This window comes from Bacillus sp. FSL W8-1127 (assembly GCF_038006725.1).
GTDB lineage: Bacteria > Bacillota > Bacilli > Bacillales > DSM-4216 > Bacillus_O > Bacillus_O smithii.
The window spans coordinates 1,787,819-1,845,489 of record NZ_JBBOVU010000001.1 but is presented as its reverse complement, the minus strand read 5'-3'; the positions used below and the strand labels follow the sequence as shown (position 1 = coordinate 1,845,489).

The following is a 57,671-nucleotide window of genomic DNA, read 5'->3' as shown; positions in this document are numbered from 1 at the left end:
TTTCGGCTTAATTGAAAATATGTATCATCATCACCCGGTTCGCATCGATATTGCGGGTACGATTCAATCCATTGATAAAATCACAAAAGATCTATTGTACGAATGCTACTACACTTTTTATCATCCGAGTAACATGCTGCTCTTCGTTGTGGGGCCGGTCAATCCGGAAGAAATCATGAATCAAGTAAGGGAAAATCAATCGAAAAAGAACTATCAAAACCAGTCGGAAATCAGGCGTCACTTTGAAAAAGAACCGGAAGATGTAAAAGAAAAGCTCAGGGTTCTACCTATGGATGTAAAAACGCCGAAGTGCTATGTGGGCATAAAAGGCGCAAAGACCGATATTAAAGGAATTGAAATGCTGCGGTATGAATTATCCATCAATGTATTGTTGGAGATGCTGTTCGGAAAAAGCTCTCAAAATTATTTTGACTTGTACGAAAAAGGTTTGATTGACGATTCATTCTTTTTCGATTTCACGCAGGAAGAGGGATTTGGCTTTGCGATGATTGGCAGTGATACAATGAATCCGGATGAATTTGCTAAACGCATCCAATCCGTTTTACTGGACGCGAAAACAGGCGCTTATTTAACGGAAGATGCACTTGAAAGAACGAAAAAGAAAAAAATTGGTGCGTTTTTAAGATCGCTGAATTCTCCGGAATTTATTGCCAATCAGTTTACGCGGTACGCTTTTCATGAAATGAATCTTTTTGATGTAGTGCCAACACTTGAACAACTGACATTTGATGACATAAAAAAAGTAGCAGCCGAATTGATTGCTCCTAATCGATTAACCACTTTTCAAGTTACACCCAAATAACGTACGATTTTATATCAGGAGTAGACAAAAAGCGCCTAACGTATCTAATTTGTGTTGAATGAATCACAACTTTTCATCCGTACGGAAAATTATTGCGGATGAAAAGTTGATTTTGTTTTTCATCCATGAGTCCATGTGTTTTGGTCTTACTACTAAGAGATGAAATTTTTCAAATTGGCTGAACAGCAAACATAGAAAATGTAAACTTATAAAGGAATTGTAGTTAAAAAATAAGGGAGTAAGTTTATAATATGAAAAAGTTTGCTTTAATTACCGGGGCGAGCGGGGGAATTGGTCAAGCAGCTGCTCGAGTATTGGCCCAAAACGGATGGAATTTGTACCTTCATTATCATCAAAACCGTGAGTCCATCCAAAACTTGATGAATGATCTCAAACCATATGGTTTAGAAATCATTCCTATTCAAGCAGATTTAAGAACGGATGACGGAATCACCACTTTGGTCGAAAGCCTTTTTTCCGTTGATGCCCTCGTTTATGCGAGCGGGAATTCCTATTACGGGCTGCTTCAAGACATGTCGACTGTCGAAGTGGATGAACTTCTTGCTGTGCATGTACGAAGTCCGTTGCTGCTCATTCGATCGATATTGCCCAAAATGTCTGCGAAACGGAAAGGCCAAATTGTACTTGTCAGTTCCATTTGGGGACAGACGGGGGCCGCATATGAAGTCGCCTACTCAGCTGTAAAAGGTGCACAAATCGCTTTTGTAAAGGCGCTAAGCAAAGAAGTGGCTGCGAGTGGAATCCGCGTTAATGCAGTGGCGCCAGGAGCAGTCGCAACTAAAATGGTGACCGAACAGCTGTCGGAAGAGGAATTGTCGATTTTAAAAGAGGAAATCCCAATGAGGAGGCTTTCCGCCCCGGAGGAAGTGGCTGAAGCCATCGCGTTTTTGTTATCTGATCAATCTTCTTACATAACCGGTCAAATATTGGCGGTGAACGGTGGCTGGTACACATAATTCAAAACGAATGTCTTTTACGAACATAGATGAATAAACCCGGTTTAAGAATGTATATTTTTGTGCAGACGTTACAAACTATACTTGTATCTCACTAAAGGGAGGTTCAATGAATGTCTGTACTTGATAGCTGGGAACAATGGAAAGATTTTCTAGGAGACCGTTTGAATCAAGCGAAAGATCAAGGAATGAATCAACAAGCAATCAGTGATATTGCTTATCAAATCGGCAACTACCTTGCAAACCAAGTAGATCCGAAAAATGAGCAGCAACGGGTGTTGGCCGATCTTTGGTCTGTCGCTTCCCCGGAAGAACAACATGCCATTGCTAATGTCATGGTAAAACTTGTGCAAAATAACGGGACTCATTAGAGAGGGAAATCCCTCTCTTTTTTTTCTTTAAAAAATGGCGAAAATCATTTATCATAATAGCTAGATGTTTATTACCACCCGGATTGTCACTTGGAGGGTTTTATGGAAAAACAAGAGTGGTATTTAGAATACGAAATACAAAAGAACCGTCCTGGGCTCTTAGGCGATATTTCTTCATTGCTCGGCATGCTCTCAATTAATATTGTGACAATCAACGGGGTTGATCAAGGAAAACGGGGCATGCTTCTATTGGCTAAAACGGAAGAACAAATTGTCCGCCTTGAATCCATTTTGCGAACAATGGACACGATTAAAATTGTAAAACTTCGAAAGCCTAAAGTAAGAGATCGTTTGGCTGTTCGTCATGGAAGATATATCACCCATGACGCTGATGACAAAAAGACTTTTCGATTTGTGCGAGATGAATTAGGAATACTGGTTGATTTTATGGCGGAATTATTTAAACAAGAAGGCCATAAACTGGTTGGAATTCGCGGGATGCCGCGTGTAGGCAAAACAGAATCCATTGTAGCGGCAAGCGTCTGCGCCAATAAAAGATGGCTTTTTGTTTCTTCAACGCTGATTAAGCAGACTGTCCGCAGTCAATTGTTTCGGGAAGAATACAGCGACCAAAATATTTTTATTATTGACGGAGCCGTTTCGGTAAGGAAAGCAAATGAAAAACATTGGCAGCTCATTAGAGAAATTATGCGGATCCCGGCCGTAAAAGTAATTGAGCATCCTGATATTTTTGTCCAAAACAGCGAATATTCCATTGATGATTTTGACTATATCATCGAATTGCGCAATAATCCAAATGAAGAAATTACATACGACTTGATGTATAAAAATCAACTTTTTCAGAATTCTGAGTTCGAAGGATTTGACTTTTAAAATTGGAAGGTGTTTACGGTGACAGAACTAGGAAACCGCTTGAAAGAAGCAAGGGAAGCGAAGGGGCTTACCCTTGATGACGTTCAGGAAATGACCAAGATTCAAAAAAGATATTTGGCCGGCATTGAAGAAGGAAAATATGATCTGATGCCGGGGAAATTTTATGTTCGAGCCTTTATTAAGCAGTACGCGGAGGCTGTAGGGCTTGATGCTGAAGAAATTTTCAATGAATATAAAAATGAAATTCCGGACTCTCATGAAGATGAAATTCCTCAGCGAGTGACGCGGATAGAACCGTCTTCGCGAAGGACTGTTTCCGGCGGGGCTTCGGGAAAGTTTTTCGATTATTTGCCGAAGATTATTGTAGCTGTGTTTATTATCGGAGCGATTTTTCTTGTATGGGCATTGATTCCAAAAGGCGGCGGAAATGAAAAAAGCGGAAATGATCATACGGTCAAAGTGGAGCAATCCAAAAATGTAGAGCCTGTTAAGGAAAATTCCGTCAGCAAGAAGAAAGAAACGAAAAAAGAAGCGAAGAAAGAAGAAAAAACGTCTAAAACGGACAAAAAAGAAGCGAACAAAAAGGATCAATCCGAGTTGAAAGCTGTTCAGTCTAGTGGTCGACAAACGGTTTACCAATTGACGAATGCGAAAGATTTCAAAATATCGATTGCTTCAACGGGTGAAAGCTGGATTCAAGTGACCGATGAAAGCGGAAAATCGTATTTTTCTAATTTGCTTCGAAAAGGACAAACGCAAACGTTTGATTTGAAAGGCCACAGTCAAGCGAAAATTGTGGTCGGTTTTGCACCTGCGACAGAGATTAAAGTGAATGGTCAAACCGTTCAATATAAAATCCCTGCAAATCAGGTCGTTCGCCAGGACATCATCATTCAAAATCGTACATCGGCGCAATAAATTAATTAAAATTGTTTAGGATACTGTTTTCGATGGAATAGTGGGGGTACTTCTTGTGAATTTACCAAACAAAATTACTGTATCACGTATATGTTTAATTCCAATCTTCGTTATTTTGCTTGTTGTTCCATTTAATTGGGGAAACATCACCATTCTAGGGACAACTATGCCTGTGACTCACTTCGTGGGGGCCCTTGTATTTATCCTTGCCTCGACCACCGATTGGATTGACGGACATTTTGCACGAAAGTACAACTTGGTCACGAACCTGGGAAAATTTCTTGATCCGCTTGCGGACAAATTGTTAGTTTCGGCTGCGTTTATTATACTGGTTGAATTGGGATATGCTCCTTCTTGGATCGTCATTTTGATCATCAGCCGCGAGTTTGCGGTGACAGGGCTTCGCCTTGTACTTGCTGGGGAAGGAGAAGTAGTTGCGGCCAATATGCTTGGAAAAATTAAAACATGGACCCAAATCATTGCGATTTCTGCGTTGCTTCTTCATAATATTTTGTTTGAAAATTTCTCGATTCCGTTTGCGGATTTTGCCCTTTGGGTAGCGCTCTTTTTCACGTTATGGTCAGGCTGGGATTATTTCGCCAAAAATGCACATGCATTTAAAAACTCCAAGTAAAATGAAATGAAACAACTAGAAAGGCTGGCTCATCCAAGAACTCGAAAAAGACGGTTATGCACTTTCGTTCTTGTTGAAGAGCGGCCTTTTTCTGTTTGGATCTCTATATGATTGAGGAGGACTATTTTATGAATGCTGAAATTATTTCGGTTGGTTCCGAACTTCTACTCGGCCAAATCGTCAATACGAATGCACAATTTCTTTCTCGTCATTTGGCTGAAATGGGCGTCAACGTATTTTATCAAACCGTTGTCGGGGATAACAGCGATCGGCTTCTTTCAACGATTCAAAAAGCAGAAGAAAGAGCAGATCTCATCATTTTTACAGGTGGTCTTGGCCCGACACGTGATGATTTAACAAAAGAAACCATTGCCGCGCATCTAGGCAAGAAACTCGTTTTGAACGACGAAGCGTTTAAAGGAATTCGTCAATATTTCCTTAAAATAGGCCGTGAGATGACGGAAAATAACAAAAAACAAGCTCTTGTTCTAGAGGATTGTCTTGTTTTGCCGAATGAAAACGGCATGGCTCCCGGTATGTTTGTGAAATCAAAAAATAAATTTTATATGCTTTTGCCGGGGCCGCCAAAAGAAATGCAGCCGATGTTCGAAAAATATGGAAGGCCGGCTATATTAAATGTTTTGGATCGCCAAGAAAGCATTGTTTCACGCGTATTGCGTTTCTTTGGCATCGGAGAATCGCAGTTGGAGACAGAGATTGAAGATATGATTATGAACCAAACAAACCCGACCATTGCGCCTTTAGCCGGCGACGGAGAAGTGACCATTCGACTTACGGCGAAGCACCGTTCAAAAGAGACAGCTAATGAGATGATTGACAAAGTAGAAAAAGAGATTTTAAACCGTGTTGGCGAATACTTTTATGGTTATGGACAAACTACGATTGCAGCTGAATTAGTACAGAAGCTGAAACAACAAAATAAGACGATTGCCTGCGCTGAAAGTTTGACCGGAGGACTGTTTCAAAGCATGATCACCGCTGTTGCGGGAGCAAGCGCCGTTTTAAAAGGCGGGATTGTTTGTTATACAAACGAAGCGAAAGAGCATCTGGTCGATGTTTCAAAAAAGACGCTTGATACGTTCGGAGCGGTCAGTGAGCAGTGTGCGAAAGAGTTAGCTGAAAATGTACGGAAAAAGCTTAACGCTGATATTGGAATCAGCTTTACGGGAGTAGCAGGACCCGATTCTTTAGAAGAAAATCCTCCTGGAACTGTTTGGATCGGCATTTCTGAAAAAGGGAAAGAATCAAAGGCCGTATTGCTGAAGCTTGCAGGGGATCGGAATCAAATTCGTAACCGTACAGCTAAATACGGTTGTCATTTTTTGCTGCGAACTTGTCAGTAATTTGCTGAAAATGATTGACTTTTCTTTTTTATTGCGCTATTCTTTAAACAAGAGCCACACAATTCCATATAGTATAAGAATTGACTCTTATCAAGAGCGGCGGAGGGAATAGGCCCGAAGAAGCCCGGCAACCTTCAAGAATCAATGCTTGAAAAGGTGCTAATTCCTACAGATCAGGAAATGATCTGGAAGATAAGAAGGGAAATGATGAACTCAAGCCCTCTTCTTATTGGAAGAGGGCTTTTGCCGTTCCTCATCCATCAGGATGGGATCTATTCTCAGATAAGTCGCTGAAATTTCAATCTTCGAATTTTTCGGGAGGTTTTATTATGGCAAACGAGCAATGGGAAAAAGACACAAAATTATTGCATGCAGGGCAAATACCTGATCCTGCGACAGGAGCCCGTGCAGTACCGATCTATGAAACTACTTCTTATGTGTTTCCGGATACGGAACACGCGAGCGCTGTATTTGGACTAAAAAAAGAAGGGAATATTTATACCCGGATTACCAATCCAACTGTTGATGTATTTGAAAAAAGAGTGGCGGCGCTTGAAGGAGGTACTGCCGCAGTAGCATTTTCTTCAGGCATGGCAGCTATCGCGCTCTCCGTTTTAAATGTTGCGAGTGCAGGAGATGAAATTGTCGCAGCGTCTGAATTGTACGGCGGTACTTATAATTTGTTTTCTGCTACTTTTCCTAAATATGGGATTCATGTAAAATTTGTCGATGCTCAAGATCCTGAAAATTTTCGAAAAGCGATCACTCCACGAACAAAAGCTCTTTTCGGAGAAATCATCGGAAATCCAAGTCTAAATGTGTTGGATGTTGAAAAAGTTGCGGCCATTGCCCATGAAAATGGGATTCCGTTGATTGTAGACAATACGTTTGCGTCACCATATGGTTCCAATCCAATCAAATGGGGAGCCGATGTTGTCGTTCACTCGGCAACAAAATGGATTGGCGGTCATGGAACGGTTATTGGCGGAGTTGCTGTAGACGGCGGCCACTTTGATTGGAATAATGAAAAATTCCCTGATTTTATCGAACCGGACCCAACTTATCACGGTTTGCGTTATGCTGATTTAGGAGGAACTGCGTTTGCAACAAAACTCCGCGCACAGCTATTGCGTGATTTTGGGGCATCTTTAAGCCCGCATAGTGCGTTTTTGCTATTGCAAGGATTAGAAACGTTGCATCTTCGTTTGCCCAGACATCACGATAACACGAAAGTCATTGTTGACTATTTGCTGAAGCATCCAGCAGTGGAGTGGGTGTCTCATCCTAGCTTAAGCGATCATCCTTCCCATGAATTGGCCAAAAAATACTTAAATAATTTCTTCGGCTCTATTGTGGTATTTGGCATTAAAGGCGGTCGAGAAAGCGGGAAAAAGCTCATTGATCACATTCAACTTTGGTCGCATCTCGCCAATGTGGGCGATGCCAAATCGTTAATTATCCATCCGGCTTCCACTACACATCAACAGCTATCAGCTGATGAGTTGAAATTAGCAGGTGTCAGTGAAGAAATGATTCGTCTTTCTGTTGGGCTGGAATCTCCGAAAGATTTAATTGCCGATCTCAATCAAGCTATCGAAAAAGCAACCGGCATTTCGGCTGAAAAGCTGGAAATATAAACAATTTGAAAAGGGGGGCGTATTGCTCTCTTTTTCTTCTTTTGTTTGCTTTTCATTCTGCTTTGTTTTAAAATATTCAGTAGAAAATGATTCAGACAATTTCTCTTCGTGTGACCATCCACCATTAATCCCTCTCTTGGACATTTCCCCCCTCTTTTTTTTACTTTCAATCCAATTTATGAACAAGAGCGTGTGAATTTCAGCAATAGCTGGAAAAATTAGGATCAGCTGAACATGGTATTTTGAAAAATAATAATGACGAATAAATGTTCGATTTTTGCTTGTAAATCGTTTCAGAAACATTTATATTATTAGTAGGCTTTAACAAAAAAAACAGCTCCGGAAGATACTGTTGAATAAAATCCAAAATCAATGAGGAAAAACATATGCTTTTAATAGATTGATATTTGAGGAGGAAATAGCGAGTGAATGATCGTCAAGCGGCGTTAGAAATGGCGTTAAAGCAAATAGAAAAGCAATTTGGTAAAGGATCCATTATGAAATTGGGCGAACAAACAGATCGAAAAGTATCTACTGTTCCAAGCGGTTCTCTTGCTTTGGATGCGGCGCTGGGGGTAGGTGGATATCCGCGAGGTCGGATCATCGAAATTTATGGGCCTGAAAGTTCAGGGAAAACGACGGTAGCTTTGCATGCAATTGCTGAAGTGCAAGCACAAGGTGGCCAAGCGGCTTTTATCGACGCTGAGCACGCGCTGGATCCCGTTTATGCGCAGAAACTGGGTGTCGATATTGATGAACTTTTGCTTTCACAGCCGGATACCGGTGAACAAGCGCTGGAAATCGCTGAAGCATTGGTTCGTAGTGGAGCCGTTGATATTATCGTGATCGACTCAGTGGCAGCTCTTGTTCCGAAAGCGGAGATTGAAGGAGAAATGGGTGATTCCCACGTCGGTTTGCAAGCGAGATTGATGTCCCAGGCGCTTCGCAAACTGTCCGGAGCCATTAACAAGTCCAAAACGATTGCCATTTTTATCAACCAAATCCGCGAAAAAGTAGGCGTTATGTTTGGAAATCCTGAAACGACGCCAGGCGGACGGGCGCTGAAATTCTATTCATCGATTCGTTTGGAAGTCCGCCGTGCAGAGACGCTGAAACAAGGAAATGAAATGGTCGGCAATAAAACGAGAATTAAAGTAGTGAAGAATAAAGTGGCACCGCCTTTCCGCACCGCAGATGTGGATATTATGTACGGTGAAGGAATATCGAAAGAAGGGGAAATTATCGACCTCGGCTCCGAGCTCGACATTATCCAAAAAAGCGGTTCGTGGTATTCCTACAATGAAGAAAGACTGGGGCAAGGACGTGAAAATGCCAAACAGTTTTTAAAAGAAAATCCAGAGATCCGCGATGAAATCATGTATAAAATTCGGGAACATTACGGTTTGGATACCCCTCCTGCTGAGCCGGAAAACCACGAGGAGGAACAAGAAAATTTCAGCTTGCTCGATGATGAGGCATAAAAAGCAAAGCGTTCGCTTTGCTTTTTTCAATAGGAGAGAATAATCCTTCTTCCATCTGGTTATGGTGGTACTGACTCTGTATTTGAAAAGAGCAGGGACTATTGCAGAAAGACAAAAAAGTGGAAACTTTCAGGTGGAGCTGTTCTGATGGAGCTGGTTTTGCTCAGTTGTCGCAACTGTCTGGCACCCATCTTTAGTGAATCCGTTCAATGAGGAAAAAACATTGCGGGAGTTTTGAAAGTCTAACCTGTGGGTGGGACCACATTATCATGCTGACAGGCACAGTCGATGTGGCTATTTGGACAAACTTCTAAGACAAGTTTTTGTTCGGAATCGATTCTGTTATAAGGACACCACTCTTGATTTCTTGGCCTTTAATCTAATTGGATTCTCATTTTTAGCAGCGGAGTTGGCGACATGACCTATTTTAGCTGATCCATTTTTAAAACGGGTAGTTTGAAATTTACAAGTTTTGGATGGGTATTTTTTTATGGGTGATTGGAAGGTATTTGGCCGTGACGCTAGGTTGGCTTGGGTTGCCATACCGCAAGACAGCGAGCGATTCACGAAATGGTTTTATTCTTGGGTATTTTATTAGAGGCTTGTTTGGCAAACGAGCTCGCTTAATGTATGTTGCGGATTACATCCGTTTCTTGTCACTTTGGACGGTTTTGCTCGATCGGATGCGATTTAATACAAAGTTTCTTGAATTTTCATCCTAAGGGCCGTTCCTTTCTCGTTTATAACCAACGCTGTATTTGACAAATGCTTGACAATGATTTTTTCCAGCCTTAAAATTAATATGTATATTTTACATTTTTTCACACTAAAATTGGCAAGCCTAGCGCGCTGTATATTGATAGGGAAACAATGTACAAGCCGACATGTTAGAAGCATGATACAAGTTCATAGCAAGAGGAGGTGAAACAATGACATCCATTATAATCATCTCCATTTTGCTTGGCCTAATCGTCGGTGTAGTTGTTGGCTATTTTGTTCGAAAATCCATTGCTGAGCATAAAATCGCAGGGGCAAAGAGTGTTGCGGATCAAATCATTGAAGACGCAAAGCGCGAGGCGGAATCGGTGAAAAAAGAATCCCTGCTGGAAGCAAAGGATGAAATTCATAAGCTTCGTACAGAAGCGGAACGAGAAATTCGTGAACGAAGAAACGAATTGCAGAAACAAGAAAATCGTTTATTGCAAAAAGAAGAGAACCTTGACCGCAAAGATGAACTCTTGGATAATCGGGAGTCGATGCTGGAAAAGAAGGAAGATTCTCTAGCTGAAAGACAACAACATATTGAAGAGATGGAAAGCAAAGTGGACGAGATGGTGCGAACGCAGAAAGCCGAACTGGAGCGTATCTCGGGTCTCACTCGCGAAGAAGCCCGTTCTATTATTTTGGAACGCGTTGAAAATGAATTGTCCCACGAGACGGCTCTTATGATAAAAGAGCATGAAATTCGCGTGAAAGAAGAGGCTGACAAAAAGGCGAAAGAAATTCTGTCGCTGGCCATTCAACGGTGTGCCGCTGAGCATGTGGCTGAAACAACCGTTTCTGTTGTCAACCTTCCAAACGATGAAATGAAAGGACGCATTATTGGACGGGAAGGACGTAATATCCGGACACTCGAAACACTAACGGGGATAGACCTCATCATTGATGATACACCGGAAGCGGTAATCTTGTCTGGTTTTGACCCCATTCGCCGTGAAACTGCGCGAATCGCTCTTGAAAAGCTGGTGCAGGATGGAAGAATCCATCCGGCAAGAATCGAAGAGATGGTGGAAAAATCAAGACGAGAAGTGGACGAATATATTCGCGAAGTTGGCGAACAAACGACTTTTGAAGTGGGGGTTCACGGACTTCACCCTGATTTAATTAAAATTTTGGGACGTTTAAAATTCCGGACGAGCTACGGCCAAAACGTTCTGAATCATTCCAAAGAGGTGGCCTATCTTGCCGGCCTGTTGGCAGCGGAATTGGGTGAAGATGAAACTTTAGCCCGCCGTGCAGGACTTCTTCATGATATCGGAAAAGCGGTGGACCATGAGGTAGAAGGAAGCCATGTTGAGATTGGAGTAGAACTTGCAACCAAGTACAAAGAACATCCAGTAGTGATCAACAGCATTGCTTCCCACCACGGAGATACGGAACCAACATCTGTGATTTCCGTATTGGTGGCGGCGGCTGATGCGTTATCCGCGGCCAGACCAGGAGCTCGAAGCGAGACGCTTGAAAACTATATCCGTCGTCTCGAAAAATTAGAAGAGATTTCCGAATCTCACGAAGGCGTGGAAAAATCATATGCCATTCAAGCGGGGCGCGAAATACGAATCATGGTGAAACCTGAACAAGTCGATGACTTAGAAGCGCATCGGCTGGCAAGAGACATTCGCAAACAGATTGAGGAAGAGTTAGATTATCCTGGTCATATTAAAATCACAGTCATTCGTGAAACAAGGGCTGTAGAATATGCGAAGTAAAAGCGGTGTGAGATTTCACACCGCTTTATTTAGAGTAACAGTCCTTGCCAAAAAGGCTTCATTCAAAGTGTTTCATTGAATAAAGCTAATGCCAACGATTAAATGATGCCATTATCCTAAGAACTGCTATATCTTTCTTCATTGAGCAAAATTACAAAATAGAAAGGAAATACATATGAAGCTACTTTTTATCGGCGACGTCGTCGGATCACCAGGAAGAGATATGGTTTCAGAATATCTGCCGAAATTAAAAGATAAATACCGTCCTGATGTCATCATTATCAACGGAGAAAACGCAGCAGGCGGCAGGGGGATTACCGAAAAAATATACAGAGGTTTTTTAAACCTCGGGGCCCATGCGATCACCCTTGGAAACCATACTTGGGATAACAAAGAGATTTTTCAATTTATCGATGATGCTAAACAATTGGTCCGTCCCGCCAACTTTCCGAACGGAACACCAGGAAAAGGAATGATATTTGTAAAAGCCAATGGTTTTGAAGTGGCTGTGATCAGTCTTCAAGGCCGAACGTTTATGCCTGCTTTGGATGACCCGTTTCAGGCAGCGAATTCCCTTATTAAGAAAGCTAGAGAACGGACTCCGATCGTCTTTGTTGATTTTCATGCAGAAGCGACGAGTGAAAAGCAAGCGATGGGCTGGTATCTCGATGGGAAAGTTTCAGCAGTCATTGGGACTCATACTCATATTCAAACAGCAGACAACCGTATTTTGCCAAATGGAACCGCTTATTTAACGGATGTTGGCATGACAGGCCCTTACGATGCGATATTAGGAATGGATCGAGATGCTGTTGTCAAAAAATTTCTCACCGGCCTTCCTGTTCGTTTTGACGTCCCTAAGAACGGCCGCAAACTTTTAAGCGCCTGTATTATTGATATTCATGATAAAACAGGGATGGCGAAAAAAATTGACCGTATTCTCGTGAATGAGGACTCTCCTTTTTTATCCGAATAATTCTATGAGCAGGTAGACTATATAAATCGCTAGGTTCGTTCCCCCTTTTTTGCGACCAAGCCGGAATATTCAGTGAAATTTCAGAATATAGTAGCAGTGGAATCATTTATACCAAACATGTTCACTCGAATGGACATTCGGTATTGGGAAATGACAAGGGGGAACAAGAAATGGAAATATTAAAAGTTTCAGCAAAATCTAATCCGAATTCTGTAGCTGGAGCACTTGCCGGTGTTCTTCGTGAGAGGGGCGCGGCAGAAATACAAGCAATTGGGGCCGGTGCTCTGAATCAAGCGGTGAAAGCGGTTGCCATTGCGCGCGGGTTTGTCGCCCCAAGCGGTGTTGATCTAATTTGCATCCCTGCGTTTACGGATATTCAAATTGAGGGAGAAGAAAGAACGGCGATAAAGTTAATAGTCGAACCACGGTAATCTTACAAGCTGTTTTTCGAAGAAATCGAAAAACAGCTATTTCTTTTTTTAAAGGCAAACCCAGACCCAAAAGGTTCTAAAAGATTCATTGGAAACGGAATGTTACAAAAATAAAAATCTTTTTGACATATTATCCCGATCATTTTACAATGAAATAAATCATCCTCATCTACATAGTTCCGTTCGTTGAAGGGGTTTTTTATGTTTGTGACATTACGAAAAGGTGGTTTTCAAAATGATTTTTGATGCTCATTGTGATGTATTGTATCAACTTCAGAATGACGGAACAAAAGATTTTCAAAATGGGGACGATCTGCATATAACCTATCAACAGCTTGTAGATACGGGCGCCAAAATTCAATGTTTTGCGATTTTTTTGTCTCCCAGGGTGAAGTCGCATAATCGTTTTGATACAGCACTCGAAATGGTGGATTTATTTTATGAAAAAATTCTGAAGCCTAATCCTCATATAAAGCTGGTACGGTCTAAACATGATATTGACAATTTGAAAGAAAACGAGATGGGAGCTGTTTTAACGCTGGAAGGATGCGAATCAATTGAAGAAAATTTGGTGAAGTTGCGCGCGCTTTATCGATTAGGATTACGGTCTGTTGGTCTAACATGGAATTATGCGAATGCGGCAGCCGATGGCGCTTTGGAAAAGCGTGGGGGAGGTTTAACATATTTTGGTCAGTCGGTGATCAAAGAATTAAATAAACTAAAAATATGGACAGATGTTTCCCATCTTTCTGAAAAAGCATTTTGGGATACGATCGAGTTGGCTGAGTATCCAATCGCGTCCCATTCCAATTGTTACCGAATTTGCAAGCATCCTCGAAATTTAAAAGATGATCAAATCAAAGCTTTAATCCAAAAAAACGGAGTGATTGGCATCACATTTGTCCCGGAATTTGTAAAGGAAAACGGTCAAACTCAAATTTCCGATGTCATTCGCCACATTGATCATATCTGTTCATTAGGTGGGGAACATCATTTAGGGTTTGGCTCGGATTTTGACGGAACAGAAAAAACGATTCCTCGTTTGTCTCGGTACAAAGACTACGAAATTCTTATAGAGTCTCTGTTAAAATACTATTCTGCACGACAAGTGAAAAATTTTTTGTTTGACAATTTTGTCAGCCGTTTTCCCCAGTGACGAGTGTTGATGAAAGAAGAGAGTAGTTCAGAAAAAGGAGCATTCTTTTAATTTTTTTCTATTCGAAACAGGATTAATAGGAAATGAACTGAAAAAATGATAAACTAGTAAGAAGTAAATGCAATTTATTGTGAACGTATAAAGGGGTGTAATTTTATGATAGAGCAGCTTTCATGGAAAGTTGGAGGGCAGCAAGGTGAAGGAATTGAGAGTACTGGGGAAATTTTCTCCATCGCTTTAAATCGGCTAGGTTATTATCTCTATGGATATCGTCACTTTTCTTCACGAATTAAAGGTGGACACACGAATAATAAAATACGGGTTAGTTCGACAAAAGTCAATTCTGTCGCCGATGATTTGGATGTTTTAGTGGCTTTTGACCAAGAAACAATCGATGTCAACTATAAAGAACTGAACGATCATGGCGTGATCATCGCCGATTCTAAGTTTGAACCGAAGAAACCGGAAGATACAAAAGCGGTTCTTTATTCTGTTCCGTTTACGGAATTGGCAACAAATCTTGGAACTTCTCTTATGAAAAACATGGTGGCGGTTGGAGCGACTTGCGCTATTTTAAATATTGACGTTGAAGTATTTCGCGAAGTAGTGAAAGAAATTTTCGGCAAAAAGGGAGAAGCCGTCGTACAGAAAAACATGGAAGCCATACGGCAAGGGTATCAATTTATGCTGTCTGAGACAGAAGGGCAGATCAGCCATCTTGAACTTGCCCCGGCTGATGGAAAAAAACGGATGTTTATGATTGGAAACGATGCAATTGCGCTCGGAGCGCTTGCAGGGGGAGCACGATTTATGGCGGCTTACCCAATCACTCCTGCTTCTGAAATTATGGAGTATTTAATTAAAAAATTGCCGCTTGTTGGCGGAACCGTGATCCAAACGGAGGACGAAATTGCTGCGGCAACAATGGCCATAGGGGCCGGCTACGGCGGAATCCGAGCATTGACTGCTTCGGCGGGGCCCGGTCTTTCATTAATGATGGAATCGATCGGGTTAGCGGGCATGACAGAAACGCCGATCGTGATCATTGATACTCAGCGTGGAGGTCCTTCCACAGGCTTGCCGACGAAACAAGAACAATCGGATCTATTGGCGATGCTGTATGGAAACCACGGTGAAATACCTAAAATCGTCATCGCTCCTAGCACGGTGGAAGAAGCGTTCTATGACACGGCTGAAGCTTTCAACCTTGCGGAAGAATATCAATGTCCTGTTATTGTGCTTTCTGATCTGCAATTGTCGTTAGGAAAACAAACAGTAGAACCGCTCGATTATTCAAAAGTGGAAATTCGCCGCGGAAAATTGATTCCTCTGCAAGAAGAGTTGCCGGAACTTCCTCAAAAAGGGTATTTTAAACGCTATGAAGTAACGGAAGATGGCATTTCACCAAGAGTGATACCAGGAATGAAAAACGGCATCCACCATGTAACGGGAGTGGAACATGACGAAACAGGAAAGCCTTCAGAAAAGCCATTGAATCGCAAACAGCAAATGGATAAACGCATGCGGAAAATCCAGCATGTCCATTTTAATACGCCTGTTTACAAAAATTGCCCTCATGAAGAATCGGATTTATTGCTAATTGGCTTCAACTCGACACGCGGAGCCATTGAAGAAGCAATAGGACGCTTAGAAAAAGAAGGATTGAAAGTGAATCATGCTCATATAAGACTTATTCATCCGTTCCCAAGCGAAGAACTATTGCCGTTGATCAAGTCAGCGAAAAAAGTAGCGGTCGTAGAGCACAACGCTACAGGCCAGTTGGCAAAAATCATTAAAATGAATGTGGGCTACGGGGAAAAGATTGTCAATGTCTTAAAGTACGATGGAAATCCGTTCTTACCAAGCGAAGTTTATACAGAGTGCAAACAATTATTTCAACCACAGGAAATTTAAACAGTACAAGGGAGTTGTGTGAAATGGCCACATTTAAAGATTTTCGAAATGATGTGAAACCTAACTGGTGCCCGGGATGCGGAGACTTCTCAGTTCAAGCCGCTATTCAGCGTGCAGCTGCGAATGTTGGATTGGAGCCTGATCAGCTGGCAGTGATTTCAGGTATTGGTTGTTCTGGACGGATATCCGGTTATATTCATTCTTACGGACTACACGGTACTCACGGTAGGGCGTTGCCAATTGCACAAGGCGTGAAAATGGCGAATAAAGACCTAACGGTTATTGCTGCGGGTGGTGACGGCGACGGGTTTGCGATTGGATTGGCTCATACGATCCACGCGATTCGCCGCAACATTGACATAACGTATATCGTGATGGACAACCAAATTTACGGTTTGACGAAAGGACAGACATCTCCGCGTTCATCAGCCGGCTTTGTCACAAAATCAACACCGGATGGATCGATTGAACCAGCTTTATCTCCGATGGAACTCGCGTTAACATCAGGCGCGACATTTGTGGCTCAAGGATTTTCTTCCGATATTAAGGAATTGACTGCTTTAATCGAAGCGGGCATAAAGCATAAAGGTTTCGCCTTTATCAACGTCTTTAGCCCATGCGTGACGTACAATAAAATCAATACGTATGATTGGTTTAAGGAAAATTTATTCAAATTAAGCGATGTGGAAAATTATGATCCATCCAATCGCACCTTGGCTATGAATACGTTAATGGAGCATAACGGGTTAGTGACGGGATTGATTTATCAAAATACTGAACAGCCTTCTTATCAAGAACAAATTCATGGATACGCAGAACAACCTTTAATTCAACAAGATCTGCGTTTATCAGATGAACTTTTCAATGAGTTGGTAGAAGAATTTATGTAAGAGAATGAGACAAAACAGCACTTCTTCCTAAAAGGGAGGAGTGCTGTTTTTGTGTCTTCTGTCTCTGTAGGCATTTACTATTGTTTAATTGGCTAAAACCCCTTATACTAAGAGAATGTGTAGATTTAGTTGAACTGCATGACAAAGAGCCTATATAATGAAAAAATAGGGAACTTAAAAACTGAATGGAGGATTTTCATGAACGAAGAACAACGTTTGCAAAGTCAACAAGTGAAAACGGTTGATCCTTCGGACAAAAAATCCGAAAAGGATTACAGCAAATATTTTCAGCGGGTCTTTATGCCGCCTTCCATGAAAGATGCCAAACGCCGAGGAAAAGAAGCAGTCAAATACCACGAAGATTTCAGCATACCGGAAGAATTTTTAGGAATGGGAAAAGGCCGGAAATTCTATATTCGTACTTACGGCTGCCAAATGAACGAGCATGATACGGAAGTAATGGCAGGTATTTTAATGCAATTGGGCTATGAACCGACAGATCAGCCGGAAGATGCCAATGTGATTCTTTTAAATACTTGCGCCATCCGCGAAAATGCGGAAAACAAAGTATTTGGAGAAATTGGCCATTTAAAACCGTTGAAAATGGAAAAGCCTGACCTGCTATTGGGAGTATGCGGCTGCATGTCCCAGGAAGAATCGGTAGTCAATAAATTGCTTAAGCAATACCAGTATGTGGATATGGTATTTGGAACTCATAATATTCACCGTCTCCCTCATATTTTGAATGAAGCCTATATGGCAAAAGAAATGGTTGTTGAAGTGTGGTCGAAAGAAGGAGATGTCGTTGAAAATCTTCCGAAAGTTCGTCAAGGAAAAATTAAAGCATGGGTAAACATTATGTACGGATGCGATAAATTCTGTACTTATTGTATTGTTCCTTATACGCGCGGAAAAGAACGCAGCCGTCGTCCGGAAGATATCATTCAAGAAGTACGCCAACTGGCGGCACAAGGATACAAAGAAATCACGTTGCTCGGTCAAAATGTAAATGCCTACGGAAAAGATTTTACCGATATGGAATATGGACTTGGCGATTTAATGGATGATTTGCGCAAAATTGATATTCCACGAATTCGCTTTACCACTAGCCATCCGCGCGACTTTGACGACCATTTAATTGAAGTGCTCGCGAAAAAAGGAAACTTAATGGAACATATCCATTTGCCAGTTCAATCCGGATCCAGCGAAATCTTAAAGATAATGGCTAGAAAATATACCCGTGAACAATATTTGGAACTTGTCCGCAAAATCAAAAAAGCGATCCCGGATGTGGCGTTGACAACAGATATTATTGTCGGTTTTCCGAACGAAACAGAAGAGCAGTTTGAAGAAACGTTGTCCCTTGTCCGAGAAGTAGGATTTGAGTCTGCTTACACTTTTATTTACTCACCTCGGGAAGGAACCCCGGCAGCTAAGATGAAAGACAATGTCCCGATGGAAGTAAAGAAAGAACGCTTGCAGCGATTAAATGAACTTGTGAATGAACTTTCCGCCAAAGCGATGAAAAAATATGAAGGAAAAATTGTAGAAGTGTTGGTGGAAGGGGAAAGCAAAAACAACCCTGACGTTTTGGCCGGTTATACTCGGAGAAATAAATTGGTCAATTTCAAAGGACCAAAATCCGCCATTGGCCAAATTGTCAAAGTAAAAATCACGGAAGCCAAAACATGGACATTAAATGGAGAAATGGTGGTAGAACGAGAAGCTGTCGAGGTGAAATAGGGTGGCCAAATACTCAAAAGACGACATTGTCGAACGCGCCAAAGAGTTGGCGAAAATGATTGCGGAATCGGAAGAAGTCGATTTTTTCAAAAAAGCGGAAGCAAAAATTCATGAAAATGAAAAAGTTCGACAATTAATAGCAAACATTAAAAGTTTGCAAAAACAGGCTGTCAATTTTCAACATTATGGAAAAACAGAAGCGCTGAAAAAAACGGAAGAAAAAATCGAACAGCTTGAGAGAGAATTGGACGATATTCCCGTTGTTCAACAGTTTAAAGAATCCCAAGTGGATGTAAACGATTTGTTGCAGATCGTAGCCAACACGATATCCAATACCGTGACAGATGAAGTGATTACTTCTACAGGCGGAAACCTACTGACAGGAGAAACCGGAGCTCAAGTTAGAAACAAGCTATCGGGGAACCATCATTAATCTCCGAAAGAGATTGACCAAGGAGCCCCTTTTAAGCAAGAAAACCCGACGATCAAATCATTTTTCTCGTCGGGTTTCTCTATTTCTGGAGTGAGTGAATTTTCGCGATCATCATCAATACCCGTTATAAATCTTTATATGAAAAAAAGAGTGCCTTGGGTCATTATTACTGACTATAGTGAAAACTTTTTTTGTATTTACATTCAAGATCATTTGAACGGAATGGAGAAGGAAAAAATGAAAAATAGATTCTTTCTTACTCTATTAGAAGGAGAATAACATTCTATTTCACATGGAATCCGCACTGTTGGAAAAAAACACGAGGCTTTAGCACACCCGTTTATCCCTCCGCATAGGATAAAGTGAAATTACATGAGGAGGGTTCGCTCAAATGCCAGAATTTAGAGAAATTATAACAAAGGCAGTTGTAGCTAAGGGGCGCAAATTTACCCAGTCCCATCATACGATCACTCCGCCGCATCATCCTTCAAGTATTCTAGGCTGCTGGATTATTAATCACGAATATAAAGCAAAGAAGAGCGGCAAGACGGTCGAAATTAGAGGGACTTATGATATAAACCTATGGTACTCTCATCATGACAACACAAAAACTTCCGTTATTACAGAAAAAGTGGAGTATGTGGATGTTGTGAAATTAAAGTATCGCGACCCCGATTGTGATGATAAAGAAGTAGTGGCACGTGTGCTACAACAGCCGAATTGTAATGAAGCTGTCATTTCTTCGAATGGCAATAAGATGGTCGTTCATATCGAACGAGAGTTTTTAGCAGAAGTCATTGGCGAGACAAAAGTCTCCGTCATGATCGATCCAGATGGCGTAGAAGATGATGATTGGGATTCCGAGCTATCCGATGAAGACTTTGAAGAACTCGATCCCGATTTCATCGTCGACGATGAAGAAGAATAAGAAATCTGAATGCCAATTTTCGAAGAATCAGCAGCCTATTCCATGGAAGGAATCAGGCTGTTTTTTATTATATGATTCTTTTATGATATAATTATACTTTGTTAGAAATAGGCTTCGGGAAAGGATTGGAGAAACAAATGCCGCAATATACTCCAATGATTCAACAATATTTAAAAATTAAGGCTGAATATCAAGATGCCTTTTTATTTTTTCGGTTAGGCGATTTTTATGAAATGTTTTTTGATGACGCGATTAAGGCTTCGAAAGAATTGGAAATTACTTTGACCAGCAGGGACGGCGGTGGCGATGAAAGGATTCCGATGTGCGGCGTCCCTTATCACTCTGCCGATAGCTATATACAGCAGCTGATTGAAAAAGGCTATAAAGTTGCGATATGTGAACAAACAGAAGATCCCAAACAAGCAAAAGGGGTAGTTAAACGCGAAGTGATCCAGCTGATTACTCCCGGAACGATGATGGAAGGGAAAGGACTGCTGGAAAAAGAAAATAATTATATTGCATCAGTTTCAGGATTGGAAGATGAGACGTTCGGACTAGCCTATACGGATTTATCCACCGGAGAAAATCGTGTAACACTGCTGACAGCTTTTGAAGATGTGGTAAATGAACTGTCCACGCTTGGAACAAAAGAAATTGTTATCGACCCTTCTTTTGATAACAGCTTGCAAAAAACAATAAAAGAGCGGTTGTCGTTGACGATTTCTTATGAAGAAGATCAGGAAGTCAAATCGGAATATCAACATCTTTTGGAAAGGCTTGAGGATTCACGGCTACGTTCGACTTCTGCCAGACTTTTTAATTATTTGTATCGCACGCAAAAAAGAAGCTTGGACCATTTGCAAACAGTCGAAACCTATCACGTCCATAATTATATGAAAATAGATTACTTTTCCAAAAGAAACCTGGAGTTGACGGAAACGATTCGATCGAAAGGGAAAAAAGGCTCTCTTCTATGGCTCTTGGATGAAACCATGACGGCCATGGGAGCGAGACTATTAAAACAGTGGATTGACCGTCCGCTCATTCAAAAGAGCAAGATTGAAAAGCGGCTTGCTCTTGTCGAGTTGCTGCTGAATCGTTATTTTGAACGCCAAGAGCTAAGAGAGCGATTAAAAGAAGTTTACGATCTTGAAAGGCTCGCCGGCAGAGTGGCGTTTGGAAATGTCAATGCCCGGGATTTAATCCAGCTGAAAAAATCACTACAGCAAATACCTTCTTTGAAAGATCTATTAGGTCAAATGGACAATGACGATATTCAAACAATAGCGTCCAAATTAGACCCGTGTGAAGAATTAACCGATCTGCTCGAACGGGCGATTGTCGAGAATCCGCCATTGTCCGTGAAAGAAGGCGGAATTATCAAGGACGGTTACCACGCGGAATTAGATCGCTACCGAGACGCTAGTCAAAACGGGAAAAAATGGATCGCTCAATTGGAAAAAGAAGAAAGAGAGCGAACCGGAATTAAATCGTTGAAAGTCGGCTATAACCGCGTGTTTGGATATTATATTGAAGTGACAAAAGCCAATCTACATTTGCTGGAAGAGGGGCGCTATGAACGTAAACAAACGTTGGCAAATGCAGAACGTTTTATCACACCGGAATTGAAAGAAAAGGAAGCTTTAATTTTACAAGCGGAAGAAAAAAGCGTAGATTTGGAATACGAAATCTTTTTATCTATTCGGGAATATGTTAAAACTTTTATTCCGAGACTGCAGGCTTTGGCCAAAACCGTCAGCGAGCTGGATTGTTTGCAATGTTTTGCCACTGTCAGCGAAAAACAACACTACGTAAAACCGCGTTTTAACGATGGGCGAACATTACGGATTAAAGGGGGCCGCCACCCGGTTGTAGAAAAAGTCATGGATTCACAAATGTATGTGGCCAATGATTGTTTGATGGATAAAGGTCGGGAAATGCTGCTCATCACCGGACCGAACATGTCAGGAAAAAGCACGTATATGAGACAAATTGCCTTAACGGCTATTTTAGCCCAAATTGGTTGTTTTGTACCGGCCGAAGAAGCGGTTCTGCCTATTTTCGATCAAGTGTTCACGAGAATTGGCGCAAGTGATGATTTGATTTCAGGACAAAGCACGTTTATGGTGGAAATGCTGGAAGCAAGAAATGCCATCGTTCATGCGACGCAAAATTCTTTAATTCTTTTCGATGAAATCGGCAGAGGAACCTCTACATATGATGGAATGGCTTTGGCACAGGCTATCATTGAATATATCCATGATCATATTGGGGCTAAGACTTTATTCTCGACCCACTATCATGAATTAACGGTTTTGGAGAAAGAACTGGATCAATTGAAAAATGTTCATGTAAGTGCCGTCGAGCAGAACGGAAAATTAGTTTTCCTTCATAAGGTAAAAGAAGGAGCTGCAGATAAAAGTTACGGTATTCACGTAGCGGAATTAGCGAATCTCCCTCAAACGTTGATTAAAAGAGCAAAGGAAATTTTGACGGATCTCGAATCTACAGGTGCTTCTCCTTCTAATAAGGAAAAAACCGATGAAAGTGAAAAGAAAGATTCCAAGACGTCAGTGAAACAGGAAGTGGAGCAGCTGTCTTTCTTCGATGAGGAGCAAAAGACAGAACCGAAAGCAGCCGTCACCCCGCGGGAAAAAGAAGCAGCCCGAGCGTTAAAAGCTCTCAACTTATTAGAAACGACTCCGTTAGAAGCATTAAACAAGTTATATGAATTGCAAAAAATACTAAATCAATAATATGATGAAATGAATCTCCGTTAAGCCGTCCGTTTAGAGGATCGAGGAAAGGAGAGGGCTTTTATGGGAAAAATTATTCAACTCGACGACATGTTGTCCAATAAAATTGCGGCGGGAGAAGTCGTGGAACGCCCTGCATCGGTTGTCAAAGAATTGGTGGAAAATGCCATAGATGCCCATAGCACGGTGATTGAAATCGATGTCGAGGAAGCTGGTCTCCAATCCATTCGAGTAGTGGATAATGGGGACGGAATCGAAGAAGAAGATGTGTTGACAGCGTTTGAACGACATGCCACAAGCAAGATCAAGGATGAAAACGACTTATTTCGCATTCGTACGCTAGGGTTTAGAGGCGAGGCGCTCCCAAGCATTGCTTCGGTATCTTATTTAGAAATCACGACAGGAACAGGGGAGGGGGCCGCTACCAGAGCTGTCTTAGAAGGAGGCAAGGTTGTTCGGAAGGAAAAATCATCCGCTCGTAAAGGGACGGAAGTGATCGTTTCCAATCTTTTTTATAATACACCCGCAAGGCTGAAATATATGAAAACGATTCATACAGAACTCGGAAACATTACCGATACGGTCAATCGTCTGGCGCTTGCTCATCCAGACGTTTCCATTCAGCTGCGACATAATGGCCGAGTTTTGCTTGAAACAAACGGAAATGGGGATGCTCGGCAAGTTCTCGCCGCTATCTATGGACTAAACACGGCTAAAAAAATGATCCCGATTTCTGCCAGGAGCATCGATTTTGAAATCGAGGGATGGATCTCCCTTCCGGAGTTAACGCGTGCCTCCCGCAACTATATTTCGACTATTATCAATGGCCGATATGTCAAAAATTATCCTTTAGTGAAAGCCATTCAGGAAGGCTATCACACGTTGCTTCCGATTGGAAGATATCCCATTGCGTTAGTGATGATCCAAATGGACCCTCTACTGGTAGATGTCAATGTGCATCCATCCAAATTGGAGGTTCGTTTAAGCAAGGAACAAGAATTGAATGAGCTGATGATGAAAACCATTCAAGAAGCGTTTCGGTCAAAGCGATTGATTCCGTTGGAAAATGCTGCTCCTAAATGGAAAAAGGAAAAAACTGTCCAGCAAAGTTTTGAACTTGACCACCTGCCGAAACAAACGGAGCCCATTATCGATACAGCCGTTCCGATTCATCGTCCGCCTGAGCTTACCAACACTTATGAGAAACATCAAGAAGAGGAACGTCATTTGCCTGAAGACATGTTGGAACAAGAGCAGTCGGAGCCAAAGAGTTCTCCGGATTTTGTGCGAGAATATGATGTACAAGAATCCGAAACGGTTGTGGAGGCCGCTGACGACTCTTCATTGGAAACGACCGAGAGCAGTCAACGTCAGAGCCGCATTCCGCCATTATATCCCATCGGTCAAATGCATGGAACTTATATACTGGCCCAAAACGAACTAGGACTTTACATTATTGACCAACATGCTGCTCAAGAACGGATCAAATATGAATTTTTCCGTGAAAAAGTGGGGCAAGTGGAAAACGAACTGCAAGAAATGTTAGTGCCGTTGACATTGGAATTTTCGGCTGACGAATATGTGAAAATTTTAGAGTATAAAGATGAATTGGAAAAAGTGGGAGTTTTTCTGGAGCCGTTCGGTATTCACTCTTTTATCGTACGCGCTCATCCTCAATGGTTTCCAAAAGGAGAAGAACAAGAGATCATTGAAGACATCCTTCAACAACTGATTACGATGAAAACGGTTGATATTAAAAAACTGAGGGAAGAAGCAGCGATTATGATGAGCTGCAAACGATCCATTAAAGCGAATCACCATTTGCGCCAAGATGAAATTCAGGCGCTTTTGGACGATTTACGGAAAGCTTCCGACCCGTTCACTTGCCCTCATGGCCGACCCGTTATTATTCATTTTTCGGCATATGAACTGGAAAAAATGTTTAAACGGGTAATGTAGCGGGATTATGATTAACACGATTTGGTGGTGTTTATCCGCCATTTTCCCTCATTTTCTAGGCTATCGAATACCTCTTTTATTCAACTTTGATCAATATGAGAAGGCGTTTGTGAAGACTCCTGTCTAATGGCGATCTGAACCAACCAATGATGGTAGGAGCACTTCACAAATGCTTTTTTTATGCCTTTAACCCAAGATGTTGTACCGAACGAAAATGTGGTTTAGAGCAAAATTTTTTTGCCTTTTTCAGTTTGCTATGTATGCTGCAATATCATAGATGATCACGTCTTACTCTTTGTTATCGATTTGAATGGAACAGCAATCAACCACTGGCTTCTTATTTACAAGAATGTTTGGCGAAGAGGGAGAAATGAACAGAGTCATTTATGAATCACAACCTTCGTTCCAACTGGCACTTTAGAAGATAATTCTAGAACATCATGATTAAACATTCGAATACATCCATGTGAGACATTCTTGCCGATGGAAGATGGGTTATTGGTTCCGTGTATGCCGTAATGAGGCTTTGACAACCCCATCCAAAACACTCCGAATGGTCCACCGGGATGGCGTTGTTTATTGATAATTGTAAACGTCCCATAAGGGGTTTGTGTCAATATTTTTCCAACTGCTATGGGGTAAGTTTTTATAAGTCTGTTTCCGTCAAATAGTTTTAATCTATGCTGAGATAAGGATACGTCGATCCATTTCACCATAAAGATCCACTCCGTTTTTGAATATAGTATGAAGTGACTTAGGCATTTGTTCATGGCTCTTTAAAAAATTGCTTGGATTTCTCCCGCTTTGCCCAGCATGGCAAAGGGGATTGTAAATATTTGGGAAGCGAACAATTGCAACGTATATCGTTAAGGATATACAACCAAAATGATTTCGGCACCTACAAGCGGATAGGGGAGACAGACAATGGATCGGCTGATGGAAATATTTCCGTTTTAATTTGAGAGAAAAACAAATAAAGAGGTTTAAATATCTCTGGGATTCCTATAAAATGGAATTATAGTCTAATAATGGTGGTTGATGAGGGAAATGAAATTAATGGGAATTTCTTTTGCTGCCAGTTTTTTAGCCGGAGCTTTAATAACACTTATTTCTTTATTCTTTCATGATTTACTAACGTACTTCCTTTTTTGTTTTTCGCCAAGCTGGTATTTTGTTATGAAGCATCACAACATGGAGGCAAAAATCTTAATAGACATTTTGTTATGTGTCGTCATTTTTGCTTTCCTTCTAATAATAAGGATGATAAAAACGAAACGTTCGATGGAAAAATAACAGGGATTGACGAAACGAAGCAACTCTATCGTAAAAACCGAGGACACTGAATCACTCAAAAGCGTTGTTTAGTGTCCTATTTATTTGATTTAATATATATTGTTTGACTTAGGTAATCCAGCCATTAAAAAAATCATTTTTTCTCGAATTTTAAAGAGTGATCATTTGAAAATAGCCATTTTTAAATCTCTCTTTTGTGAAACAACATAATTAGAACAAGTTCTTGTTAAAGAATGAAGAAAGTTTTTTTATAGCATTTTTCATTAGCATTGCATAAATATAGTTAGAATTTTCTGTTAATTATTTTTTGTGAATTTGTGCCAAAAAGACAAAACCTAAAGAAAGGTGGCACTGCCCATTTGGTAAATATATACAGTTAAACCAGAGCGACAACGACAAAAGGGAGATTATGGACTGGCTCGCCCATCAAATTTTCGCAACCAAACATAAGCTGGTTTCCACAGAGCTCTCTTTAACCAACGAGTAATTCGAAGTAGGGATTTCTTACTTTTCATCTCCAATTGAATGAGAACATGTAAGCAATACGTGATCAGGGCTAAGAAAATTTGATTTTGAATAGCTGTTTCACTCATTCCATAAAAGTGCTTAATTTCTACGTGTTGCTTGAGCCATTTGAAAAAGAGTTCAATAGCCCAGCGAGATCGGTAAATATCACTTATCTCTTCTGGTTTTAAATCAAATCGGTTGGTGATGAAACGAAGTAAGTTCCCTTTTGTGTCCATAACTTCTAGTAGACGAAAGACATTTTCAGTACGATTTTGTGTGGTACCAATGTAGACCATTTTATCGGATAGAACGTGACAATCATCAGGAAGTGAAAATGTATAGACTTCACGAATGACTGCGTTTTTCTTCAGTCTTGAAACGAAGAAATAGCCATCATCTGTCATCCGATCAAAACGTTCATAGTCCACATAACCGCGGTCAAACACATACATGGCTTCTTGATCATCCACTAGGACTTCGAGTTGATTTCGGTCATGTTCTTTTGCTGTCGTAATCACTGCTTTTTCAGGATAGACGGTGTCTTTATCCATGAAAACGAGCCGTAAGTGTAGCTTTACACCAGCTTTTGTTTTCCGGAATTTTGCCCATTTATAATGGGTCAAGTTCAACGGGAGTGTACTTGAATCAATGATTTTCAGTGGCATATTCTTTCCGTTTTTATAATGGTACCGTTGAATTTTCCAAACAAGATCCAAGAACAAATTTGCAAGAATTAGTGGGTGGATCTGATTGTTTTTTCGGGATAGCTGAGAGGCACTTATCGATTCAAATCCGAGTGCTTTTTGAAGATCTTCGTCTACAAGTGCATCACTCATTTCCTCTAAGCTCTTAAATTCGAGCAGCTGGGCTACCAATAAAAGTTTAATATAGGCTTCTGTTGTCAGCTTTTTTGTGTAATAGTCCTGTTTCAATTCTTTGACTTGTTCGCTAAGTTTTTGAATATTTATGGGTGAAACCCATTTACCAAATGATGAAATTAGTGTATTCTTGTCCATAATGGTTATCCTTTACGATTGGATTTGGGCAGGAACCACCTGTACTTCCATTGTAAAGGATTTTTTTGTTTCGAAATCAATAAAAAATTGAACATTCTTAGTATTTTGAATCATCAGATTTAATTACTGCAATGCTAGTGAGCATTTTTACTTTCAGGTAAGGTAGGATCTGCGCAAAAAACATGCCAAAGACCATTAAAAATGTCTAAACTCACTTCTACTTTTTGATTCATAGCATTTTGTGCAATGCGAGTTGAATCACTTAATAATATTTCATGACTACCAGCAATGATCATCATTGGTGGAAAATCTTTATAATCTCCATAAACAGAAGAAATGAAGGGGTTTTTTACATCTTCTTTTTGGACATACATGTTTGCGAATACGGATAACTGTTCTTGACTTAAGATGGGATCTACTCCGGCCAAAGTATTAAAAGTTTCTCCAGAAAAACTCAAGTCAGCCCATGGAGATAACAAGCCCAAAGCTGCTGGCAATTTGGCATTCATTTCCTTGAGCTTTAGTAACATTGATAATGCAAGCCCCCCACCTGCAGAATCACCTAAAATACCAATATTATTTGCTGAGTATCCATGGTTGCAAAGATAATGAAAAACTTTGATCACATCATTTAATCCATTAGGAAATGGATTTTCTGGGGCTAAACTATAATCAATAGATAAAATATTAATCTGACTACTATGAGCTAGTTGAATAGGTATGGTAGTGTATATTTCGGTATTTCCAGATACGTAACATCCACCATGTAAATAAAGAATCACTTTTTTATCTTCTTGGATCTGTGGAGTTGAGATCCAGACAGCCTGTATGCCATCGATGCTCACTCTTTCTAATTGATAGTCCACTGTTATTTTATTTAGTAATTCTTTTAAGTTTTTATCCATCATTCGTCTAAAAATTTCTAATGAATGGGGGTGGGAAAAGTTTATATTTTCAGATTCTTTGGAGGAGGTTAATAATAAAACATCCGGATTGGTGAGATTTTGACATTGTTCAAATCCAAAATCTTGATTGAAAAATTTAATCAGGAGAGACATTAGATATCCGTGAGTAGCCATAAGAATATTTTCATGTTCGTTTTTTAATGCTTCTTCCACAACGTTTACAATGCGTTTTGTCGCTTCGTTGCTCGACTCTCCGCCTTCATATGATAACTCCTTGTAAGTAGATGAGTTTGTCCGATACAACTCTTTCTAAAGAACATATCTTAAAAGTAGGGATTGCTGATCCCCGAATACTCAAAAGGAGATGTTATTTATGACATTTGTTTTAATCGTTGTCCTGTTCATTTTACTGATCATTGTCGGAAGTGCTTTTACGGGTCAAGGTGGTTATTAATTCCACGCAAGGTGACATGAAAAAATGCTCATTTGATCGTAACATGATTGGTTTTGCTTTTTGCAAAAGGACAAAAGCTTTTTGATCTTATGTTGACCTTTTTAAAATTGGTACAAGTAGTTATGGATAGGAAGCCAATCGTCTAGATTACCGATTTAAGTGAATTCACTGCATCCTTAACTCATTACGAGCACCTTGTTTACAAAAAAATGGATGTGACAGGATTTGTTCTAATCATCTCCTTTAAGTTAAAAAGGAGTGATAAATAATGCGTCATTTAGTTCGAAGATACCAGGGTGAGCCTGTTGAAGTGATGGACCGCTATGGAAGGGTTCATAGAGGAGTGATAGACGGAGATCCACCTCCAGGAGGAATGGTTATTCGTACCGGCTTCGGTAGAAGATTTATTCCATTTTTCTTAATCGCTGCTATTTTTCTTACAAGATTCAGAAGAATTCGTATTTTCTAAAAAACTAATTATATTTTGTCGATAAACTATAACCCTGTCATTTGGCAGGGATTTTTTTGCCTGTATCGAAAAAATAATAAAGTACTTGGAGAGTGAAAGTTCTGTTTAAATCGCTTTCTCACAATCGAAAAAATGACCAATAAAAACAAAGGGACCATCTAGCAATATCTGTGCGGCCTTGCACGCATATTCATGTAGAATTTCTACCATTTGAAATAAAAAGGAAAGATCTATTTGATGTATTATTTTATCGTCAATAAAATATCAGGAAATGGAAAAGGGCGAAAGGTTTGGAAAAAGATTGAAAAGCTGCTTCAAGAAAAACAGATACATTATCTAGTGCGTTTTACAGAAAGACCGAAACATGCTGTGGAAATCGTAAAGGAAATTTCTTCAGAAACAGGTTTGACAGTGGTTGCGGTAGGCGGAGATGGCACCATTCATGACGTAGCAAACGGGTTAATCGATTCGAATATACCATTAGGGATTATTCCGGCAGGTTCAGGAAATGATCTTGCAAGGGCTCTTCAAATACCGATGAACTATCAAAAAGCATTGGAGCGAATTTTAATTGGAGAGCAAAGAAAGATGGATGTTGGAAGAATTGGAAACGAGTACTGCATCACCGTTACCGGGATTGGTTTTGACGGAAAAGTAGCTGAGGAAAATAGCTCCTCAAAATATAAAAAGTGGTTGAATACTTTTCGATTAGGGAATCTTTCGTATGGGCTTAGTTTCTTGCATGTTTTATTCCAATATCGTCCCGTCAACGTTCAATTAAAAGTGGATGAGAAAAACTTCTCTTTTTTAAATGTTTGGTTTATTGCCATTGCCAATACCCCAAGTTATGGTGGAGGTATAAAAATATGTCCTGAAGCTTGTTATGATGATGGACTTTTTGATATTTGCATCGTACATGACTTGCCAAAATGGGAACTGTTGCGCACTTTCCCGAAAGCATTTGTTGGCAAACATGTTTTGCATCCCGGCGTTACGATGATAAGAGGCAAACAAGTAGACGTTGCCTCTGATTGGCCGATTATCGTACAAGGCGATGGCGAGCTTCTCGCAAAAACTCCTGTACAAGTCACGATCGAGAGAGATGCATTACGGATCATTTAACGATTTGCGAGATTCATATTGAAAAAACACTTAGAATCTATTTCACGATGCAATGTATGGTGCATTCTTTGTCCATCAAATGAATGGAGAAAAAAGACGCAAAAAGAAAGATAGAGGAATGTTTGGCGTTTCAATTGGTTAGAATGATCAAAGTGTGTAAATCCTTTCGTTTTATGGTACGATAAGGGAAAAGTAAAGGAAAAGTAAGGGGAAGGCTGGGAAGAACGTGAGAGAGAAAGAAAAGCTGATTGTGCTCGTTGGCCCGACTGCAGTGGGGAAAACTGCACTAAGCATTCGCCTTGCGCATCGTTTTCAAGGAGAAATCATCAGCGGAGATTCAATGCAGATATACAAAGGGATGGACATCGGAACGGCAAAGGTGACTAAAGAAGAAATGGCCGGCATTCCCCATCATTTAATTGATATTAAAGAACCGGATGAATCTTTTTCAGTGGCAGAATTCCAAAAGCTTGTGAGAAAGAAGATAACTGAAATAACGGAAAGAGGACGAATCCCTATTTTAGTGGGTGGCACCGGACTTTATATTCAGTCTGTCATTTATAATTATCAATTTACCGATGTTCCGGGGGATTCGTCTTTGCGAGCTGAATTGGAACAAACAGCAATAGAAAAAGGCGAACTTTATTTGCATCAACAGTTGAAGGAAGTGGATCCTAAAAGCGCAGAATCCATTCATCCTCATAATGTGAGACGCGTTATTCGCGCTCTCGAAATTTACTATACGACTGGGAAACCGATGTCTGAGCATCAATCCGAACAACTTTCGCAGGAACTTTACCATACTGCCATTGTTGGGTTGACGATGGAACGCAGTAAGTTGTATGAGCGTATTAATCAAAGGGTGGATCTGATGATCAGCCAAGGGTTAATCGAAGAAGTCAAGGAGCTGAGAAAGCGAGGCATTCGCAACTGTCAATCCGTTCAGGCCATTGGATATAAAGAGATTTATGATTATTTGGATGGAAAAGTAACGCTTGACGAAGCCATCGAACAATTAAAAAAGAATTCACGACGTTATGCAAAACGGCAGTTTACGTGGTTTCGAAATAAAATGAATGTGCAATGGTTTGATGTCACCAACGAGCATGAACGTGAGAAAAAATTTCAGGAAATTTCACAATTTATAGCAGGAAAGCTACATTTAAAATAGAATATTTAATTTTAGAGATAGAAGAGGAGGACTTTACATGAAACAAGCGATCAATATTCAGGATCAATTTTTAAACCAATTGCGTAAGGACGGAACTTTAGTCACTGTTTTTTTGTTAAATGGTTTTCAACTTCGCGGCTATGTGAAAGGTTTTGATAATTTCACTGTTTTGTTTGAATCCGATGGCAAACAGCAGCTTGTTTATAAGCATGCTATTTCCACTTTTGCCCCCCAAAGAAACGTGCATATTCAATTAGAAGAACAAGAATCGTAAAATGAACGCTGTTGTTTTATAAATTTTTTATAATGGCTCATGTCACATGAAAAACCATTTCTCCTGACGTGAGCCATTATTTATGATTTGAATTTTTTCTTATTTTTTTTAAGAACAATGAATCCATCGTTCCTAAACTGTTTATTGCATTTCAATTAGAAATACGCTCTTCATATGCTGTTCCTGGAATTTTTTTGTCTGCTATGAAACCCGACTGATTCTTTAAAAGAGGGCGATATGATAAAAAAAGGACGGATAACCTCCGTCCTTGTGCATTTCTCCCTATTCAATCGTTATTGAAACTTCCGGCTGGAAAATCAACGGTTGGATGTTTCAGCGGGAAATATGAGATCATTGCTTCGAATCGTCATGAGTTCTTTTTTATCATAATGATGTTCGGTCAAAAGCCTCATAGCCTGTGACCGTATCGATTTTTCGATAATATTCCGGACATAGCGGCCGTTTGAAAATTTGGCTGGGTGGATCACACTTTTCAAATGAATTAAATGTTCTCTTAATGTCCGTTCCGCTTCCTGGCTTAACTGATATTCTTTTTCGCGAAGAATCTTTGTGCTGATTTCCATCAGCTGATCGACTGTATAATCAGGAAAATGAAAAACGAGCGGAAATCGGGATTCAAGTCCGGGGTTGAGTGTCAAAAAATAATCCATTTCTCTAGAGTAGCCGGCTAATATTAAAATAAAATCATGCTGTTTGTCTTCCATATGTTTAACCAGTGTATCAATCGCTTCCTTGCCAAAATCTTTTTCCCCGCCTCTGCCTAAAGAATAAGCTTCATCGATAAATAATATTCCACCCATTGCTTTTTTGATGAGATCGCGTGTTTTTTGAGCTGTGTGGCCGATATATTCACCGACCAGATCGGCTCGTTCCGCTTCGATCAGATGGCCTTTTGAAAGGACATTCATTTTATGAAAAAGTTTTCCGATCAACCTGGCAGCCGTCGTTTTTCCTGTTCCGGGATTTCCTTTAAACATCATGTGAAGAACCTGTTTACCTGTTTTTAAGCCATACATTTCTCTTTTTTTATTAATATAGATCCAAGCATAGATTTCTTTGATCATTTTTTTCATTTCCTCAAGACCGACTAGCGAATTCATTTCTTCTTCTATTTCCTTTAAGATCGTATGCTCTTGAGCAAAGGATTCCGGCAATAAATCTTTATGAAGATGCTCCGATTCTTTTTGCTTCAATTTGGAATTAAAAACGATGTTTATTTGACCATTATTTTTTAAACGAATAGGTTGATCCAAAGCTTTCACCTCACTATATCAAACATGGATCATTCGGCAAAACTCCTTTAGCAGGCTCTTATCTCCAGCCTTCGTTCTTTTTGTTTACTTTTGTTGGTGACAAGAAAAAGAGTTTTTAACCAGCATCATTTCGATTGGATGGTCAAAAACACAGTTTTCAAGTTTAAGACATGTTGTTTCCCATTTCGACAGCTTGCGCTCCATTTTCTAGGATTGTCAGGCTTCTTGTCAAAATTTGCGCTTTCCCGAGAAATAATACTCCTCTTACTATCATCTTATTCATGATGATTGCTGTTCATTAATAAAATTAATATGGATCAACCTTTGATCATGATGGAGAACTTTTTTGAAACCATTTTTATTCTTGATTGGAAGTTTACATGGTATTTGTTATCATTGTAGTTAATAAAAGACCACCAATAATAAGTCGTTGTGCATGGACATGTACACTGAATTTTCTGGGAAATACGGAGGGTGTTCCTTCCATAGAAGAGTCTTTTTAATTAGAGAGGAAACTTGTTGTAATCAGAGAAAGAGGGTTTTGTATTGACGAATCAGAAAGAAAAAGCGATTTTGGTCGGCTGCCTTTTAGATGGCGATGAAGAGTCCTTTTATTATTCGCTCGAAGAACTTGCATCTTTAACCCATACCGCTGAAGGGGAAGTAGTTTGTACCATCACGCAAAAACGAGATCGGATTGATCCGAGTACATATATTGGCAAAGGTAAGCTGGAAGAGCTCAAACATTTAGTGGAAGAATTGGAGCCTGATGTCGTTATTTTTAATGATGAATTAACACCAAGCCAAATTCGGCATTTAACTGACACTCTCCGAATTCGAATTATTGACCGTACCCAATTAATTTTGGATATTTTTGCAAGGCGAGCCCGTTCAAAAGAAGGAAAGCTTCAAGTTGAACTGGCTCAGCTGGAATATTTATTACCTCGGCTTAGCGGACGAGGAACTGAACTTTCAAGACTTGGCGGCGGAATCGGTACAAGAGGGCCGGGGGAAACAAAATTGGAAAGCGACCGTCGGCATATTCGGCGTCGTATTCATGATATTAAAGAACAATTGCAGTCAGTGGTTCACCATCGCGAACGGTATCGGTCGCGGCGTAAAAAGAATCACACCTTTCGAATAGCACTAGTCGGCTATACGAACGCTGGTAAATCCACTTTATTTAATAGGTTAACGACTGGTGGTTCGCTTGAGGAAAATCAATTGTTTGCGACATTGGACCCCTTAACAAAAAAGATGACACTTCCAAGCGGATTTACCGCATTGCTATCAGATACGGTAGGTTTTATACAAGATCTTCCCACCACACTGGTGGCAGCGTTTCGTTCAACGTTGGAAGAAGTCCGGGAAGCAGATCTTCTGCTGCATGTTGTGGACAGCTCCAATCCCGATTACCTCCAACACGAAGAAACAGTCAATCAACTATTGGCGCAACTAGACATGGATGAATTGCCAAGGCTTTTAGTCTATAATAAAATCGATCAAAAATGTTCGGGTTTTGTGCCAGTTTCGAAAGATGACCACATCATGATCAGTGCTTTAAAAGAGGAAGATCGCACACGTTTAAAAATCAAAATTGAACAAGTGATGAAAAACCTCATGATCCCGTTTCGGGCTGAAATTCCCGCTGATGAAGGAAAATTACTGGCAAGAATCAAGACCGAAACGATGCTGCATCATTTGTCGTTTCATGACGAAACTTTTTCCTACTTAGTCAAAGGATACATGATGGAGGATCATCCGTTATCCGGGATTTTAAAAAAATATCAGCAACAGTAGAGGGAGAACAGCATGTTTGAATTATTAAAACACGGTAAAAGAATCCAACCAATAGTAGAAGAAATTGAAGAACAAATTAAGCCAATTCATAAAAAGATCGATCAAATCGTGGATACAAATCAATTTAAAGTATTGAAAAGTTTTCAAAAGCATCAAGTCGGGGACTTTCATTTACAGTCCTCCACAGGTTATGGCTATGATGATTCAGGCCGAGATACACTGGAGAAAATTTACGCGGATGTTTTCGGTGGAGAAGCAGCACTTGTTCGTCCGCAGATTATATCAGGAACGCATGCCATTACGATCGCTCTGTTCGGCATATTGCGCCCTGGTGATGAACTATTATATATTACCGGGAAACCGTACGACACATTAGAAGAAATTGTCGGAATCAGAGGGAAAGGGAACGGTTCGCTGCGTGAATTTGGCATTGGCTATAATTGCGTCCCTTTGACAAAAGAGGGGAAAGTCGATTTCGAAAAAGTGGAAGCGGCCATCAACGAGCGCACAAAAATGATTGCGATCCAACGGTCGAGAGGATATGATGTAAGACCGTCCTTTACTATAGAAGAGATCCGGGAAATGATCGAATTTGTCAAAAAAATCAAGCCGGATGCGGTTGTTTTTGTTGATAATTGTTATGGCGAATTTGTAGAAGAGCTTGAACCATGCCATGTCGGAGCGGATTTAATGGCCGGTTCGCTTATCAAAAACCCGGGGGGCGGACTGGCGAAAACCGGAGGCTATCTTTGCGGAAAAAAACATTATGTGGAAGCGTGCTCTTATCGAATGACTTCGCCTGGAATCGGAGCTGAAGCGGGAGCTACTTTAAACGCGCTTCATGAAATGTATCAAGGGTTCTTTTTGGCGCCGCATATTGTCGGACAAGCTTTAAAAGGAGCGGTATTTACAGCAGCTTTGCTGGAACGATTTGGAATGAACACAACCCCTAAATGGGACTCTCATAGAACCGATTTGATCCAAACAGTGCAATTTGAAGACCGAGAAAAAATGATCACTTTTTGCCAAGCCATTCAGTTCGCTTCGCCCGTTAATTCTTTCGCTACTCCGTATCCGAGCTATATGCCGGGATACGAGGACGATGTGATTATGGCAGCGGGAACATTTGTCCAAGGTTCCAGCATTGAATTAACGGCAGACGGGCCTTTAAGACCTCCGTATGTTGCATACGTTCAAGGCGGCTTAACGTATTCTCATGTAAAAGTTGCCATTTGCAGCGCCATCGATCATTTACTGGAAAAAGGTTTGTTGCCATCCTAAAAGGATATAGTCGGAGTATATCAGCCGGTCGTTCATGGATTAAGACGAAAACGGTCGGCTGATCAATCATTCGTTTTGATTAAAAAGAAAATTCTTGATAAAAAATTATGTGAGAATAAATAACATCTATTGAAAAATAAAATTACATAAATTATAATAAAATCAAGGAAACGAAAAGAAAGGGGGAATATCGATGGGGGGTAGTGAAATTCGCCGTTCGATGCCGTTGTTTCCAATTGGAATCGTGATGAAGCTGACCGATTTAACAGCTCGTCAAATTCGATATTATGAAGAACACCAATTGATTTCTCCCGCAAGAACTGAAGGAAATCATCGCCTTTTTTCTTTGAATGACATCGACAAGCTGCTGGAGATCAAAGATTTACTTGATCAAGGCGTAAATATGGCAGGCATCAAAAAGATATTTGCCGTCAAACAAGAACAAACAGATCAATCATTCGCAAAAACGGACGTTCACGGGAAGAAAGAACTTTCCGATTCAGAATTGCGAGAACTTTTGCGCAATGAAATTTTGCATGCCGGCCGCTTTAATCGTTCGTCGATCCGCCAAGGAGATATTTCCCGGTTTTTTCATTAAAGAAAGGCGATCACTGAATTCGTTATTAAAGCTAATGCTTTAAATAAATTGAATTTTTAGAGAGAGGAAGTTGGACGAATGGGGAAATACACAAAAGAAGACATTCTGAGAATGGCAAAAGAAGAAAATGTAAAATTTATCCGGCTGCAATTCACGGATATTTTGGGAACCATTAAAAATGTGGAAATTCCGATCAGCCAGCTGCCAAAAGCGTTGGACAATAAAATGATGTTTGATGGTTCCTCTATAGAAGGATTTGTCCGGATCGAGGAATCTGATATGTACCTCTATCCGGATCTTGATACATGGGTTATTTTTCCTTGGACAGCAGAAAAAGGGAAAGTTGCCCGCTTAATCTGTGACATTTATAACCCGGATGGAACTCCTTTTGCAGGTGATCCACGCGCGAACTTAAAACGGGTATTGCAAGAAATGCGCGAACTCGGCTTTACAAGCTTCAACCTTGGACCTGAACCGGAATTCTTCCTGTTTAAACTGGACGAAAAACGTGAACCAACTTTAGAATTAAACGATAACGGCGGTTACTTCGATTTAGCTCCGACAGATCTTGGGGAAAACTGTCGTCGTGATATCGTGTTGGAACTGGAAGAAATGGGATTCGAAATTGAAGCATCTCACCATGAAGTGGCACCAGGACAACACGAAATTGATTTCAAATATGCGGATGCCGTTACGGCTTGCGACAACATTCAAACCTTTAAACTTGTGGTTAAAACCATCGCAAGAAAACATGGCCTTCATGCGACATTCATGCCGAAACCATTATTCGGTGTCAATGGATCCGGAATGCACTCCAACTTGTCTTTGTTCAAAGGCGACGAAAATGCTTTCTATGATCCAAACGGCCGTTTAGAATTGAGCGAAACAGCTTATCAATTTATTGCCGGAGTTATCAAACATGCTACGAATTTCACGGCAATTACGAACCCAACTGTCAACTCTTATAAACGTCTTGTACCGGGTTACGAAGCACCATGCTATGTCGCTTGGTCTGCTAAAAACCGCAGTCCGTTGATCCGGATTCCTGCTTCTCGTGGATTAAGTACACGCATTGAAGTTCGCAGCGTGGATCCGTCTGCCAACCCATATTTGGCAATGGCCGCATTATTAAGTGCCGGATTGGACGGAATCAAAAATAAATTGACTCCGCCTGCTCCTGTAGACCGCAACATCTATATCATGAACAAACAAGAACGCTTGGAAGCTGGCATTATTGATCTCCCAGCTACACTGTTGGAAGCACTTCAAAACTTGAAAAACGATGAAGTGATCAAAGAAGCATTGGGTGACCATATCCTTGAACACTTCTTAGAAGCAAAAGAAATCGAATGGGATATGTTCCGCACTCAAGTTCATCCGTGGGAACGCGAACAATATATGCAAATGTATTAATGCCTTTAACCCTTGGCGCTTAGGCGTCAGGGGTTTTTTCAATATCGGGCATTTGATATTTTTTAACCAACTTTTTATAATTGCCCGATAATTGCCCGGTTTTATTTTTAAAAAATTATTCGAGTACATCTTTCATATACTCCTCATATTTGTTCATTCTATCCTGTTCAATTTTTTTACTGATATGTGAATAAACATTTGCAGTGATCTGAATGCTTCCATGCCCTAAACGTTCTTGTACATATTTCATGTCAGCTCCAGCTTCTAAAAGAAGTACAGCATGGGTTTGACGTAAAGAATCTGTAGGTAATGATGGAAGACCAGTTGCCTTCAAAATTCTGCGAAAGGCATTATGCAGACTAGACTTTGGCATGTAATTTCCATCATTCCTGCACAAAACCAAATTCAGATCATACTTGTATTCCTCTTTTAACGCTAATTTGTTTTGATTTTGGTACTTTTTGTGAAAATGTAGATCGTTCTCTAACCACAAGTTCGTTATTTTTCTTTTATTTTATATGTTTTGTCTACTCAGACTTTTTATTAGAAGCATAACTTATAATAAGCCGTCAAAACTCCATATACAGCACCTCCGTAAAAGCGTATGTTTATAACATACGCTTTTACTTGTGTGCGCCCGGCATGGGTGTAATCTATAGGGTGAAAGTCCCGAGCTGCGAAGGCAGAAGTAGCAGTTAGCTTAACGCAAGGGTGTCCGTGGTGACGCGGAATCTGAAGGAAGCGGGCGGCAAACTTCCGATCTGAGGAACACGAACTTCATATGAGGCTAGGTATCACTGGGTGAGTTTGCACAACAAAACAAAGCCCTTTCTGCCGAAGGTGATACAGAGTAAATGAAGCAGATGGATGGAAGGAAAGATTACACTCTTACCCGGGGAGGTCTGATGGATACGTGAAGTACCCTTCATAACCTACTTAGTGATAAGTAGCTGAGCCATCAGAAGTCAGCAGAGGTCATAGTACGAATTGGTCTAGAACAATTCGGAAGGACTGAACAATTAAGAGAGAATAGCCCTTTGCATTCAGTGTGTCATGTTGAACACAGAAAACGTAGTACCTCACTTGAGGAAGGAAACGGTGAATCCCGTGGGGGACCTCTTGGAGGGTGGAGTGACCACTGGCATAAGAAGATAAGCTATTCACGGAAGGAAGAATAACAATGCTTTTGAATCAAATCCTGTCACGGGAGAATATGCTTTTAGCTTTACAAAGAGTAGAAAAGAACAAAGGTAGCCATGGAGTAGATATGATGCCCGTACAAAACCTACGTCAGCACATAGTCGAAAACTGGATATCCATTAAAGAGGCAATTCTCAAGGGTACCTATGAACCAATGCCTGTTCGAAGAGTCGAAATCCCGAAACCTGATGGCGGTGTTCGGTTACTAGGTATTCCAACCGTAACAGACCGTTTGATTCAACAAGCAATTGCCCAAGTATTATCGAGGATATATGACCCTATGTTCTCCGAACATAGTTATGGGTTTCGTTCAAATCGAAGTGCTCATGACGCAGTTAGGAAAGCAAAAGGCTATATCAGAGATGGTTATAGATGGGTAGTAGACATGGATTTAGAAAAGTTCTTCGATCGAGTGAATCATGACAGGCTGATGAGTACATTAGCCAAGACTATTAAAGAAAAGCCACTATTGAAGCTAATCCGCAAATATCTACAAGCTGGTGTCATGATTAATGGTGTGGTATCTAGGACAGAAGAAGGGACGCCGCAAGGTGGCCCCCTAAGCCCTTTACTTTCGAATATTGTACTAGATGAACTAGACAAAGAATTAGAGAAAAGAGGGCATAAATTTGTTCGTTATGCCGATGACTGTAATATTTACGTGAAGTCAAAACGGGCTGGTGAAAGAACCATGGCTAGTGTCAAACGATTTATTGAGGGAAAACTTCGTCTAAAAGTCAACGAGAAGAAATCTGCGGTTGACCGACCATGGAAACGAAAGTTTCTAGGATTTAGTTTTACACCTTCAAAAGAGCCAAAAGTTCGGATTGCCAAGCAAAGTCTAAAACGAATGAAGAAAAAGGTGCGAGAAATCACGTCAAGAAAAATACCATACCCAATGGAATATCGGATTAAGAAACTTAACCAATATCTACTTGGATGGTGTGGATATTTTGCATTAGCAGACACAAAGAGTATCTTTGAAGATTTGGATGGCTGGATTCGACGAAGACTCCGGATGTGTTTATGGAAAAACTGGAAGACCTCAAAGACCAGGATACGCAACCTCATAAAACTAGGAGTTCCTGAATGGAAAGCTTATGAATGGGGGAACAGTCGTAAAGGTTATTGGCGAATCTCAAAAAGTCCCATATTACACAGAACCCTTGGAAACTCCTATTGGAGTAACCAAGGGCTTAAAAGTCTACAGAAACGTTATGAATTCTTGCGTCATTTATCTTGATTGAACCGCCGTATACGGAACCGTACGTACGGTGGTGTGAGAGGACGGGGGTTAATCACCCCCTCCTACTCGATTCTAAAGACAAAGGAGTGTGTTTTTATGAAAAAAGATGAGCCCAGTTTAACTGCAATCATATCAGCTTTTGGCAGAGCTTATCATAGTCAATACGATACACCTAAAATCTTTAATGACTATATAGCCAAAGAATTGATTTCACAAAAAGAATTTAATGATATCAAAGAGAAACTGGTTCAAGGCATACCGTTCTTTAACGAAGAAATAGCGCAAAAATTTAAGGGAAATACAGAAGAAATATTAAAATGGATCACACAGGTCCAACTTTCTCCAACGCCCTTGGCACGTGCTGCATATTGCGAAAAAGTTTTACTGAATGAGGTTATGCTAGGATTACAACAATATGTTCTACTTGGAGCTGGATTAGATACTTTTTGTTTTCGTCATCCAGAATTGAAAAACCGCCTAGAAATATTTGAAATTGATCACCCAGTTACACAAGAATTTAAAAAGAAAAGGTTAGAAAAAGCTAATTTAAAAATCCCGAGAAATCTTCATTTTGTTCCTATGGACTTTACCAAAAAGTTTTCCTATCAAAGCTTGGTAGATGAAGGATTTGACTTTAACAAAAAAACGTTCTTTAGTCTTTTAGGTGTATCTTATTATTTAACTAAAGAGGAATGTTCAAACTTGATTGATCATTTATTTGCCCAAGTTCCATCTGGAAGTTCTATCGTTTTGGACTATGCAGACGAAAAATTATTTGAAGAAAAAGGAATCTCTAATAGAGTTGAAAACATGGTAAAAATGGCTGCAGCAAGTGGGGAACCAATGAAATCATGTTTTTCTTATTATGAAATGGAGAATATGTTAGAAAAATCAGGTTTACTTATTTATGAACATTTATCACCGGATAAAATAAATGAACTTTATTTTCACAATCGAAAAGATTATCTATCTGCCTTTGAAACTATTCATTACCTTCATGCAGTAAAAAAATAAAACACATCAAAGATACAAATTGAAAAGGTAGACCTGCAAAGCGACCGAACAATTTCCTTTAGAATTGATCGGTTATTTTTTTGAAAAAAAATCGCTTCCTGTTTCACAGTTATGTTTGCTTCATTATAGGTCCGAATTAAGGATGATGAAGGAAAACATGTGAAAAAAATTAAGTTGAAATATCATAAAAATAAAATTATGTAAAAAAGGGCCTCATAAAGGTGACATCTATTGTTTCTGTAGAAATGTATACGACTAAGGAATATTGACCCACTTCTAGGTGGTGTCCGATCTTGTGACTCGGACACTAACCCTAGAAGTAGAGGTTCCACAACATAGATGAAGTTATTCAAGTCTATAATATTGGTTGTGCCTTGACAATCGTTAGGCTTTGGTCCTTATTCCATTTCAAACATAATTTAATTTTGTTACTGCTTATTTAAAATATTCCACTGTTCACCCCAATCTCTCATTGCGTCAAAAACAGGTTTCAATGTTTCTCCTTTTTTTGTTAGTGCATATTCAACATGGGGAGGAATAGTTGATAATACCCTTCTATAAATCAGACCATTACTTTCGAGTTCTTTTAATCGGAGTGATAATGTACGCGGGCTAATACCATGACAAGATTTTTGCAATTCACTGTATCTCATAGGACCATAAAACAAGTCTCTTAATATGAGAAACGTCCACTTTCCACCAATTAATTCCATAATAGATTCAATAGGACATTCATCTTTATTGTATTCAATACGATCTTTCATTTTAATTCTCCTAACTATCAAAAAATATAGTTGCTATATTTAATAACCGTACTTCTTTTATATTAGCAGATCATTTATTATAGTGAAAAGGATCCTAATTAAATTATGATCAGACTTCATGAAGTCTCCGAAGGGGAGATTATAGAATAATGGCTGATTACACACCAAGCTTAACAAGCAATCATAAGAGAAAAGATATATTGATTTTAATAACGTTAGCACTTGGCTTCGTTATGGCAACATTAGATGTTACGATTGTGAACGTAGCAGTTAGTACCATACAAAAGACATTGTATCTTGGTGGGACTTACACAACATGGATAATCGACAGTTATATGGTAACCTTTGCAAGTTTACTTCTTTTGGGTGGAACCCTTGCTCAACGTTATGGCGGGAAGACAATATATATGCTTGGTTTAAGTATATTTATTATATCTTCATTATTTTGTGCAATGGCGTTAAATGGATCAATGCTTATTATCGGACGACTATTTCAAGGTATTGGTGCTGCTTTATTTATGCCAAGTTCACTTAGCCTTTTATCATTATCGTTTGCAGATGATAAGAAAAGAGCGAAAATGTTTGGTTTATGGTCGGCAATTGTTTCTATTGCATCTGGTTGTGGTCCATTTGTTGGTGGTTTACTTGTGAATGAATTTGGTTGGAGAAGTGTTTTTATTATCAATATCCCAATCGGTATCATTGGTTTCATTATGGCATATATAATGATTTCCGAATCAGAGAAAATTATGATAGAACTATATCTTCGAAGTCATATATTAGCTGTTTTTTCCATTGCACTTTTATCTTATGTACTCATCGAAGGTCCTACATATGGTTGGTTATCTACTCGTATGATAGGAATCATTTGTATAACTTTATGTTTGATAAGTGCTTTTATATACAAAGAAATGAAGTCACATCATTCGATTATACCAATTTCATTATTTAAAAACCGTTTCTTTACAGGGGCAAATGTGATTGGAGTTTGCATCAACTTATCTCTATTTGGCGGGATATTTATGTTTGGTATGTTTTTACAACATGCTAAAGGACTAACACCATTGATGGCAGGTGTTCAGTTACTACCTATGATGGCTGTTTTTGTATTAGGTAACATTTTATTTTCAACATTTATCAATAGATGGTCCGTTGAATGGATTATGTTTGTAGCGCTTGTTGTAGCATCCATTTGTACGATTATCCTTGTTTTTACTGTTGAAACAAATATAAGTTATTGGGCAATTTCCTTATTATACACATGTGCAAATTTAGCCATTGGTTTGGTAGTGCCTGCAATGACTAGTATTGTTATGGAAACAGGAAAGGCAGCAGGACATATGGCGAGTGCAACGCTCAATGTTAATCGCCAGATAGGATCCTTAATTGGTGTTGCATTAATAGGAGCTATTATTGATTATTCAAACGATTGGTACGAAAAAGCAAGCCATTCATTCCTATTAATGGCGATTATTTATCTCATTTCAGCGGGATTAGCTGGAATGCTATTAAAAAAGAAGACATTTTAATTTTTTTCACAGCCTCATCTTAATGATGGGGTATTTTTTATGCAGGGCACTGTTTAACAATAATGTAGATTTTCTTCATCGACTAAGGGAGCAGATTAGTTGAATAACACACCTCAAAAAAGGGGATTATGGTGAAAATTTGTATTTATACAGGTAACTTTAATTACTTATAAGAAAATAAGATGATATTTCGCTGATTATAGAAGTATTATTTGAAAGTATATCATATTCATTTTAAATATACGTATTGAGAAAGTAGGTTAATTAGGTTGGTATTATTTAAAGAATTAATTTAGCTTGATAACAAATGCTAAGCAAAATTCAAATGAGTAAAGCCGAGAGTTCCTACGATAAGGGATCATCGGCTCGTCTTCAATTATCGGAAGTTGTTCTTTTTCACATACTTGAATGAGCTCTTGGCGTCGTTTTTCTGACATTAAAATCCCCGTTGGATTATGAAGTATGGATAGGATCTTACGACTATCATCGTGATCAATGAAATCCCAACGGTATTAGAATTTGCTTGAGGATGTTCCTGAATGAACGTAATATTTTTCTCCAACTTCTTGATCCACGTTGACTTCTTCTCTCTGCAAATGACTTTCCGGAAGATGGGGTCTCTATTCCGACCTTGCAGTTTCGGTCGGCCGGCTTCAACGCTATATTGATAAATAAATTTTCCTGCATGGCGGATACAAAATGTCCAGTTTGTCCGGAAAGATGTGATCATCAATTCGATTTATTTATTATGGGAAGCGGGACGAGGAGAAAACAACGAAACAGAAGCAGGAAACGATCTTTAGATGGAAGAGACGACGTAAAAAAAATTAAAATAATATAAGTTCGAATACAAATCGATGAAGCTGCGTAATATGAAAATGGGGGTTCGAATCACACGAATAAGAAACGACGTTCACGGCGAATAGCGATTAAAATGGCGATGGCTTTAATAAGAACAACTTTTGATTATCAAAAAAGAATGAAACGAATATGATAAAGGGAAAAAGTTGAAAAAGAAAAAAAGCAGGGAGTAACCCTGCTAAAACGAAACCGTTTATTTTTTATTGCCCATAATGGCAATGATAAGAAAGCCAATTTGGATTAAAAGGCTAAGAAACTGATAGGTTGTCATATAAACATACAACCCCCTCCTTTTTTAAACCCTCACTTTATATTTACGCTGGGGATTAAAGTTATATGCCCTTTTGTTATTCTTATTTGAAGTGTTTTTTGTTGTGCAAAATATATAGAATTAAAGTTCAGGAAAATAGCTTTTGTCAAAGAGCGAGTGCGAAGAGTGTCTTTAAGTAAAAAAGATGTTTTTAAAGTATCATGATTCATTTTCTCTAAGAAAATCCTGAAACGGATAGCTTGAAACGTGTTTTGTTTAGGAAAAGTGGCGAAATAGGACCAAAAATAGAGAGAAATAAATATTGTGTCACTACATGGGAAGCCGAATTTTCAGATGTAGATGCCCTATTAATGAACGAGGTTATTTACGACCGATTGTTTGAATGAGTTATAACTCCTGATGTTAGTAGTTTAAAATCTAGATCCACAGTTGTTCAGGTGTCGAATATGGAGAAATTAAAAATATAAAAGAATCACTATACTCTGTTGATCTACTTGATTACAAGGGAAAAAGAATTTGACGAAAAGAGAAATGGAGAAACAATAGATTTAGGAAATGATAACAGCGAAAGCTCATACTTACTTTCCTCTCGTATGTAAAAAAGGAAGGCACGAAAATAAGGGAAACTTGACAAATTATTGAAATGAAATTAAAGACTGAAACAAATACAAAGAATGGCATACATAATGTAATAAGCCAGAAGTAGCTTCTCTCCTTATATAACCGAAACAATCGTTTCATGTCGACTTCTAGAAATGACGAAAATAAAGCAATAAAACGACGCACATAGGACGATTGCGATACGAAAACTACTGAGAAGTAGGCATATTTTTACTTTTGCTTTGAAGGAATTTGTGGATTACTTTTCATACTTTGACTTGAGCTCGACCATACAATAACTTTGCACAATAAGCAGTAAAAAACAAAAAAAACGAAAAAGTTTCACGGCTGTCTTGTCTATTACATAGGGTAAAATGACAACATATTCATTGAGGAGGATGTCTTTTATCCATGTATGAAAATATTTACAACGCTAACCAATATCCTCTGTATAGACGACGAATTTCTTTGCAACAAGCAAAACAAATCGCTCTGAAAAGAATACCAGGAGAAATTCTTCAGGCAAAAATGGATATGGAAAACGGAATGTTAGTTTATGAAATCTTTATAAGGACACCACGAAACAGAATATTTGAGGTAGAGGTGATCGCGAGAACGGGAAGAATTAAAAAAATTGAAGAAGAAAAAGATTAAATATTATCCATTCTTGAACGATGGTACGCTATTTTAATATGAAATAAATGAGGTCAAAAATACTTTGTTGCCTTTTATGCCAAGATGGGAAGATAACACACAGCAAACACAACACCATAATTGGATGCAATATTCCATACTACATGGACGATCAACGGATTTTTTATAGCTGCTTTAATTCAGCAGAAAGGAAAAGGAACGAAAGAAAGATAAGAACAGCAAAACCATTGAAGATCAGAATAAAGTGTTGATAGGATTCAGCGAGAAGCATAGGACCAGTTGCTGCCAAGGTGACGGTCTTTTTTGTTTCTTTTAAAGAGTGATTTTTGTGAAAATGAAAAAGAGACTGTAAAGAAAACCATTGTATAAACAATTGTTTTGTTGAATCAATTTTTGGTTAGTTTTTGGGTTATACAAGATTCCTGGAACGAAGGAAAAACAAACGGCTTTCCTTTCTAACGTTTTTACTTTTATTTCAGCTGCTGTTGAATGGTTCAAAAAAAGACAGAGCACAAAAAGAAGCAATGAAGAGACAAGGGGTAGTGAAATAGGGTAGCGGTTTAAATGGTTGTCGCTCGTTTTTAAAAGGAGCATTCCTGTAATGAGGAAATTTGAGGTTTGATAAAAAAAAGTCCCCTTGGTATAGTACAGGGTGTCAATGCGCGTTGACCCCGAATTTCAATAAACCAAGGAGGACTCAAAATGAATTATACACAAAATCAAAAAATCTCTCAAATTACACCATCAACTCTCATTGTAGGTATTGATGTAGCTAAAGAAAAGCACGTTGCCCGTTTTCAAGATGACCGAGGCTTAGAATTTGGCAAGAGATTGATCTTTGAAAATCGTATACACGGCTTTCAAACCTTATTAGATTGGGTTAATCATATTCAAAAAGAAAATCATAAGGACCACGTGATTTTTGGAATGGAGCCAACAGGTCATTATTGGCTAAATCTTGCCTACTTTCTTAAGGCAAAAGGATATGATGTAGTGCTAGTGAATCCCATGCACGTCAAAAAAAGTAAAGAGCTTGATGACAATTCGCCTACAAAAAACGATACAAAAGATGCTCGTGTCATTGCACAGTTAATGAAAGATGGGCGATACTCCGTACCGAACCTATTAGAGGGCGTATACGCTGAACTAAGGGAAGGCGTCAAATTACGAGATCAGCTCATCAAACAGCTTATGATCATTGAAGGGCGGATTGAAAACGTCATTCAGCGCTTTTTCCCAGAGTTTTTCGATGTGTTTGGAGATTGGAAAGGGAAAGCCGCCTTTCATACCTTGCGCATGTTTCCATTTCCTTCTGATATTCAAAAGTTGACACCAGAAGAAGTACTTCAAAAATGGAAACCGCATGTACAGCGTGGGGTTGGGCTAAAACGTGCAACCAAACTCGTAGAGGTAGCGAACAAGAGCGTTGGGATTGAAGTCGGAATCCAGTACGCCAAAAGAGAATTGGATTGTCTATTGGATCAATATGAGCTTTACAAGAAACAGTTAGCACAACTAGATGAAGAACTAGAAGGTGTTGTTGAAAGCATACCAGGTGCGAAACAAATGACCAATATCCCGGGACTTAGTTACACTACCATTGCTTTGTTCTTTGCGGAAGTAGGAGATTTAACCAAGTACAATCATCCGCAACAATTAGTCAATCTGGCAGGGCTTTCTTTAAGAGAACACAGTTCAGGAAAGTATAAAGGGCAAACACGCATAACCAAAAGGGGTCGAAGACGTTTACGAAAAGCATTATACCTGGCCATTCGACCATTGGTTGCCCATAATCCTGTATTTAAAGCCTTGCATCATTACTATACCAATCGGCCAGACAGGCCGTTAAAAAAACAACAGTCTCTGATTGCCTTGTGTTGTAAATTATTACGTGTGTTATTTGCCATTGGTAAGAAACAGTGTGAGTTTGATGGATTAAAGCTATTAAAGGGATTACCTCAAATAAAAGCATTACAGGCTGCATAAAAGCTTTCAAACGACTTGTTATTCTGACAAACACCAATAGTGCAGAGTTGGAGTATATTTTCACCATTCGGGCATTAGACCCTGTAAAGGAGCATATCCAACCTCCACCTCATGGATACGCAGGACGAAGGAATGTGTGGATCTTATAATCCAGTGATACATGGGAGGGTGAGCGACCATGAGAAGTGTGGAGATTTCTTGCACGGTCATACATGATATTACAGATATTGTAAATCTGTATTATAGGATGCACCTTACCATGTAAATATATTGAATAAATACAAGTAATATCCACTCATTTGAGGTAAAGAAGCTATTATGTGTTAGCGAAATTTAAAGAAAACGCGAGAATTTTGAAGAAAATTAAAGTTTATAGAGGGAGGGATAATATCGCTGAATAAACCTTCAAAAAGTATCAACTGGTCAGCATTTTCTTAACATTTGATTTTACGTGTTCAATATGACCCTACTGTTTCGACTTAGAATACGTCAATCATGTTATTTAGGAGGTACATTCATTCCTGCGATAAAAATTTGAACATATAGACAATTCGATAAATTTGTGTTACGTTTAAATGGAACACTTTTACAATAAAATAAAAATTCACTAGGGGTGCTTTTGTGTTAAAAGCTGAGAAAAGACTGAAAGTCTTTAACTCTTTGAACCTGATCTGGCTTGTACCAGCGTAGGGAAGTGGAAAGCGTAAAGCATTCATTAACCAATAAAATTTATTAAATGCTTTTGTTCATAAACCACTTCTGAATGAAGTGGTTTTAATTTTTTTTATTAGGAGTGATAAGAAATGAGTAAAAGGAAAAAAGTGTTTCTAGCAGGTCCATTTAACTTCCCTCCGAAAGAAGTCTTCTACTTCAAAACGTGAAGGTGCGGAAGCACCAGTGAAAGTGGGAGATGAATTTCGGTTAGGCGTAGCCTAAAGTTGTCTCTTTTTTGTACTACGATATAATCAGTATTTATATAAATGAAAGACTGTTATATCAACGGAATTAGATAATAATAATCATTCGGGGTATTCCTTTTGTATTATCATCTTGTTCTAGTCGTAAAATATCGCAGACCAGTGATTGATGACCCCATATCTGACTATGCAAAAGATATGTTTATTCGACTTGGTGAACATTACATTATTTCCTTGGTCGAATGGAATCACGATCTTGACCATGTGCATATTTTGTTCAAGGCACATCCGAATAGTGAACTATCAAAGTTCATCAATGCCTATAAAAGTGCAAGTTCTAAGACTTATCAAAAAGCATTATCCACAAGTGAAAAGAAAACTTTGGAAAGAGTATTTTTGGTCAAGAAGCTTTTGCTTACTTACAACAGGTGGTGCGCCCATTGAAGTGATAAAGCAGTATATAGAAAATCAAGGGAGGAAGTGAGGTGATTTGATATGGCAAACAAAGCATATAAATTTCGTCTGTACCCAACACAAGAACAAGAGCGACTTCTTACAAAAACCTTCGGTTGCGTTCGTTTCGTCTACAACAAAATGTTGGCTGAACGAATGGAAACATATGAACCATTCAAGGACGACAAAGAAGCCTTGAAAAAGCAAAAAAAATTCCCGACTCCTGCAAAGTACAAAAAGGAATTTCCATGGCTCAAAGAAGTAGACAGCCTTGCGTTGGCAAACGCTCAACTGAATTTGCAGAAGGCATACCAAAACTTCTTCTCTGGTCGTGCTGAATTTCCGAAGTTCAAAAGCCGAAAGGCGAGACAGTCCTACACAACCAACGTGGTCAACGGAAACATTATGCTTTTGGATGGTTATATCAAATTACCGAAACTGAAACTTGTAAAAATCAAACAACATCAAGAAATTCCGTCACATCATATCATCAAGTCTTGTACGGTTTCTCGAACAAAAACAGGAAAATACTATGTTTCTATTCTCACTGAATACGAACATCAACCTGTACAAAAAGAAGTACAAGCTGTGGTTGGCTTAGATTTTTCCATGAACGGTTTATTTGTCGATAGTGAAGAAGGTAAGACAGCCAATTACCCTCGTTTCTATCGCCAAGCCTTGGGAAAATTAGCGAAAGAACAGCGTGTTCTATCACGCAGAAAGAAAGGTTCTAATCGTTGGCACAAGCAACGACTAAAAGTGGCGAAGCTACATGAAAGAATTGCGAATCAACGAAAAGACTTTCTACATAAGGAATCGCACAAATTAGCGAAACTATATGATTGCGTGGTTATCGAAGACCTCAACATGAAGGGAATGTCCCAAGCACTCAATTTCGGCAAAAGCGTTGCTGATCATGCATGGGGCATGTTCACGAAATTTCTCCAATACAAGTTAGAAGAGCAAGGGAAAAAGCTTATCAAAATAGATAAGTGGTTTCCATCATCCAAAACTTGTTCATGTTGCGGTCAAGTAAAGGAGTCTCTATCTCTTTCTGAGCGCATATTCCATTGTGATTGTGGTTTTGTAGCAGATAGAGATTGGAATGCTTCTATCAATATCAAGCGTGAAGGATTGCGACTGTTGGCATTAGCATCATCATAAATAGAGCATGGAACAGGCTCGATAGCTAAGTAAATTTCGTACCGTTAGGTGCGATTACCTTAGAAGCCCCCACCTCTAAGCGAAGAGTAGGTGGCGGGTAGTTCACCCAATGGAAAAATGAGTGGGATTATCCTCCTTTTGTTATTTATCGCTCTATAAAGTGATAAATTCTTTTTTGTATGGTCATTTCGCTTTAATGGACTTGATATTGGGTGGTTTGATCAACTCGAGGAGTGAATATTATGATAGCTGATAAATTTGACGTATTTTTATTTGATTTAGATGGAGTAATCTATATAGGATCTGAACCACTACCCGAAGCAGCAGAATCCCTTAAGCGTCTTCGGAAAGAAAAGAAAGGGATTCGATTTTTAACCAATGATCCATGTACAACACGTGAAAAAACAGCACGACGGTTAATGAGTTTGGGCGTGGAAGCAAGAAGCGAAGAAGTCATTACGTCATCTTGGTTGACTGCACAATATTTAAAGAATGAAAAAATAAAAACGGCACTTGTTTTAGGTGATGAACATTTAAAATGGGAATGTCAACAAGTTGGTATTCATATACAAGATCAAAACGACGTAGAAGCCGTTGTTGTCGGATGGGATATTGATGTGTCTTTTCGCGATATCCAGAAAGCGGCGAAATTAATTCAAAGAGGAACAAAATTTGTTGCGACCAATGCAGATAGAACGTTTCCAACCCCGGAAGGCCCTTTACCTGCCGTTGGTGCAATAGTAGAAGCCATTCGGGTTTCAACAAATAAAAAGCCTTTCATTGTAGGAAAACCAAACCCTTACATGTTTAAAAAAGCGCTTGAAGATTTTGCTTCGTCCTCCAGAGCAGTAATGGTAGGGGATAATCCATATACTGATGTTTTGGGCGCACATCAGGCAGGGATACAAGCCATTTTGGTATCAAATCAAAAAATGAAAAAATTTCCGTCAGCAAGAGATTTTCGTAATCCGGATGCAACGATACCCAATTTAAAGAGTTTATTTGACCATAATATAGACATAAAAAAATGGATTTCTCCTTCCTTTTCTTGGCCTGAGAAAATTGAAGCGGGCGTAGCGGGCATTATATTTGATCATAAACGGCGAGTACTACTAATGAAACGTGCAGATAACGGCTTATGGGGGATTCCATCGGGACATGTTGAACCGGGAGAAACCGTGGAGGAAGCTATCATAAGAGAAATTTATGAAGAAACCGGTTTAAAAGTGAAAGTAAATCGATTAATCGGTGTTTATTCTGATCCTGTTTCTCAAGTTTTTGAATATCCAAACGGGAAAGTGAGTCATTTTATTACAACTTGTTTTGAGTGTGAAGTTGTAGGAGGAACTTTAAATAGAGAAAGCGAAGAAACATTGGATGTAAATTACTTTGAACTAAATCATTTGCCGGAAGATCTCTTACACATGCATCCAAGATGGCTTAAAGATGCATTAGAAAAAGAAAGTTTTTCATATATCCGCTAATATCTTCTAAAAAATAGTGGGTTAGATAGTGTTGTATGGTGCAGAAGAGGATAAACCGGAATGTTATTAAGAAGTTTTTAATGTAGTAAAAATGATGAACAGCATCTTTTGAGGAGCTTTTTTCAAAGTATCAGTGAGGAGAGTATATTCATGTTTGGTTTACTCGAAAAGAGATGCTTTGTATGTAAGCGAAAAACGAAACCATTGTATAAGTATTATGACAAAAAAGGAAAAAGTATTAAAGTTTGTTCTGATTGCGCAATATATGCAGAAAGAAGAGCGTTTAGAAAAAAAGTGTAGGCACCTGTATCGGCTCCCTTTATAGTAGTCAGAAATGCAAGCTCATTCATCTGTCTACTATATAAGGGGATTTTTTATAAGGAAAAACGAAAAACATAGGATGTAAAGTTTTAAAAAGCTGTAGAATGGGGTTCAGATATGACCTATTTGATTTTTTATAGGCAAAAGCTTATTAAAGATCTTTATAATCATGAAATTGTGACTTATCCTATTCGTTCCAGAATACATCCTGTCCATAAAACCTAAAAAATATAATGAATATGGCCAGTATGCCAGAATAGGAAACGGTTTGGATAATGCCAGTTTGGAAAAATTTTTCAGCCATTTCAAGGCAGAGCGTTTCAAAATGTACTCGTTTTGTAAAACAAAAGAAGTTAAGGACATCAACCCTCTAGGTATGATACTGGGTCAAAACCTTGCCGAATGGACTCGTGAATTTAGTCAAGGAGGACTCACCAGGATTTAAAACAAAACCCATCCGTTTATTCAATTTTTATTGATTTGATATGCGGCAACTCGTTCAAGCGGGTATACAGGAGCAATTCATCTCCTTGCTTTTTTAATTTTCCTGTTATTTTATAATGATAAGTGGTTGGTTCACTATCTTCATGTTCGGTAAATAAATAGGTTGTGATTTCCATATTCGATCTAACTGCATTTAGTACCTCTGCTAACGAGCTTTTTAATTCTGCCTCGATCTCCATTCGCAATGTTTTCTGCGGACTGATTTTAAATACTCTGCTTAATATTTCTAGACCGATTAGAACTAACACCGATGCAAAGAGACCCACAGTATACATTCCCGCTCCAATCGTTAAACCAATGCCGGAAGTTGCCCATATTCCAGCTGCCGTAGTCAATCCACGGACATACTGCTTTTGAATAATAATCGTTCCTGCACCTAAGAAACCAATTCCGCTTACTACTTGGGCGGCAATCCGACTTGGATCAAGTGCTATATCTTTATCTAAGAGTACATCCTGAAAACCATACTTTGAAATAATCATAATAAGCGCGCTTCCGACGGCCACTAAAAAATGTGTTCGTAATCCAGCCTCTTTTGAACGCAATTCCCGCTCTAATCCAATAATTGCTCCCAAAACACCAGCCAGAGCTAACCTGATAATAAAGTCAAAAATCATAACGTCTCCTTTCTCCCCAACCATCAAATTTAACAAAAAATACAGAATTTAGTAATTGTTTATATTTTACCATAATTCTTGATGCGAAAATTTTTTAGACTATACGATGAATGAAGGAAGTGCAGGAAATGTTCACTACCTTGATCCATTTCTAATGAATTCAGAATAAGGGAGGGGGAGGGAAATATTATTCAGTGAATTTTCTTAACTATAAAATTAAGGAGAAACAAGCAAAATGATAAGAGATAAACGGCGGCATAATATAAATGCTTTTAAATATTTCAGAATATCGCTCGGTCCAATTTGGCAGGACATTTTTTGCAAAACAGTTGAGAGCTTGAAAATCTACATAAAATTGGTTCAAAGGTATGTATCTTATGGCAAATACTCATGTTAAAAGGTTTGAACCATTATTTTATAAAATATATTGATTGCCTGTTGACTCTTACCTTAGGTAAGCCCTTAGAATCACATACGAGGTGGTTGAAAATGTTATACACGGTAAAAGAAATTTCAGAATTCGCGAAAGTAAGTGTAAAAACCCTACATCACTATCACAAAATAGGGCTGCTATTACCGTGTAAGGTAAGTGAAGCTGGCTATCGCCTTTATGGAAAAAAAGAGCTAGAACGTTTACAACAAATCTTATTTTATCGTGAATTAGATTTCCCCCTCAAAGAAATTAAAAAAATATTAGATGGTGAACCAGATCGATTATCGATCTTGTCGGATCAAAAAAAGCTCCTTCTTTCTCGTATACAAAGAATGGAGCAATTGGTTGAGACAATTGATGAATCGATTCGTTGCACTATGAAAGGAGAAAGTATGGATAAAAAAGAGATGTTCAAAGGATTTAATAGTGAAGAAGAGTGGGCTGAAGCATTGACCGAGCAAAATCAATACTTAAAAGAGAAATATAACTATGATTTACTTGAAAACAATCCAATTGATGTTCAATCGATGCATGAATCCGCTTTGGAAGCAAAGCGTTTTATTGATGGTATGGCTGATGCACTGAAGAATGGATTAAAGTTTGATGACAAAAAAGTACAGCTTCTAATAAGCCAACATATTCATTTCTTAAATCATCATGGATATGTAACGAAAGCATCGGATTTTGCGGCACAAGCACGATTCTTTTTAAACGATGATTTCCACAGAAACATGCTTGAATCCCAACAGACTGGTCTTTCTTATTATCTTTGCATTGCAGCGGAAGAGTACGCATTTAAAAGTCGTTTAGTAAATAAACTTTAATTAACGCAGATTGGAGGAGAATAAATGAAATTGCGAAAAGCCGATGAAATGGAAAAATATCGAATTTTAGACCAAGGCGCCTCGTAGGGCAAATAAAGCTGGTTTTCATGCTCTAGATGTCTGTATAATATAAGGCTATATACGAAATGCTCTAAGTCCTAGTTTTTCAATTAAACTTACAGGCCGAGTAGTGGAAAATGAAATTCTGTTTGTATGATTTTAAAAACCGATAATTGGATTAAAGTTTTAATGTTGTTTTTAGTATAATTGTCTTTGGTTTACAAAATTAGAGGAGAAAACTTATGACTTGGTTTGAAATAGTTATTGTAAGTATTTTCATTGGATTGATTGACTGGTTTAAGAATAGAAAACTTACTACTTTTTTTAAGGACTTTATTTTCGCACTTATAACATTCACCCTTTTAAAACTAATTTTGTCTTATATCAAATTACCAGATATACCTGAAAAGCTACAGCTAGTCATCTTTGCAGGAACTATAGTATTATCAACTATAGTTTTGTTACTTGAGGCATTTAAACAGAATAAACAATAACTTGAGCTTGTTTACAGTAAAAAGCTTTCTTTAACTAAAGGGTGAGAAAACTCAACAACAATTATGCTTGTTCAGGAAACGGGCAGGAAAGTTTAAAAAATCATGGATATGGCGGTATTTCTCAACTTTTTATGATTACGAAAAGCCCTTCTCATTCGAGAGGGGTTTCTTTATGGAATCCTTTGTATGATTGCGGAAAAAATAAATTTTATGATTCCAACAAGAAAATCAGAATATTTTACTCTTTTCAGCAAATTTTAGTCATTTATTAAAGCTCTTTATTTTAAGGACTTTTTTGGGCGAAAAGAGATAAGAGTAAAAGATCGAATTTAACAATGAAACTATAGGATGATTGTTCATTGTAATCTACAGATAAAGGACAATGGGATCATACATGATTATGTTGTCAGATAAATTATAAAAATGGTTTGACAATTCATTCTCTTTTCGTATAATGAATGTAAAACATTTTTTACATTTTAAGAAGTTTAGGTGGGTGAATTGAAAAATAACATTAGAAATGTACGAAAAAGTATGAACCTTTCACAAGAAGAACTTGCAAATAAATGTGGTGTAACAAGACAAACCATAAATGCCATCGAAAATAATAAATATGACCCTTCATTATCATTAGCGTTTAAGTTATCCATACATCTAAATACACAACTTGAAAAATTATTTTTTTACGAGGAGGAGAATAAATGAAAATGCGAAAAGCCGATGAAATGGAAAAATATCAGAGCGATCAGTCTGCGAAATATGGGTTTATTTTTTATACCGTTGCACTGTTGATTTGGTCATTATACAGTTTTTTTACCAATGGCGACTCTGGATGGCAAATGACTATTTTATTGATAGGTTGTGCTGTTTATTTTTGGTCCCGAGTGATTTTGAATAGAAAAATGAATAAATAATAGAAATAGTCTTCTAAATGGAAAAGATCAATTTTTTTAAGATAATTGAAACATTGCCTAAATAGAAAAAACCCCTGCCAGCATTGAAGTGACTTCTGTCAAGAAGACAAAAAAGTACACTTAAGTAGCCTGAGTCCTATATTCATCAGGGCACAGGTTATAAATGCGAGATCAATGTTTCCAATTTACTTTGATATATTTTAAATGCTTCAGATATGTTCAGAACACAAGTTCATCCTTCTAATCCCTTGAAATGTAAGGATTTGAAAGGGGAACTATCGGACATTTGATATTTTAAACCGTTTTTCATAACAGCCAGATAAGTGTCCGATTGATTTTAAATAAGCCATTTGAGTACATTTTTCTGTTCACATATTTAAAAGGTTATGAAAACAAATATCAGCGGTAATCTTAATGCTTGTCTGCCCTGGTTACTAAAAGAAGTATCTTATGGATGTGACATTTACATGGTTAAAGTATTTAGGATGACTTCAACCTTCGGTGAAACGTATTTACGGGTCTTCGAACTTTCATAAAAATTACATATTCCCTTCATATAAAACCAAACGTAGAATCATGCTGATAAAATTCTCTTAAAGTGGCTGAAAATAGGGTTGCCCAAAGCAAAATAAACTACACCCTTTAGTAAAAAGTTATCCTTTATTTCTGATCTTCATTGATTTATAAATATATTTAACCTTTTGCATTGTATTTAACCCTAATATTGTAATGATTACAGTGTAGACCGTTGTTAAAATAATTGCAGTATATCCTAAATAGGTAAGACTTCCAGATTTATTTGCTAGTCGCAAAACCAATCACATCCTTCACTCATTTTGGAATCTTTACATTTAGTCTGTTTTTATTTTTAAAATTTATTCCAATTACTTTTATTCGCATTCATTCTAAACTAGGTTGTTTAGAAAAGATCCGGAACCGCGTGAATAAACAATGGCCGATGAAAATAATGAAAATCTTTTAACATGAAATAACCAGTCTCGAGCATCCTT

At 38.9% G+C, this 57,671-nt stretch carries 47 protein-coding genes, 3 pseudogenes and 2 riboswitches (1 of these 52 cut by a window edge); of the genes and pseudogenes, 41 read left to right on the top strand and 9 right to left on the bottom strand.

Features of this window, described 5'->3' with window-relative positions; translation table 11 throughout:
* From yfmH to mutL, 21 genes are all read left to right on the top strand, one after another.
* Positions 1 to 823, top strand: partial view of an EF-P 5-aminopentanol modification-associated protein YfmH gene (gene yfmH, locus NST12_RS08780; RefSeq protein WP_445662328.1) — the 3' portion only. Its footprint begins 464 nt before the window's first position; the window shows 823 of its 1,287 coding nt (coding positions 465-1,287); its start codon lies beyond the left edge, outside the window; it ends in the stop codon at positions 821 to 823.
* A 251-nt stretch (positions 824 to 1,074) separates the two neighbouring features.
* Entirely contained in the window at positions 1,075 to 1,800 is a 726-nt protein-coding gene (gene ymfI / locus NST12_RS08775; RefSeq protein WP_003352419.1) for an elongation factor P 5-aminopentanone reductase, read from the top strand.
* Positions 1,801 to 1,913: 113 nt separating this feature from the next.
* Positions 1,914 to 2,171 (top strand): DUF3243 domain-containing protein, encoded by a 258-nt coding sequence (locus tag NST12_RS08770; protein ID WP_003352418.1) that lies wholly within the window; start codon positions 1,914 to 1,916, stop codon positions 2,169 to 2,171.
* 102 nt (positions 2,172 to 2,273) lie between these two features.
* Complete coding sequence (locus NST12_RS08765) at positions 2,274 to 3,065, top strand: DUF3388 domain-containing protein (RefSeq protein WP_048623417.1); 792 nt, start codon at positions 2,274 to 2,276, stop codon at positions 3,063 to 3,065.
* An 18-nt stretch (positions 3,066 to 3,083) separates the two neighbouring features.
* A complete protein-coding gene (locus NST12_RS08760; protein ID WP_340397358.1) occupies positions 3,084 to 3,983 on the top strand; it encodes a helix-turn-helix domain-containing protein in 900 nt (299 codons plus the stop codon).
* A 55-nt stretch (positions 3,984 to 4,038) separates the two neighbouring features.
* Positions 4,039 to 4,617 carry a CDP-diacylglycerol--glycerol-3-phosphate 3-phosphatidyltransferase gene (gene pgsA / locus NST12_RS08755; protein ID WP_003352414.1) on the top strand — a complete coding sequence of 193 codons (579 nt, stop codon included), beginning with the start codon at positions 4,039 to 4,041 and terminating at the stop codon, positions 4,615 to 4,617.
* 128 nt (positions 4,618 to 4,745) lie between these two features.
* Positions 4,746 to 5,981 carry a competence/damage-inducible protein A gene (locus NST12_RS08750; RefSeq protein WP_048623415.1) on the top strand — a complete coding sequence of 412 codons (1,236 nt, stop codon included), beginning with the start codon at positions 4,746 to 4,748 and terminating at the stop codon, positions 5,979 to 5,981.
* A gap of 84 nt (positions 5,982 to 6,065) precedes the next feature.
* Positions 6,066 to 6,180: riboswitch (SAM riboswitch) on the top strand.
* Between the two features lie 130 nt (positions 6,181 to 6,310).
* Complete coding sequence (locus tag NST12_RS08745) at positions 6,311 to 7,618, top strand: O-acetylhomoserine aminocarboxypropyltransferase/cysteine synthase family protein (RefSeq protein WP_048623414.1); 1,308 nt, start codon at positions 6,311 to 6,313, stop codon at positions 7,616 to 7,618.
* A 425-nt stretch (positions 7,619 to 8,043) separates the two neighbouring features.
* On the top strand, positions 8,044 to 9,099 hold the full coding sequence (gene recA / locus NST12_RS08740) for a recombinase RecA (RefSeq protein WP_003352410.1): 1,056 nt from the start codon (positions 8,044 to 8,046) through the stop codon (positions 9,097 to 9,099).
* Between the two features lie 515 nt (positions 9,100 to 9,614).
* On the top strand, positions 9,615 to 9,821 hold the full coding sequence (locus tag NST12_RS08735; RefSeq protein WP_341029646.1) for a hypothetical protein: 207 nt from the start codon (positions 9,615 to 9,617) through the stop codon (positions 9,819 to 9,821).
* Between the two features lie 207 nt (positions 9,822 to 10,028).
* Positions 10,029 to 11,588: a ribonuclease Y gene (gene rny / locus NST12_RS08730; RefSeq protein WP_341029644.1), complete on the top strand. Its 1,560-nt coding sequence runs from the start codon at positions 10,029 to 10,031 to the stop codon at positions 11,586 to 11,588.
* A 175-nt stretch (positions 11,589 to 11,763) separates the two neighbouring features.
* Positions 11,764 to 12,564 carry a TIGR00282 family metallophosphoesterase gene (locus NST12_RS08725; protein ID WP_003352408.1) on the top strand — a complete coding sequence of 267 codons (801 nt, stop codon included), beginning with the start codon at positions 11,764 to 11,766 and terminating at the stop codon, positions 12,562 to 12,564.
* Between the two features lie 170 nt (positions 12,565 to 12,734).
* On the top strand, positions 12,735 to 12,995 hold the full coding sequence (gene spoVS, locus NST12_RS08720; RefSeq protein WP_003352407.1) for a stage V sporulation protein SpoVS: 261 nt from the start codon (positions 12,735 to 12,737) through the stop codon (positions 12,993 to 12,995).
* A 235-nt stretch (positions 12,996 to 13,230) separates the two neighbouring features.
* A complete protein-coding gene (locus tag NST12_RS08715) occupies positions 13,231 to 14,151 on the top strand; it encodes a dipeptidase (protein WP_341100955.1) in 921 nt (306 codons plus the stop codon).
* A 156-nt stretch (positions 14,152 to 14,307) separates the two neighbouring features.
* Positions 14,308 to 16,065: a 2-oxoacid:acceptor oxidoreductase subunit alpha gene (locus NST12_RS08710; protein ID WP_003352405.1), complete on the top strand. Its 1,758-nt coding sequence runs from the start codon at positions 14,308 to 14,310 to the stop codon at positions 16,063 to 16,065.
* Between the two features lie 23 nt (positions 16,066 to 16,088).
* Positions 16,089 to 16,955 (top strand): 2-oxoacid:ferredoxin oxidoreductase subunit beta, encoded by an 867-nt coding sequence (locus NST12_RS08705; protein WP_003352403.1) that lies wholly within the window; start codon positions 16,089 to 16,091, stop codon positions 16,953 to 16,955.
* A 198-nt stretch (positions 16,956 to 17,153) separates the two neighbouring features.
* Positions 17,154 to 18,698, top strand: a complete 1,545-nt coding sequence (gene miaB, locus NST12_RS08700) for a tRNA (N6-isopentenyl adenosine(37)-C2)-methylthiotransferase MiaB (RefSeq protein WP_003352402.1) — start codon at positions 17,154 to 17,156, stop codon at positions 18,696 to 18,698.
* 1 nt (position 18,699) lies between these two features.
* Complete coding sequence (locus NST12_RS08695) at positions 18,700 to 19,131, top strand: RicAFT regulatory complex protein RicA family protein (protein WP_048623407.1); 432 nt, start codon at positions 18,700 to 18,702, stop codon at positions 19,129 to 19,131.
* 391 nt (positions 19,132 to 19,522) lie between these two features.
* Positions 19,523 to 20,059, top strand: coding sequence for an outer spore coat protein CotE (locus NST12_RS08690; protein ID WP_327825084.1), 537 nt, complete (start codon positions 19,523 to 19,525; stop codon positions 20,057 to 20,059).
* Between the two features lie 137 nt (positions 20,060 to 20,196).
* Complete coding sequence (gene mutS / locus NST12_RS08685; protein WP_341100951.1) at positions 20,197 to 22,815, top strand: DNA mismatch repair protein MutS; 2,619 nt, start codon at positions 20,197 to 20,199, stop codon at positions 22,813 to 22,815.
* A gap of 63 nt (positions 22,816 to 22,878) precedes the next feature.
* On the top strand, positions 22,879 to 24,774 hold the full coding sequence (mutL, locus tag NST12_RS08680) for a DNA mismatch repair endonuclease MutL (RefSeq protein WP_341100948.1): 1,896 nt from the start codon (positions 22,879 to 22,881) through the stop codon (positions 24,772 to 24,774).
* Positions 24,775 to 25,154: 380 nt separating this feature from the next.
* Here mutL and NST12_RS08675 read toward each other — a convergent pair whose 3' ends face one another.
* From NST12_RS08675 to NST12_RS08665, 3 genes are all read right to left on the bottom strand, one after another.
* Positions 25,155 to 25,490 (bottom strand): L,D-transpeptidase, encoded by a 336-nt coding sequence (locus NST12_RS08675; protein ID WP_048624455.1) that lies wholly within the window; start codon positions 25,488 to 25,490, stop codon positions 25,155 to 25,157.
* A gap of 984 nt (positions 25,491 to 26,474) precedes the next feature.
* Complete coding sequence (locus NST12_RS08670) at positions 26,475 to 27,590, bottom strand: IS4 family transposase (protein ID WP_003352762.1); 1,116 nt, start codon at positions 27,588 to 27,590, stop codon at positions 26,475 to 26,477.
* A gap of 134 nt (positions 27,591 to 27,724) precedes the next feature.
* On the bottom strand, positions 27,725 to 28,798 hold the full coding sequence (locus NST12_RS08665; protein WP_341029627.1) for an alpha/beta hydrolase fold domain-containing protein: 1,074 nt from the start codon (positions 28,796 to 28,798) through the stop codon (positions 27,725 to 27,727).
* A gap of 61 nt (positions 28,799 to 28,859) precedes the next feature.
* Here NST12_RS08665 and NST12_RS08660 point away from each other — a divergent pair, with 61 nt between their 5' ends.
* The 4 genes from NST12_RS08660 (at position 28,860) to hfq (ending at position 31,985) form a co-directional block, all read left to right on the top strand.
* Positions 28,860 to 28,949, top strand: coding sequence for a YjcZ family sporulation protein (locus tag NST12_RS08660; RefSeq protein ID WP_327797728.1), 90 nt, complete (start codon positions 28,860 to 28,862; stop codon positions 28,947 to 28,949).
* 706 nt (positions 28,950 to 29,655) lie between these two features.
* Entirely contained in the window at positions 29,656 to 30,540 is an 885-nt protein-coding gene (locus NST12_RS08655; protein ID WP_341100945.1) for a diacylglycerol/lipid kinase family protein, read from the top strand.
* 226 nt (positions 30,541 to 30,766) lie between these two features.
* A complete protein-coding gene (miaA, locus tag NST12_RS08650) occupies positions 30,767 to 31,711 on the top strand; it encodes a tRNA (adenosine(37)-N6)-dimethylallyltransferase MiaA (RefSeq protein WP_341100942.1) in 945 nt (314 codons plus the stop codon).
* 37 nt (positions 31,712 to 31,748) lie between these two features.
* Positions 31,749 to 31,985, top strand: coding sequence for an RNA chaperone Hfq (gene hfq, locus NST12_RS08645; protein ID WP_003352393.1), 237 nt, complete (start codon positions 31,749 to 31,751; stop codon positions 31,983 to 31,985).
* A gap of 317 nt (positions 31,986 to 32,302) precedes the next feature.
* Here hfq and spoVK read toward each other — a convergent pair whose 3' ends face one another.
* On the bottom strand, positions 32,303 to 33,199 hold the full coding sequence (gene spoVK / locus NST12_RS08640; RefSeq protein ID WP_445662344.1) for a stage V sporulation protein K: 897 nt from the start codon (positions 33,197 to 33,199) through the stop codon (positions 32,303 to 32,305).
* Between the two features lie 606 nt (positions 33,200 to 33,805).
* Here spoVK and hflX point away from each other — a divergent pair.
* The 4 genes from hflX to glnA all read left to right on the top strand — a co-directional run bounded on the left by hflX (position 33,806) and on the right by glnA (position 38,351).
* Positions 33,806 to 35,059, top strand: coding sequence for a GTPase HflX (gene hflX, locus NST12_RS08635; protein WP_341029623.1), 1,254 nt, complete (start codon positions 33,806 to 33,808; stop codon positions 35,057 to 35,059).
* Positions 35,060 to 35,071: 12 nt separating this feature from the next.
* Entirely contained in the window at positions 35,072 to 36,340 is a 1,269-nt protein-coding gene (locus tag NST12_RS08630) for a methionine gamma-lyase family protein (RefSeq protein WP_341100937.1), read from the top strand.
* Positions 36,341 to 36,533: 193 nt separating this feature from the next.
* Positions 36,534 to 36,938 (top strand): MerR family transcriptional regulator, encoded by a 405-nt coding sequence (locus NST12_RS08625; RefSeq protein WP_341100936.1) that lies wholly within the window; start codon positions 36,534 to 36,536, stop codon positions 36,936 to 36,938.
* 78 nt (positions 36,939 to 37,016) lie between these two features.
* On the top strand, positions 37,017 to 38,351 hold the full coding sequence (gene glnA, locus NST12_RS08620; protein WP_003352388.1) for a type I glutamate--ammonia ligase: 1,335 nt from the start codon (positions 37,017 to 37,019) through the stop codon (positions 38,349 to 38,351).
* A gap of 115 nt (positions 38,352 to 38,466) precedes the next feature.
* On the opposite strand, the pseudogene NST12_RS08615 reads toward glnA, so the two are convergent.
* Positions 38,467 to 38,838, bottom strand: a pseudogene (locus NST12_RS08615) (tyrosine-type recombinase/integrase); the annotation flags it as partial.
* A gap of 693 nt (positions 38,839 to 39,531) precedes the next feature.
* Between NST12_RS08615 and ltrA the strand changes: the two are divergent.
* Positions 39,532 to 40,794 carry a group II intron reverse transcriptase/maturase gene (gene ltrA / locus NST12_RS08610; protein ID WP_003354109.1) on the top strand — a complete coding sequence of 421 codons (1,263 nt, stop codon included), beginning with the start codon at positions 39,532 to 39,534 and terminating at the stop codon, positions 40,792 to 40,794.
* A gap of 99 nt (positions 40,795 to 40,893) precedes the next feature.
* Positions 40,894 to 41,811, top strand: coding sequence for a class I SAM-dependent methyltransferase (locus NST12_RS08605; protein ID WP_327798360.1), 918 nt, complete (start codon positions 40,894 to 40,896; stop codon positions 41,809 to 41,811).
* 428 nt (positions 41,812 to 42,239) lie between these two features.
* On the opposite strand, the gene NST12_RS08600 is transcribed toward NST12_RS08605, so the two are convergent.
* The gene (locus NST12_RS08600) at positions 42,240 to 42,575 is read right to left on the bottom strand and encodes a winged helix-turn-helix transcriptional regulator (RefSeq protein ID WP_327798261.1); all 336 of its coding nucleotides are present in this window, start codon (positions 42,573 to 42,575) and stop codon (positions 42,240 to 42,242) included.
* A gap of 149 nt (positions 42,576 to 42,724) precedes the next feature.
* On the opposite strand from NST12_RS08600, the gene NST12_RS08595 reads away from it, so the two are divergent.
* Positions 42,725 to 44,104, top strand: coding sequence for an MFS transporter (locus NST12_RS08595; RefSeq protein ID WP_341100932.1), 1,380 nt, complete (start codon positions 42,725 to 42,727; stop codon positions 44,102 to 44,104).
* 365 nt (positions 44,105 to 44,469) lie between these two features.
* On the opposite strand, the pseudogene NST12_RS17110 reads toward NST12_RS08595, so the two are convergent.
* Together NST12_RS17110 and NST12_RS17105 are read right to left on the bottom strand one after the other, a co-directional pair.
* A pseudogene (locus NST12_RS17110) lies at positions 44,470 to 44,562 on the bottom strand (hypothetical protein); the annotation flags it as partial.
* Between the two features lie 596 nt (positions 44,563 to 45,158).
* Entirely contained in the window at positions 45,159 to 45,236 is a 78-nt protein-coding gene (locus NST12_RS17105; RefSeq protein WP_412677456.1) for a putative holin-like toxin, read from the bottom strand.
* Positions 45,237 to 46,247: 1,011 nt separating this feature from the next.
* Between NST12_RS17105 and NST12_RS08590 the strand changes: the two genes are divergently transcribed.
* The 5 genes and pseudogenes from NST12_RS08590 (at position 46,248) to NST12_RS08570 (ending at position 52,494) form a co-directional block, all read left to right on the top strand.
* Complete coding sequence (locus tag NST12_RS08590; RefSeq protein WP_327798263.1) at positions 46,248 to 46,490, top strand: PepSY domain-containing protein; 243 nt, start codon at positions 46,248 to 46,250, stop codon at positions 46,488 to 46,490.
* Positions 46,491 to 47,192: 702 nt separating this feature from the next.
* On the top strand, positions 47,193 to 48,476 hold the full coding sequence (locus NST12_RS08585; RefSeq protein ID WP_341100929.1) for an IS110 family transposase: 1,284 nt from the start codon (positions 47,193 to 47,195) through the stop codon (positions 48,474 to 48,476).
* A gap of 599 nt (positions 48,477 to 49,075) precedes the next feature.
* Positions 49,076 to 49,186, top strand: a riboswitch (TPP riboswitch).
* Between the two features lie 283 nt (positions 49,187 to 49,469).
* A pseudogene (gene tnpA / locus NST12_RS08580) lies at positions 49,470 to 49,877 on the top strand (IS200/IS605 family transposase).
* 11 nt (positions 49,878 to 49,888) lie between these two features.
* Positions 49,889 to 51,010, top strand: coding sequence for a transposase (locus NST12_RS08575; protein WP_341100927.1), 1,122 nt, complete (start codon positions 49,889 to 49,891; stop codon positions 51,008 to 51,010).
* Positions 51,011 to 51,252: 242 nt separating this feature from the next.
* Positions 51,253 to 52,494, top strand: a complete 1,242-nt coding sequence (locus tag NST12_RS08570) for an HAD-IIA family hydrolase (protein ID WP_341100925.1) — start codon at positions 51,253 to 51,255, stop codon at positions 52,492 to 52,494.
* 782 nt (positions 52,495 to 53,276) lie between these two features.
* Here the strand turns inward: NST12_RS08570 and NST12_RS08565 are convergent.
* A complete protein-coding gene (locus tag NST12_RS08565; RefSeq protein WP_341100922.1) occupies positions 53,277 to 53,936 on the bottom strand; it encodes an MgtC/SapB family protein in 660 nt (219 codons plus the stop codon).
* A gap of 489 nt (positions 53,937 to 54,425) precedes the next feature.
* Between NST12_RS08565 and NST12_RS08560 the strand changes: the two genes are divergently transcribed.
* From NST12_RS08560 to NST12_RS08545, 4 genes are all read left to right on the top strand, one after another.
* Positions 54,426 to 55,193, top strand: a complete 768-nt coding sequence (locus NST12_RS08560) for a MerR family transcriptional regulator (protein WP_341100919.1) — start codon at positions 54,426 to 54,428, stop codon at positions 55,191 to 55,193.
* Between the two features lie 302 nt (positions 55,194 to 55,495).
* The gene (locus tag NST12_RS08555; RefSeq protein ID WP_341100917.1) at positions 55,496 to 55,747 is read left to right on the top strand and encodes a hypothetical protein; all 252 of its coding nucleotides are present in this window, start codon (positions 55,496 to 55,498) and stop codon (positions 55,745 to 55,747) included.
* Between the two features lie 501 nt (positions 55,748 to 56,248).
* Complete coding sequence (locus NST12_RS08550; RefSeq protein WP_048623394.1) at positions 56,249 to 56,452, top strand: helix-turn-helix transcriptional regulator; 204 nt, start codon at positions 56,249 to 56,251, stop codon at positions 56,450 to 56,452.
* Between the two features lie 2 nt (positions 56,453 to 56,454).
* Positions 56,455 to 56,661, top strand: coding sequence for a hypothetical protein (locus tag NST12_RS08545; RefSeq protein ID WP_341102180.1), 207 nt, complete (start codon positions 56,455 to 56,457; stop codon positions 56,659 to 56,661).
* The last annotated feature ends 1,010 nt before the right edge of the window (positions 56,662 to 57,671 follow it).

Excerpts from the sequence above, each read along its gene's own strand:
- ymfI (WP_003352419.1), top strand. The coding sequence starts at position 1,075 with ATGAAAAAGTTTGCTTTAATTACCGGGGCGAGCGGGGGAATTGGTCAA.
- NST12_RS08770 (WP_003352418.1), top strand. The coding sequence starts at position 1,914 with ATGTCTGTACTTGATAGCTGGGAACAATGGAAAGATTTTCTAGGAGAC.
- NST12_RS08765 (WP_048623417.1), top strand. The coding sequence starts at position 2,274 with ATGGAAAAACAAGAGTGGTATTTAGAATACGAAATACAAAAGAACCGT.
- NST12_RS08750 (WP_048623415.1), top strand. The coding sequence starts at position 4,746 with ATGAATGCTGAAATTATTTCGGTTGGTTCCGAACTTCTACTCGGCCAA.
- NST12_RS08745 (WP_048623414.1), top strand. The coding sequence starts at position 6,311 with ATGGCAAACGAGCAATGGGAAAAAGACACAAAATTATTGCATGCAGGG.
- rny (WP_341029644.1), top strand. The coding sequence starts at position 10,029 with ATGACATCCATTATAATCATCTCCATTTTGCTTGGCCTAATCGTCGGT.
- NST12_RS08725 (WP_003352408.1), top strand. The coding sequence starts at position 11,764 with ATGAAGCTACTTTTTATCGGCGACGTCGTCGGATCACCAGGAAGAGAT.
- spoVS (WP_003352407.1), top strand. The coding sequence starts at position 12,735 with ATGGAAATATTAAAAGTTTCAGCAAAATCTAATCCGAATTCTGTAGCT.
- NST12_RS08715 (WP_341100955.1), top strand. The coding sequence starts at position 13,231 with ATGATTTTTGATGCTCATTGTGATGTATTGTATCAACTTCAGAATGAC.
- NST12_RS08710 (WP_003352405.1), top strand. The coding sequence starts at position 14,308 with ATGATAGAGCAGCTTTCATGGAAAGTTGGAGGGCAGCAAGGTGAAGGA.
- NST12_RS08705 (WP_003352403.1), top strand. The coding sequence starts at position 16,089 with ATGGCCACATTTAAAGATTTTCGAAATGATGTGAAACCTAACTGGTGC.
- miaB (WP_003352402.1), top strand. The coding sequence starts at position 17,154 with ATGAACGAAGAACAACGTTTGCAAAGTCAACAAGTGAAAACGGTTGAT.
- NST12_RS08690 (WP_327825084.1), top strand. The coding sequence starts at position 19,523 with ATGCCAGAATTTAGAGAAATTATAACAAAGGCAGTTGTAGCTAAGGGG.
- mutS (WP_341100951.1), top strand. The coding sequence starts at position 20,197 with ATGCCGCAATATACTCCAATGATTCAACAATATTTAAAAATTAAGGCT.
- mutL (WP_341100948.1), top strand. The coding sequence starts at position 22,879 with ATGGGAAAAATTATTCAACTCGACGACATGTTGTCCAATAAAATTGCG.
- NST12_RS08675 (WP_048624455.1), bottom strand. The coding sequence starts at position 25,490 with ATGGTGAAATGGATCGACGTATCCTTATCTCAGCATAGATTAAAACTA.
- NST12_RS08670 (WP_003352762.1), bottom strand. The coding sequence starts at position 27,590 with ATGGACAAGAATACACTAATTTCATCATTTGGTAAATGGGTTTCACCC.
- NST12_RS08660 (WP_327797728.1), top strand. The coding sequence starts at position 28,860 with ATGTTATTTATGACATTTGTTTTAATCGTTGTCCTGTTCATTTTACTG.
- NST12_RS08655 (WP_341100945.1), top strand. The coding sequence starts at position 29,656 with ATGTATTATTTTATCGTCAATAAAATATCAGGAAATGGAAAAGGGCGA.
- hfq (WP_003352393.1), top strand. The coding sequence starts at position 31,749 with ATGAAACAAGCGATCAATATTCAGGATCAATTTTTAAACCAATTGCGT.
- NST12_RS08630 (WP_341100937.1), top strand. The coding sequence starts at position 35,072 with ATGTTTGAATTATTAAAACACGGTAAAAGAATCCAACCAATAGTAGAA.
- NST12_RS08625 (WP_341100936.1), top strand. The coding sequence starts at position 36,534 with ATGGGGGGTAGTGAAATTCGCCGTTCGATGCCGTTGTTTCCAATTGGA.
- glnA (WP_003352388.1), top strand. The coding sequence starts at position 37,017 with ATGGGGAAATACACAAAAGAAGACATTCTGAGAATGGCAAAAGAAGAA.
- ltrA (WP_003354109.1), top strand. The coding sequence starts at position 39,532 with ATGCTTTTGAATCAAATCCTGTCACGGGAGAATATGCTTTTAGCTTTA.
- NST12_RS08605 (WP_327798360.1), top strand. The coding sequence starts at position 40,894 with ATGAAAAAAGATGAGCCCAGTTTAACTGCAATCATATCAGCTTTTGGC.
- NST12_RS08600 (WP_327798261.1), bottom strand. The coding sequence starts at position 42,575 with ATGAAAGATCGTATTGAATACAATAAAGATGAATGTCCTATTGAATCT.
- NST12_RS08595 (WP_341100932.1), top strand. The coding sequence starts at position 42,725 with ATGGCTGATTACACACCAAGCTTAACAAGCAATCATAAGAGAAAAGAT.
- NST12_RS17105 (WP_412677456.1), bottom strand. The coding sequence starts at position 45,236 with ATGACAACCTATCAGTTTCTTAGCCTTTTAATCCAAATTGGCTTTCTT.
- NST12_RS08590 (WP_327798263.1), top strand. The coding sequence starts at position 46,248 with ATGTATGAAAATATTTACAACGCTAACCAATATCCTCTGTATAGACGA.
- NST12_RS08585 (WP_341100929.1), top strand. The coding sequence starts at position 47,193 with ATGAATTATACACAAAATCAAAAAATCTCTCAAATTACACCATCAACT.
- NST12_RS08575 (WP_341100927.1), top strand. The coding sequence starts at position 49,889 with ATGGCAAACAAAGCATATAAATTTCGTCTGTACCCAACACAAGAACAA.
- NST12_RS08570 (WP_341100925.1), top strand. The coding sequence starts at position 51,253 with ATGATAGCTGATAAATTTGACGTATTTTTATTTGATTTAGATGGAGTA.
- NST12_RS08565 (WP_341100922.1), bottom strand. The coding sequence starts at position 53,936 with ATGATTTTTGACTTTATTATCAGGTTAGCTCTGGCTGGTGTTTTGGGA.
- NST12_RS08560 (WP_341100919.1), top strand. The coding sequence starts at position 54,426 with ATGTTATACACGGTAAAAGAAATTTCAGAATTCGCGAAAGTAAGTGTA.
- NST12_RS08555 (WP_341100917.1), top strand. The coding sequence starts at position 55,496 with ATGACTTGGTTTGAAATAGTTATTGTAAGTATTTTCATTGGATTGATT.
- NST12_RS08545 (WP_341102180.1), top strand. The coding sequence starts at position 56,455 with ATGCGAAAAGCCGATGAAATGGAAAAATATCAGAGCGATCAGTCTGCG.